We start from the raw sequence: 53730 nt of genomic DNA, 5'->3' as shown, positions 1-53730 counted from the left end.
GAACCAGGCGTCCCTGACCTCCGACGAGAAGCGGCGCTTCGTCGCCGCCGTCCTCCAGCTCAAGCGCAGCGGCCGCTACGACGCCTTCGTCACCACCCACAACGGGTTCATCCTCGGTGACACCGACAACGGCGAGCGCACCGGCCACCGTTCCCCCTCCTTCCTGCCGTGGCACCGCAGATTCCTGCTGGAGTTCGAGCGGGCGCTCCAGTCGGTGGACGCCTCGGTGGCGCTGCCGTACTGGGACTGGTCCACCGACCGTTCCCCGCGTTCCTCGCTCTGGGCGCCGGACTTCCTCGGCGGCAGCGGGCGCAGCCGCGACGGCCAGGTGATGGACGGTCCGTTCGCCGCCTCGGCCGGCAACTGGGCCGTCAACGTCCGGGTGGACGGCCGCGGCTACCTCCGGCGCGCGCTGGGGACGGGCGTGCGTGAGCTGCCGACCCGGTCCGAGGTCGAGTCGGTGCTGTCGATGGCGACCTACGACATGGCCCCCTGGAACAGCGGCTCCGACGGCTTCCGCAACCACCTGGAGGGCTGGCGCGGGGTCAATCTGCACAACCGGGTCCATGTGTGGGTCGGCGGGCAGATGGCGACCGGGGTCTCCCCCAACGACCCGGTGTTCTGGCTGCACCACGCCTACATCGACAAGCTGTGGGCCCAGTGGCAGCGCCGGCACCCCGGGTCCACCTACCTCCCGGGCGGCGGTACGCCGGACGTCGTCGACCTCCACGAGACGATGAAGCCCTGGAACGACACCACCCCGGCGGACCTTCTCGATCACACCGCCCACTACACCTTCGACACCGACTGATCGTCACCCGTCGGTTTGCCCGGCCGGCCACGGGTACCCGCGACGGACACGCAGCGACGAGACGAACCAGCAGGACGAAGGAGGAGACGATCGTGTCGCAGGTCGAGGAATCCATCGAGGTCGGCGTGCCCGTGCACACGGCCTACGACCAGTGGACGCAGTTCGAGACGTTCCCGGCGTTCATGAGCGGGGTGGACCGCATCGAGCAGCGCACGGACACGCTCACCCACTGGGTGACCAGTGTGAACGGCGTGCGCCGGGAGTTCGACGCGGAGATCACCGAACAGATCCCGGACGAACGGGTCGCCTGGACCACGGTCTCCGGCGAGGCCCGGCAGGCCGGTGTGGTGACCTTCCACCGGCTCGACGACAGCCACACCAAGGTGATGCTCCAGCTGGAGTTCCAGCCGGAGGGCGTCACCGAGACCGTCGGCGACAAGCTGGGCTTCGTGAAGCGGCAGACCAAGGGTGACCTGGAGCGCTTCAAGGAGTTCATCGAGAAGCGCGGTCTGGAGACCGGAGGCTGGCGCGGCGTCGTGCTGTGACCCGCGCGCCGCTCAGCCCGCGTCGGCGTCCGCCGTACGGCACTCCGGGTGCCCCCAGCCCTGCGCGTTCTTGGCGATCTGCTCGCCGGCCGCGTACGGGCGGCCGCACACACAGCGGCCGGGGAACTTGGCCTTGAGCGTGCGGGACGCCGAACCACCGCTCCGCCGGGGGGACTTGCCCCCGGCGGAGCGGCCGGTTTTCGCGGACTTCCCCTTCGGGGTGTCCGGCGAGGCCGGCGGCTCCGGGGAGCCCTGCTCGCTGCCGGCCGGCTGCTGGACGACGGCCGCCTGGCTGGCGGCGCGGTCGGCGAAGTCGTTGAGCGGGTCGCCGTCGACCTGGTGGGCGGGCACATAGCGGAAATCGACCGAGCGGCCGTCGAGCAGTTCGTCGATGCGGACGACGAGCTCCTGGTTGGCCACCGGCTTCCCGGCGGACGTCTTCCAGCCGTTGCGCTTCCAGCCCGGCAGCCAGGTGGTGACGGCCTTCATGGCGTACTGCGAGTCCATCCGGACCTCGAGCGGCACCGCCGGGTCGGTGGAGGCCAGCAGGCGTTCCAACGCGGTGAGTTCGGCGATGTTGTTGGTCGCTTTGCCGAGCGGCCCCGCCTCCCAGCGGGCCGGTGCCTCCGCGTCGTCCGCGACCACCCAGGCCCAGGCCGCCGGTCCCGGATTTCCCTTCGAAGCCCCGTCGCACGCGGCCACCACTCGTTCACGCATGTGCCCGATCATGCCACGGCCGCGCCGACGCCCCGCCGGGTGGCTAGGACACCTCCGTGGTCTGCGGCATGTCGCCCGCGGTGGTGGTGACGTCGATCACGGAGAAACTCGCGCCCTGCGGGTCGCTGATCGCCGCGAACTGTCCGAACGGGGTGTCCATCGGGCCGAAGCGCAGGACGCCGCCGAGCTTGGTGGCCCTGGCCACGGCGTCGTCGCAGTTGTCGACCGTGAAGTACACGTTGACGTAGGACGGCACCTCGGGCGGGAACTCGTCCGTCATCTTCATGCGGCCGAGGACCGTGTCGCCGTCGACCTCGAACAGCCGGAAGTCGACCGCGTCGTCCTGCATCTGCTTCGCCGTGTACGGGAACACGGCCGGGAGGAACGCGTCCGTCTTCTCGGGTTCGCGGGTGAAGACCTCAGCCCAGCAGAAGGCGCCGGGCTGCTCGGGCGGCGCCTCGAAGCCCTCGTGGACGCCCGCCTGCCAGACGCCGAACACGGCGCCGCCGGGCTCGCGGCCCAGGCACATCGTGCCGAAGTCACCGACCCGCATCGGCTCCATCAGCACCTCGCCGCCGTTCTCACGGATCTTGCCGGCGGTCACCGCGGCGTCCGGGGAGGCCAAGTACAGGCACCACTGCGACTGGCCCTCCTGGCCGGGCATCGGCGGGACGACGGCGGCGACCGCCTTGCCGTTCGCGTAGGCCTGTGTGTAGTTGCCGTACTCCGACGACGCGTCGCCGAAGGTCCAGCCGAGGACCTCGCCGTAGAAGGTCTTGGCGCCCTCCACGTCACTGAACATCGCGTCGGCCCAACAAGGGGTTCCCTCTGGACGTACGACCATGACCGCAGCCTTCCGGTGAGACGGGTTGTCCGGTTCCTCACGCTAGCCATCCGGCCGTCCGCTCGCGCGCCGAACACACGGGTAACCCAGAGTGACCCCTGAGCGCTCCGGCGCGCGGGAGCACACGGAGGAAGCGGTGGCACACACCGGGCACCTTCCGCCCCATCAGGGAGGTTTGCACCCTTCAGACCATGAAACCGCCCCCTTCACGCCGTACCCGTCCGTCACACAGGGTGTTTGGCTGGTGCGAGCGGATCTTCCGAACCGAGCTTCTCGAACGGTCCGCCCGTCTCCGCGCACCTTCCTGGAGGGAATGTGTCCACACCGGACAGCGCCACCGGTCCAGCCCTGGACGAACCCGCCCCCGAACCCACCACCGACGCACAGCTCACCAGTCTCGGCACCCAGGCTGCCCGCCAGCTCGCCACCACGCACAAGTCCGAACCGCAGATGCAGGCCATCAGCTCGCGCTGGCTGCTGCGGATGCTGCCCTGGGTGGACGTCAAGGGCGGCACCTACCGAGTCAACCGGCGTCTCCAGCTGCGTGTCGGCCGGGGCCGGGTGCAGTTCGAGCAGAACGGCGGCAACGCCGTACGGGTCATCCCGCAGACCCTCACCGAGCTGCCCGTGCTGCGGGGCTACTCCGACAACGGAACCCTGGCGGAACTCTCCTCCCGCTTCCAGACGCGGGAGGTCCGGGCCGGTCAGGTCGTCTTCGAGGCCGGCCAGCCGGTCACCGAGACCTACCTGGTGGTGCACGGCAGGTTCACCCGCTTCACCGCCGGCAAGTACGGCGAGGAGGAGATCGTCGGGGTCGTCTCCGGCGGCGACCAGCTCGGCGACGAGGCCCTCGGGCAGGACGACCCGCTGTGGCTGAGCTCGGTGCGCGCCGAGACCTCGGGTGTGCTGCTGGCACTGCCCTGGGACGTGCTGCGGGACTTCGTCGGGCGGGTGCCGTCCCTCGCCGCCCATCTGGAGGCCTACGCCGCCCGGCAGCAGCTGCCGATGAACCGCAAGGGCGAGGCCGAAGTGCCGGTGCAGGCCGGCCACACCGGAGAGCCGACACTGTCGGCGGGCTTCGTCGACTACGAACTCTCGCCCCGGGAGTACGAGTTGTCGCTGACCCAGACCGTGCTGAAGGTCCACACCCGGGTCGCCGACCTCTACAACAACCCGATGAACCAGACCGAGCAGCAACTGCGCCTGACCGTGGAGGAGATCCGCGAGCGGCAGGAGTGGGAGATGGTCAACAACCGGGAGTTCGGGCTCCTGCACAACATCGACCACGGCCAGCGCGTCAGCACGTTCACCGGGCCGCCGACCCCGGACGACATGGACGACCTGTTGTCGATGCGGCGCAAGACCAAGCTCTTCCTCGCCCATCCCAAGGCGATCGCGGCCTTCTTCCGACAGTGCAACCGGCGCGGTCTGGTGCCGGGCACGGCCACCGTCGAGGGGCACGAGATCCCGGCCTGGCGCGGGGTGCCGATCTTCCCCTGCAACAAGATCCCGATCAGCCCGCAGCACACCAGCAGCATCATCGCGCTGCGCACCGGCGAGGCGGACCAGGGGGTCGTCGGCCTGTACCAGACGGGCATCCCGGAGGAGTTCCAACCCGGCCTGAACGTACGGTTCATGGGGATCGACGCCAACTCGATCATCCGCTACCTGGTGACCGCCTACTACTCGATGGCCGTACTGGTGCCGGACGCCGCCGGGGTCCTGGAGAACGTCCAGGTCGGCCGGACGGCCGAGTGACGGCGGGGAGCCGGCGATGAGCACGCCCACGAGCACCGGGAGTGCGCTGCCCGGCCCACCGAACCTCGCCCGCGGCATGCGGGCCCGGCGCGGCGGGGCGGTCCCCGGTCTGCGCTACCGGAAGGTGGAGCCCGCCGACCCGGAGAAGGCCGCGGAGATCGACCGCAGGCTGGAGGAGTGGGCCCGGGGCCTGGACCTGTTCCCGGTGGCCTGGAACGGGGACTTCGCGGGCTTCCAGTTCGGCCGCGCCGTGGTGCTCCAGCATCCGCGCGCGCTCGACCCGGAGCGCCTGACCGTGGCCGGCAAGCTGCTGCTGGCCGAGAACATCGTCGACAACTGCTACTGCGAGGAGGACGAGGACAAGGGCGGCTCGCGCAGCGGACTGGGCGGCCGGCTGATCATCGCCCAGTCGGCGCTCGACCCCTACCACGGCCCGCCCGACCTCCAGGAGGAGTGGGCACGCGGGGTGCAGGCCGACGGTCCGCTGCGCTCGTACCACTGGGCGCTGAAGGACTACGCGGCCCTGGCCACCCCCAGCCAGACCGACCGGTTCGTGCACGACATCGCCCGGCTGCACCTGGGCTACCTCGGCGAGGCGGCCTGGGGGGAGACGCGGTACGTGCCGCGGATCTGGGAGTACCTGACGATGCGGCAGTTCAACAACTTCCGGCCGTGTCTGTCGATCGTCGACGCGGTCGACGGCTACGAACTGCCCGAGCAGCTGTACGCCCGTCCGGAGATCCAACGGGTCACCGCGCTGGCCTGCAACGCCACCACGATCGTCAACGACCTGTACTCCTTCACCAGGGAGCTGGCGTCCGACCCCACCCATCTCAACCTGCCGCAGGTCGTGGCCGCCAACGACCGGCGCGGGCTGAAGGCCGCCTATCTGCGGTCGGTCGAGATCCACAACCAGCTCATGGAGGCGTTCGAGGAGGACTCGGCGGTGCTCGCCGCCACCTCGCCGCTCGTCGAGCGCTATCTCCAGGGACTGTCCGACTGGGTGGCCGGCAACCACGAGTGGCACGCCACCAACACCCACCGCTACCACCTGCCCGACTACTGGTGACCGCACCCTCTCTGACACATCGTCACGCACAGCACCATGAGGAGCCACTGTTGACCACAGCCCACGACGCCGGCACCAAGACCGTCCCGGTGCCCACCCAGTCCACGTACCAGAACCGCGTCGCGGACTACTGGAACGCCGAGGAGAACCCGGTCAACCTCGAACTCGGCAGAATCGACGATCTCTACCACCATCACTACGGCGTCGGCGAGGCGGACTGGGCCGTGCTCGACGAACGCGACGCGGAACTGCGCCGGGAACGCATCACCGCCGAACTGCACCGGCTGGAGCACGCCCAGGCCGAACTACTGGCCGCACGCCTCGGCCGGCTCACCCCCGCCGACCGCGTCTTCGACGCCGGCTGCGGACGCGGCGGCGGCAGTGTCACGGCCCATCTGCGCTACGGCTGCCGCGCGGACGGCGTCACCATCTCCGCCAAGCAGGCCGAGTTCGCCAACGAGCAGGCGCGCAAGCGGGGCATCGACGACCAGGTGCGCTACCACCACCGCAACATGCTCGACACCCGTCTGGAGACCGGCGCCTACGCGGCCTCGTGGAACAACGAGTCGACGATGTACGTCGAGCTGGACCTGCTGTTCGCCGAGCACGCCCGGCTGCTGCGCCGCGGCGGACGCTACGTCGTCATCACGGGCTGCTACAACGACGCCTACGGCCAGGCCTCGCGCGAGGTGTCGCTCATCAACGCCCACTACATCTGTGACATCCATCCGCGCTCGGCGTACTTCCGGGCGCTGGCCCGCAACCGGCTGGTGCCGGTCCATGTGGAGGACCTCACCGAGGCGGCCATCCCCTACTGGGAGCTGCGCAGTCGGGCCGACCACCTGGTCACCGGCATCGAGGAGACGTTCCTGAACGCCTACCGCAACGGCAGCTTCCAGTACCTGCTGATCGCGGCCGACCGGGTCTGAATTCCGTTGGACAGCGGCGAGGCCGGTCCTCTGCAATGGGTCGCATGTGCGCGGTGAAGATGCATGCAGACGAGGTCGACCTCGACGCCCCGCTGGTGAGCCGGCTCGTCGCCGGCCAGTTCCCGCGGTGGGCCGGGCTGCCCGTGCGGCGGCTGGACTCCTCCGGGACCGAGAACGCGATGTTCCGGCTGGGTGCCGACAAGGTGGTACGGCTGCCCCGGCATCCCCGCGCCGTCGAGAGCGTGGCGCACGAACAGCGCTGGCTGGCCCGGCTGGGGCCGAGGCTGCCCGTGGCCGCGCCCGTGCCGCTGGAACTGGGCGGGCCCGGTGAGGGGTTCGCCTGGCCCTGGTCGGTCTACCACTGGCTGGACGGCGCCAATCCGGTCGCCGGCGCCGTCGAGAGGCCCCGGGCGCTGGCGGCGGACCTGGCGGCGTTCGTCACCGCCCTGCGCGGGATCGAGACGCGGGGCGGGCCGCCGAACCACCGGGGTGTCCCGCTCGCCGAACGGGACACCCCCACCCGCGACGCCCTCGCCCGGCTGACGGGGCGGATCGACACCACCGCGGTCACCGCTCTGTGGGAGGAGGCGCTGCGGGCGCCGGGGCACACGCAACCGCCCGCCTGGGCCCACGGAGACCTGATGCCCGGGAACGTGCTGGTCCGGGACGGACGGCTGACGGCGGTGATCGACTTCGGCTGCGTCGGGGTGGGTGACCCGGCCGTGGACCTGATCGTCGCCTGGAACCTGCTGCCCGCCTCGGCCCGCGGAACCTTCCGGGAGGCGGTGGGCGCGGACGACGCCGAGTGGGCCCGCGGCCGGGGCTGGGCACTGTCGATCTCGCTGATCCAGCTGCCGTACTACTGGGAGACCAATCCGCCGCTCGCGGAGAACTCCCGGCATGTGATCAGGGAGATCCTGGCCGAGGCCCGGACCGCCGACGCGCCCTCGCCGACCGGTCCCTACTCGCCGTCGTAGGCCTTCCTCAGAGCGGCGATGTCGAGCTTGCCCATGGCGTACATGGCCTTGGTGGTGCGGGTGGCCTTCTCCGGGTCGGGGTCGCTGATCATCTCGATCAGTCCGTCGGGGATGACCTGCCAGGACAGGCCGTACTTGTCCTTGAGCCAGCCGCACGGGCCGGGCTCGCCGCCGTTCTCGGTGAGCCTGGTCCAGTAGTGGTCGACCTCCGCCTGGTCCGCGCAGTGGATCTGGAAGGAGATCGCCTCGCTGAAGGTGAACTGCGGGCCGCCGTTGATGCCGACGAACTTCTGCCCGTTGGCCGTGAACTCCACGGCCAGCACGGATCCGGCCGGGCCGGGACCGGCCTCGTTGTAGCGGCCGATGTCGCCGATGGTGGAGTTCTTGAAGACGGAGACGTAGTAGTGGGCGGCTTCCTCGGCCTGGCCGTCGAACCAGAGACACGTGGTGAATCCGTCGGTGGTCATGAGTACCTCCTGGGCGTGGAACGCGGTCATCAGTGTCGACTGCCGCCCGCCCCGGAAGTCATCGCTCGGGCCGTGGGGTAATCCGGATGGCCGGTGCGGCCGGCGCCGCTAGCATCCGGCCCATGACCTCATCCAGCGCCGACAGCGGCCTGCGGCCGTTCCGTCTCGACATCCCGCGGAGCGACCTCGACGACCTGCACGACCGGCTGGACCGGACCCGCTGGCCGCAGGGGCTGCCCGCGACGGGCTGGTCGTACGGCGTACCGAGCGGCTATCTGCGGGAGCTGGCCCGGTACTGGCGGCAGGAGTACGACTGGCGGGCGGCCGAGGCGCTGCTCAACGAGTGGCCGCAGTTCACGACCGTCATCGACGGGACGAACGTCCACTTCGCGCATGTCCGCTCGCCCGAGCCGGACGCCACCCCGCTGATCCTGACCCATGGCTGGCCGGGCTCGATCGTCGAGTTCCTGGACGTGGTCGGCCCGTTGACGGACCCGGCGGCCCATGGCGGGGACCCGGCCGACGCCTTCCACGTCGTCGTGCCGAGCGTCCCCGGTTTCGGCCTGTCCGGACCCGTCGCGGAGAGCGGCTGGGAGGCGGGGCGGGTCGCCGACGCATGGGCCGAACTGATGGGCCGGCTCGGCTACGAGCGGTTCGGGGCACAGGGCGGCGACTGGGGCTCGGTGATCTCCCGCGAGCTGGGCCGCGCCCACCCCGACCGGCTGATCGGCGTCCATCTGAACCTGCTGCCGGGCGCGCAGGCCACCCGGGAGCCCACGCCCGAGGAGCTTCGGGCCATGAGCCCCGAGGAGCGGGAGCACACCCTCCGGTCATGGCGGCGATGGGTCGCGTTCGCGGCGGAGGAGACCGGCTACTACCTCCAGCAGGCCACCCGCCCGCAGACCCTGGCGTACGGGCTCACCGACTCGCCGGTCGGTCAACTCGCCTGGATCATCGAGAAGTTCCGGGAGTGGACGGACTGTGAGGAGCTGCCGGAGGAGGCCGTCGACCGCGACCGGCTCCTCACCAACGTCATGCTCTACTGGCTGACCGGGACGGCCGGTTCGTCCGCCCGGATCTACTACGAGCGTCAGCACGCCACCGGCCGGGCGGCCGCGCCCCGGGAGCCGTCGACGGTTCCGACGGCGCTCGCCCTGTTCCCCGCCGAGCCGCAGATCCCCCTGCGGCGGAAGGCCGAGCGCACCGAGAACCTGGTGCGCTGGACGGAGTTCGACCGGGGCGGCCACTTCGCGGCGCTGGAGGAACCCGACCTGCTGGTGGGCGACGTACGGGCGTTCTTCCGGCAGTTGCGCGAGAAGGGCTGAGCGCCCGAGCGGGGTGCGGGGTGCTCTGCCCGTGGCGAATCTGCCGCGGGCAGAGAAACCGCGTGCGGGCACCTCCGGCGGTCAACAGTGGAGTCGACGGCAGTCACGCCACGACGAGGAGAACCGATGACTCCACTCACCACGCTCGCTCCCCGTGCCGAGGAGGGCGACACCGCGCACTCCCGCTTCGACGACCAGCTCGCCGCCCAACTGCTGAACCAGCGCATCGTGTTGCTCGGCACCCAGGTCGACGAGGTCTCCGCGAACCGGGTCTGCGCGCAGCTGCTGATCCTGTCGGCGGAGGACCCGCGCACCGACATCGCCCTCTACATCAACAGCCCCGGCGGGTCGGTGCACGCGGGGCTCGCCATCTACGACACCATGCGGCTGATCCCCAACGACGTCTCGACGCTCGCCATGGGCTTCGCGGCCAGCATGGGCCAGTTCCTGCTCGGTGTCGGCGCGTCCGGCAAGCGGTACGCGCTGCCGAACGCACGGGTCATGATGCACCAGCCGTCGGCCGGGATCGGCGGGACCACGGCGGACATCGAGATCCAGGCGGAGAACCTGGAGCACACCAAGCGCACCATCGAGCGGATCACCGCCGAGCACACCGGCCAGTCGCCGGAGACCATCTCGCGCGACGGTGACCGCGACCGCTGGTTCACGGCCGAGGAGGCCAGGGAGTACGGCATCGTGGACCGGGTCGTGGAGTCCCTCGCGGACGTCCGCCCGGCCGCGCAGAAGCGACGGGTGGGGATGTGAACATGGGGACCTACACGATTCCGAACGTGGTCGAGCGGACCCCGCAGGGCGAGCGGTCGTACGACGTGTTCAGTCGGCTGCTGTCCGAGCGGATCATCTTCATCGGCACCGAGATCGACGACGGCGTGGCCAACGTCGTCATCGCGCAGCTCCTCCACCTGGAGGCGGCGTCCCCGGAGAGCGAGATCTCGATCTACCTCAACTCCCCCGGCGGCTCGTTCACCTCGCTGATGGCGATCTACGACACGATGACGTTCGTCCAGGCGCCGATCTCGACCCTCTGCGTCGGGCAGGCGGCGTCCACGGCGGCCGTGCTGCTGGCGGGCGGGGACCCCGGCCGGCGGCTCGTCCTGGAGCACGCGCGCGTGCTGCTCGGGCAGCCGGCCAGCGGCGGCCGCCAGGGCACGGTCTCGGACCTGACACTCCAGGCCAAGGAGATGGTCCGGATCCGCGCCCAGGTGGAGGAGGTGCTGGCCCGCCACACCCGCCACGACATCGCGACCCTGCGCGCGGACATGGACCGCGACAAGGTGTTCACGGCGCAGGAGGCGGTGGCGTACGGACTGGCCGACGAGGTGCTGAGCCGGCGTCCCGTGCGGGTGTGAGACGCCGGCCCGCGCTGTTCGTCAGGCGGCCAGGCAGAGGCCGTCGTACGACGACGTGGCCGTACGGCCGCGGGCGGAATGCCGGGCGGAGGGCCGGCTGCTGAGCCGGATCAGCTCGCCCTGGGCCCGCGCCAGCAGGTCGCCCAGGCTCAGGCCGAGGGCGTGGGCGGCGGCCGCGAGGACCTCCGAGGAGGCTTCCTTGCGGCCTCGCTCCACCTCCGAGAGATAGGGCATGGAGATACGGGCCGAGTCGGCGACGTCCTTGAGCGTGCGTTCCTGGGCCTGGCGTTCCCGGCGCAGGACGTCCCCGACCAGGTCGCGCCACAAGGGCTCGCGCGGCGCGGGCCGGGGAACGGGTGCGGGAGCGGTGGGAGTGACGGTGGCGGCGCTGCCCGGGCGCTCGGCAGGCGGGCGCAGCGGGATCACGCGGGCTCGGTTCGGCGCTTGGTTGCTCACCTCCCCAGCCTAGGAAAGCGGGCCGCCTGCGGAAGGGCCGGGCGTTGCGCCCTCGGTGGAATCGGACGAAACGCCCCCGCGTCGCAAGGGGCGCGAATCCCGCGTGCATGGGTCTGCCCGGACGGGGTAGTCGCCACGAGAGTGGGCCTGCCCGTCGATGCTCGCTCACGGACCGAGTACAGCAGACGTCGAACCGTGACCTTCCTGGGAGAGGCAATGGAGACCGCCGTGATCCGGTCAGAGGCCAAGGCCGTCGAGGACACCGCCGTAGCCATCAGCACGGCCGGCGCGCCGCTCCCGGGCATCGAGGCACCCCGGAGCGTGGCTCCGCGGGACGCACGGGAGCTGTCCCGTCAGTTCTTCCAGCGGCTGGCCGTCCTCGAGGAGGGGACCCACGAGTACCAGTACGCGCGCAACACCCTCATCGAGATGAACATGTCCCTGGTGCGGTTCGCGGCCGGCCGGTTCCGCGGCCGCGGGGACGACATGGAGGACATCGTCCAGACCGGGATGATCGGCCTGATCAAGGCCATCGACCGGTTCGAGATCTCGCGTGAGGTGGAGTTCACCTCGTTCGCGCTGCCGTACATCGTCGGTGAGATCAAGCGCTTCTTCCGGGACACGACGTGGGCGGTGCACGTGCCGCGGCGGCTCCAGGAGCTGCGCGTCGAGCTGGCCAAGGCCCGCGACGAGCTCTCCAGCCGTCTGGACCGGGACCCGACCGTGCCCGAGCTGGCCACCCTGATGAACCTGGCGGAGAGCCAGGTCGTCGAGGCACAGATCGCCGCCAACGGCTACAACTCCTCCTCCCTCGACGCGGCGCTCACCGGGGACGGCCCGGAGCACGGCGAGGCGGTCCTCGCGGACTTCATCGGCGTGGAGGAGGAGGGGCTCCGGCTCGTCGAGGACTTCCACTCGCTCGCGCCGCTGATGGCCGAGCTCAGCGAGCGCGACCGGCAGATCATCCACCTGCGGTTCGTGGAGGAGGCCACCCAGGCGGAGATCGGCGAGCGGCTCGGCTGCTCGCAGATGCATGTGTCCCGCCTGATCAAGCGGATCATCATGCGACTGCGCCACGGGATGCTGGGCGAGCTGGACTACGCCTGATCGGCGCGGCCCGCGGGGCGCGTGCCCCGCGGGCCTAGGATCCGAAGGTGAGCACGGCCCGGACCCGCTTGCCGACCGGGACGCGCTCGGCGGTGACCTCCGCCGCCACCGCGTGGACGATCTCCAGACCGTGCCGGCCGATGCGCTCGGGGTCCTTGGGGAACCGCAGGGGCAGTGCGTCGCTGCTGTCGTAGACGCAGACCGTGACCGAGGACTCCGTACCCTCCAGCTCCAGGATGTACGGCCCGTTGCTGTGCCGGTCGGCGTTGGTGATCAGTTCGCTGACCACCAGCAACACCTCACCGCTCGCCCGGTCCCCGATCGTGGCGCACCACTCCGTCCTGAGCTGGTCGACGAAGTGTGCGGCGAAGGCGCGGGCCTCGGCTATGCAGCCGGGCTCACCGGTGTAGTGCGCCGCCCGCCGCAGCGGTTCCACGGGTACGTCGAAACCAGTAGGTATCACTGCCTCGTCCAGGTACTCGATCATGCGTTTCTCTCTCGAAGGCCGGAATGGCCGGACGCCGCTGGGTGTGCCTCTGTGCTCGTACCCCGAGTTGCGCCGCGCAGTCCAGGTCAGTTTTCCACCTGTACGCGGGACGGCCACGGATGCCTCACACGACTGATGACTCGGCCGGCGCGCCGGGGGCCGGGGTGCCCGCGCCGGAGGAATCCGCCGAGGTCGGCGGCGACTGGCTCGTGCTGTCGCCCGTCAGCGGAAGCCGAGGAGCCGAGGAGAGGCTGCCGGACTCGCTCGTGGGTTCGGACGGCGAGCTCGGTTGCGACTCGGAACCCGGCGAGTCGGGCACCAGGTGCTGGGCGGACCGGGACCCGGAGGGCGGGGACTCCGAGGAGGGGGGTGCGAACCTCCTCGACTCGGAGCTCGACGACGGCGAGGACGGCGGTTCCTTCGACGGCGGTTCCTTCGACGGCGGTTCCGACGACGGCGGTTCCGACGACGGGGGCGACGTGGACGAACCGGAGGACGGCGGCAGCGGACAACCCGGCGGCCGGTCGGCGGGCGGCGAGACGCACGGCGGGGACGTCCGCGGGCCGTCGCCCGTCGGCGCGCTCGGCGTGCTGACCGTGATGGACGGCGTGAGCCTCGCCGGCGGCCGGGTCGGCCGGTCCTGGTGCGGCTTGTCGCCCGGTCGGCGGGCGAACCAGTGGTGGTCGTGTCGGGGGTCGTAGAGCACGAACACATCGACCACGGTCACGGAGGGCTTGACCACGACGGTGGTCGCGGGACTGTACGAGGGCCACGGGTCGCCGGTCCGCTTGAACCCGGCCCGCTGGGCGAGCGGCGGGGTCAGCGGGTTGCCGCAGGCGCAGCGCACCCGCGGCACGCCGTGCCGGTCGACCAGGACGGCCGTACCCGCCTGCAGGACGGCCTGGTAGGTGGTGGCGGCGCCGTCGCGGTATCCGTGGTTGGTGACGCGGGTGTCCAGGCGGAGCTGCACGGGGGTGAGGGAGCGCAGGTGGGCCGGGACCCCGGAGGGGGCGACGCCGGCCACGGAGGCGAAGGCCCGGTTCTTGGCGGGATCCGTCTGCAGGGCCTTGATCTGCCGCTCCACGTCACAGCTGGAGACGTTGCGGGTGCCGCCGTACAGTCCTTCGTCCCCGCCGTCGACACCGGAGACGGTGTCCGTGTCCGGCGGCGAGGACCCCGACGGGGCGACGGAGGCCGGCGGGAAGGAACTGTCGGTGACGGGGGGTTCGGTGTAGGGCTCCGGGCCCGTCTTGCCGGCCGGCTGCAGGAAGACCTCGCCGACCTGGCCGGAGCCGCCGCCGGATCCGGAGCCGCCGCCGTTCACCAGGGCGAGGACCAGGGCGAGCGCCGTCACGGCCACCACCGCCGTGGTGATCAGCGCGATCCGGGGCGCGGACCTCCACCGGTTCCGGCGCGGCTCCCCGCCGCCGTCCCCCGGGGAGCCCGCGTCGGACGGCTGGGAGGGCGGGCCCGAGGGGGGTTGGGAGGGCGGCCCCGAAGGCGGGCCCGACGGGGGCTGGGAGGGCGGACCCGACAGCGGGCCGGAGGGCGGTCCCGCGGGGCGGCCGGAAGAGGGCGGTTCTGCGCTCACGAGCACTCCCCACGTGGGTCTTCCGCGGCGCATCGACCGCTGACCCCGAGAAGACCCGAGAAGATTCGAGAAGACCCGACAGGACTCGGCGGGTCTCAGCAGGTCTCGGCGGGCCTCACCGAGGACGAGTTGTCAGACATGCACCGCTTTCTTCCACAACGCACCATTGTGTGCGCCGGTCGACCGCGGCTCGCAAGCGGGGCGCGGACGGCCCTCCCGGCAGGCGCGCTCTCCCGGCACTGCTTAGCGTGGCAGGGTGAGCGCCCACACCCCGCACGACCAGGCAGTCTCCCGCCACGGCTGGGTGCGGGCGATCGTCGTGGCACTGGCCGGACTGCTCGCCATGGGGGTGGTCGCCGCGCTGGGACTGTGGGCGGCCGGGGCCGCGGATCTGCCGCAGGGTGCCTTCCCGCGGGTGATCGCGGCGACCGTGGTGACGAGCGTCGGCGGCACGGTCGAGCTCTCCGGGAACGCCGGTGGGCTCGCCGACACCCAGGCCGGTCTGACGGTGATCCCGCTGTCCGTCACCCTCGTCGGGGCGCTCGTGGTGGGCGCCGGGTTCCTGCGGCCGCTGCGGCACCGGGCGGTGGCGGGCGCCGCGGAACTGGGCGGGTGGGCGGCCCGGATCGCGGTGCTGTGGCTGCTCAGCCTCCTCGGTCTGGCCCTGGCCGCACGGCAGACGTTCACGATCTCCCTCGGTGACGACACGCTGAGCGACCTGGGTGAACTGTTCGACATCAGCCCCGAGGCCGGCTTCACGACAGACGTCCCCCTCACCCTTGTCGTCGGGCTGGTGTGGCTGGCCGGTGTGCTGGTGCTGGCGCTGCTGGTCTCGCCCGGGGCCCCGTTGCCGCCAAGACTGCTGCGCCTGCACCGATCGGTGCGGCCGGCCGCGTACGCCATGGTCCTGCTGCTGCTCTGCTGCGTCGTCCTGGGCCTCGTCGTCGCGCTCGTCGTCGCGGCGACCCGCGGGCACGCCGCCCAGACCTTCGCCGTGGTCCTGCTCGGCCTGCCCAATCTGGCGTGGCTCGCTTTCACGATCGGGCTGGGCGCCACCTGGAACGGCCGGGTCGAGGGTCCGTTCGGGCTGCCGATGCCGCAGGTGCTGGACGAGGTGCTGCGCAGCCCGGACGACGCCCGGCTGAACCTCGGGACCCTCGCCGCGCAGGACAGCCGCGTGTGGTGGCTCCTCGCCGTGGACGCGGCCTTGCTGCTGCTGGCCGCGTTCGTGATGGCGGCCCACTCCCCCGCCGGGACACGTGCCTGGCGGCATGCGGTGCGCATGGCGGTGGCGCTGGTGCTCACGGTGCTGATGATCTGTCTGGTCGGCCGGATCTCGGCGCACTACGGCCTGTCCGTGCTCGGCATCGGCGACCTGGGCGGCGATCTGTCCGGGGAGCTGTTCCTGCGCCCCGAGGTGTGGTCGGCACTGGGTCTCGCCGCACTGTGGGGGTCGGTGGCCGGTTTCCTGGGCGGCCTGCTGGCGGGGGCGGCCCGCCGCCGGGGCAGGGCGAGACCCCCGTGACAGCGGTGAGCGCGGCGAGAGCCGTGACAGGCCCCTCGTCTCGCCCGGCCCCGTTGGGTCACGCGCCATCGGACCCCGCCGGTCACCCGGGAACGGGCGGACGGAAGACCGGCCGCGCCCAGGGCGGGGGTTGCGGCGCCGAAGCCGGGGCGGCGGCCGGCTCCGTCGGCGGGTGAGCGGGCCTGAGCCCGCCGCCCGGCGCCGGCCTCAGCTCGGCGACGAAGGCGCCGCAGGTGGGATGACGTGCCTCGGGGCTCTTGGCGAGGGCCCGGGCGAACACCGCGTCCAGGTACGGGGGGAGGTCGGGACGGGCCTGCGTCAGCGGGGGCGGATCGGCGTTCTGGTGTGCCCAGAGCAGGGCCACGTCGTCGTCGCGGAGGAAGGGCGGGCGGCCCGCGAGGCACTCGTAGACCACGCAGGCGAGGCCGTAGACGTCGCAGCGGCCGTCGACCGGTTGCCCGGAGATCTGCTCGGGGGCGACGTAGTCGAGCGTGCCGACGAACTGGCCCACCGAGGTGAAGCCGGTCAGGGAGAGCGACTTCTTCGTGAGGCCGAAGTCGGTGAGGTAGACGTGCTCGGGGTGGTCGCTGTCGGTGCCGCGGGCGACGAGGACGTTGCCGGGTTTGACGTCCCGGTGGACCAGCCCGTGCTCATGGGCGGCGTCGAGCGCGGAGGCGACCTGCGCGGCGATGCGGACGGCGGTCGCCAGGGGCAACGGGCCCTCGCGGTCGAGGAGGTGGCGCAGATCGCTCCCCTCGACGTACCGCATGGCGATGTACAGGACCCCGTCGGTCTCGTCCGCCTCGAAGACGGGCACGATGTGCGGATGGTCGATGGCCGCGGCCACCCGCGACTCATGGGTGAAGCGTTTGCGGAACACGTCGTTGCGGGCCAGCTCCGGGGCGAGCAGTTTGAGGGCGACGGTCCGGTCCAGCCGCAGGTCGTGAGCGCGGTACACGACGGCCATGCCGCCGCGTCCGATCTCGCTCTCGATGCGGTAGCCGGCGATTCTCCGGCCGACCAGCTCGGAGGGCCGGCCGGAGAAGGGGGTCGTCCCGGGGGTCATCGGGATCCCTGGTCGGGGTTCACGATCCGGGTGGCGGTGTGGTCCTGTTCCTGGGCCTCGGCCGCTTCAGGCGCCCGGTCGGTCGCGTAGGTACCGAGGCGGGCGCCGTCGCCGTACAGCCAGCGCTCGCGCGCCGGGTCGTACAGCCACGCGTCCTCGCCGTCGACGACCACTCCGATCCGCAGACCGTGGGTGCGGCGCCGGAAGGACTCGCCGTCCAGGCGGGCGTCGGCCAGTTCCTCCACCGCCGCCCGGTACCGGGCGAGGGCCTGTTCGGCGCGGCCGAGCAGCGGGCGCGGGTCGGCCGCGGTCGCGAGGGGGGCGTCGGAGGGGGGCGGGTCCTGGGGGACGGCGACCAGATAGCGGCCGTCGACCCAGGCCGACCAGCCGTTGGAGCACAGCACGCGCCCCCAGTCGCCGCGCCGCTCCATGAGCCGGACCGGCAGCAGCGGATCGAGGGGCACGGTGGGGCGGGCCGGGTCGGGGGCTTCCCAGGCGGGCATGCCGTGCGGGGGGACCACGTGGGTGGGCCGGAATCCGGGGGTCGTCATGGGCCGCCGCTACTTCCGCATCACGGCGGGCTCGTGCCGGCGCAGCAGCCGGGAGACGAGGTATCCGCAGACCGCCGAGAGCACCACGAGCATGCCCACGTCGAGCAGCCACACCCCCACCGAGTGCTCGAAGAGCGGATCCGCGGTGATCTCCCCGGGCACGATCCTGGTCAGCCCGATGGTGCCGGCCATCGCGCCGAGCGCCCACCGCGCGGGCACCAGCCACGACAATTGCTCCAGACCGGGCAGGCCGTCGAGGGGCAGCAGCGCCCCGCAGAACACCACTTGGACGATGGCGAGCAGCACCAGCAGCGGCATCGTCACCTCCTCCTTGCGGACCAGGGCGGAGATCAGCAGGCCGAGCATCATGGCCGTGAAGGCCAGCAGGGCGACCGCGACGGTGATCTCGATCAGGGGCGGCATCAACACGCCTTCGCCGCCGGGAGCGTTGAGGTCGACGCCGAGCAGGGCGACGAGGGTCAGCACCACCGCCTGGACGACGGTCACCGCGCCGAGGACGACGACCTTGGACATCAGGTACGCCGATCTGGACAGGCCGACGGCGCGTTCCCGCTGGTAGATCACGCGCTCCTTGACGAGTTCGCGCACCGCGTTGGCCGCGCCGGTGAGGACGCCGCCGACGCACAGGATGAGCAGCACGTTCATCGCGTGCTCCCGGTCGAGTTCGCCGCCGGACAGGGCGCGCGCCATCGCGCCCATGACGAACGGCAGGGCGATCATGATCACGAGGAAGGTGCGGTCGGCGGCGAGCGCGGTCGCGTAGCGGCGGACCAGGGTGCCGAGCTGGGCGCCCCTGCTGCGCGGCCGGGCCGGCGGCAGCATGATCACCGGGCCGGAGCGGGGCAGCCGGGGCTGCTCGCTGTCGTTGACGACGTACTGTCGCCGGAACGGCGAGTCGCGGTACTCCCCCGCCCAGTCCCGCTCCTGGTCGCGTTCGAAGGCTTCGAAGGCCTCCGGCCACTGTTCGAAGCCGAAGAAGGCGAGGGCGTCCTCGGGCGGCCCGTAGTAGGCGACCCTGCCGCCCGGCGCGAGCACCAGCAGCCGGTCGCAGACGTCGAGGCTGAGCACGCTGTGCGTGACGACGATGACGGTACGGCCGTCGTCGGCGAGGCCGCGCAGCATGTGCATCACCGAGCGGTCCATGCCGGGGTCGAGGCCCGAGGTCGGCTCGTCCAGGAAGAGCAGCGAGGGCTTGGTCAGCAGTTCCAGGGCGACACTGACGCGCTTGCGCTGGCCGCCGGAGAGGGTGTGCACGGGCTGGCCCGCGCGCTGCTCCAGCCCCAGCTCGCGGATGACCTCCTCGACCCGCTCGCGGCGCTCGGCCTTGGCGGTGTCCTGCGGGAAGCGCAGTTCGGCGGCGTAGACGAGGGCGCTGCGCACGGTCAGCTGGGCGTGCAGGATGTCGTCCTGCGGGACCAGTCCGATGCGCTGGCGCAGCTCGGCGTAGTCGCGGTAGAGGTCGCGGCCGTCGTACACGACCGTGCCGTGATCCGCGGGGCGCTGGCCGGTGAGCGCGCCGAGCAACGTGGACTTGCCGGCGCCGCTGGGGCCGACGACCGCCAGGAGGCACTTCTCCCCCACCGGGAAGGACACGTGGTCCAGCAGGACCTTGCGGCCGCGGTCGACGGCGACCGTCAGGTCCTGTACGTCGAGGGAGACCTGGCCGGTGTCGACGTACTCCTGGAGCTGGTCGCCGACGAGACAGAAGTCCGAGTGTCCGATGCCCACGATGTCGCCGGGATCGAGCGGGGCCCGGGTGACGGGCAGCCCGTTGAGGTAGGTCCCGTTGTGGCTGCCGAGGTCGACGATCTCGTGACCGCCGTCGGGCAGCGCGCGCAGTTCCGCGTGCCTGCGCGAGACGACCAGGTCGTCGACGACGAGGTCGTTGTCGGCGGCGCGGCCGATGCGGACGGTGCGCGCCGGCATCGGCCGGACGCTGGTGGGCTCGCGGAAGGTACCCGTCACGCCGGGCATGGAGACCGCCGACGGGCGTTCCGCCGCGGGCGGGGGACGGCCCGACAGGACCAGGTAGGGACCGTCGTCCGGGCTTCCGACGCGGATCACGCTGCCGGGGCCGACGCCCCACTCCTGGACGCGTCGGCCGTCGGTGTAGGTCCCGTTGGTGCTGTGTTCGTCGGCGAGGGTCCAGTGGTCGCCGTCGGGCCGCAGTACCGCGTGGTGCCAGGAGACGCGGGTGTCGTCGATGACGATGTCGCTGAGCGGGTCCCGTCCGATGCGGTAGTCGTGGCCCGGGATCAGCACGCTGGAACCCGTCTCGGTCTCCAGCACGAGTTCGGGCGCGGTCGAGGAGACCGGTCGCTCCACCATGCCTGGATTCTATCGATTCGTACTCTTGTGTGCCCGACGGGCTGCGGGAGCTCAGCCGACGGGGAGGACGAGCGCCGGGACGGTCCGCTGCATCCGCAGGGCGTCGACGGACTCCGCGAGCAGCTCGTACTCGGTGGTCTCGTCGCTGATCGCGATCCGCACCAGCCGTCCGCCCGCCAACTCGTCGGCCACCAGCTCCTGCCGGCCCATGTCGGCACACCAGGCCCGCAGCAGCTCGGGCACGTCCGGCACGGTGTCGGCGACCGGGACCAGGGCGCCCGGCGGGATGTGCTCGCTCTCGGGCCGCGGATCCAGCCGTTCGGCCATCCAGGAGGCCCGGTCCCGCAGCCACCACAGGGCGAGCGCCAGCGTCGGGGCGCGATAGGTGCCGAGCGGTACGCCGATCCGCCGGCCGTCGCAGACGCCGTATGCGGTGACATGGCACAGGAATTCGTCGTGCACGTCTCTCTCCCCCGGTGCTCGCCGGCCGGTCGTGCCTCGCTTTCCGTGCGGCTCCTGTGGGGTGAACTGCCCCTGACCTTCGAGTATGTTCACTCTTGAAACACTGTCACCATGACTTTCCGGCCAGTCTCTTGGCATATTCAGTGCCGTTCATGGCCGAAATGCGGCGAGCCCCCGATCCCGTCGTCATTACCCGACAGGTAATCGACCCGGGCGGCGGGCGCGGGCAAGGTGGTCACACCGGATCGGCGAATACCGGGATCCGGGCCCTGACCAGTATCGATGACCTCATTGGGGGCCGATTTACGATGTCCGCGAACACCGACCGTTACGAGAACGCCGTCGCTCGCTACTTCGAGGCCTGGAATGCGCGTGACCCCGAGGCTTTGGCCAAGGCTGTTACGGCCGCGTGGGCCGTGGACGGAGGTTATACCGACCCGCTGGCCGACGTCCGCGGCCACGAGCAGATCGCCGCGGTGATCGCGGCGGCGCACGCGCAGTTCCCGGGCTTCGCCTTCCGGCTCACCGGCGGGGTGGACGGGCACCACGACACGGCCCGCTTCTCCTGGGAACTGGTGAGCGACACCGACGGTTCGGCGCCGGTGGCCGGATCCGACGTCATCACCCTGGACGCCCAGGACCGGATCACCGCGGTCCTCGGATTCCTCGACCGGGTGCCCGACGGGGCCTGAGACCGGCGGCGATGAATTCCTCCGCTCGCGGCGGTCCACCCGATGGGAGACCACCGCGAGCGGAGGACGTCATGAGCGGAAACGGAATCATGAACGCCGAATTCACGGCCGTGCTGCGCAAGAGCTCGGCAAAAGGCGGCTGGACCTATGTCGTCTGGCCGGAGTCCGTCGAATTCTTCGGAACTCGCGGACTGGTCAAGATCCGCGGAACGGTCGATGGACATCCGTTCCGGAGTTCGTTCATGGCCCTCGGTGACGGCACCCACAAACTTCCCGTCAATGCCGATGTGCGCAAGGCGATCGGAAAACAGGAGGGCGACCGGGTGACCGTACGCCTGACGGAACGGCTCAGCCGTTGACCACCGCGTCGATCCGGGTCAGCTCCTCGGCGTCGAAGTCCAGGTTGGCGAGGGCGCCGACGCTGTCCTCGATCTGCCGGGCACTGCTCGCGCCCACCAGCGCGGAGGTCACCCGGCCGCCGCGCAGCACCCAGGCCAGCGCGAGCTGGGCGAGGGACTGGCCGCGGGACTTGGCGAGGTCGTCGAGGGCGCGCAGCTTGCCGGTGAGCTCCTCGGTGAGCGCCTCGGAGTTCAGGAAGGGGCTGTCGCTCGCCGCCCGGGAGTCCTCCGGGATGCCGTCGAGGTAGCGGCCGGTCAGCAGACCCTGCTCCAGCGGCGAGAACACGATCGACCCGACCTGGAGCTCGTCCAGGGCGTCGAGCAGGCCCTCGCTCTCGGGGCGGCGGTCGAGCATCGAGTAGCGCGGCTGGTGGATCAGCAGCGGGGTGCCCAGCTCACCGAGGATGCGGGCGGCCTCGCGGGTCTGCTCCGCCGAGTAGTTGGAGACGCCGACGTAGAGCGCCTTGCCCTGCTGGACCGCGGTGTGCAGGGCGCCCATCGTCTCCTCCAGGGGAGTCTCCGGGTCGGGGCGGTGCGAGTAGAAGATGTCGACGTGGTCCAGGCCCATCCGGGTCAGGCTCTGGTCGAGCGAGGACAGCAGGTACTTGCGCGAACCCCACTCGCCGTACGGACCCGGCCACATCAGGTAGCCGGCCTTGGTGGAGACGACCAGCTCGTCGCGGTAGGGCGCGAAGTCCGCCTTCAGCGCCTCGCCCAGCGCGGACTCGGCGGCGCCGGGCGGCGGACCGTAGTTGTTCGCCAGGTCGAAGTGGGTGATGCCGAGGTCGAAGGCGCGGCGCAGGATGGCCCGCTGCGTCTCGACCGGGCGGTCCGGGCCGAAGTTGTGCCACAGTCCGAGGGACAGCGCGGGGAGCTTCAGGCCGCTGCGTCCGGTGCGCCGGTAGGGCATGTCGGCGTAGCGGTCGGGGTGTGCGGTGTACAACGCGACTCCAAGAAGATCGGTCGGTTTCAGGAACCGCTACCCACTCTGGCCCGACCTGCGGGTAGTGGTCCAACAGAAGAATCCGATGGAATTGTGCGGCTAGGCTTCTCAATCATGGAACTGCGCCACCTCCAGCACTTCGTCGCGGTCGCCGAGGACCAGCACTTCACCCGGGCCGCCGAACGCCTCATGGTCTCCCAGTCGGGCCTGTCGGCGTCGATCCGGGCACTGGAGCGGGAACTGCGCGCCCCGCTGTTCGTCCGGACCACCCGGCGGGTGACCCTGACGGAGGCGGGCCGGGCGCTGCTGGCCGAGGCCGAGCGGATCCTGGCACAGGTGCGGGCGGCCCACGAGGCGGTGGCGGCCGTGCAGGGCGTCGTGCGCGGCACCCTCTCCGTGGGCACCGAGCAGTGCATCGCCGGGGTTGACGTGGCGGGGCTGCTCGCGGCATTCCGGCGGCGCCACCCGGATGTCGAGATCCGGCTGCGCCAGACCGGTTCGGGTGCGCTCGGCGAGGAGGTGGCGGCCGGCCGGCTCGACCTGGCCTTCGCCTACCGGACGCAGACGGACACCGATCAGCTCCGCTGCGCGCCGCTGGCCAGCGAGCCGATGTACGTGCTGTGCCATCCCGACCACCGTCTCGCCGGGGTGTCGGCGGCGCTGACGCCTCAGGACGTCGCGGGCGAGGTGTTCGTCGACTTCCATCCGGACTGGGGGCCGCGCCGCGCCACCGACCTCGCGTTCGCCGAGGTGGGGGTGCGGCGCACCGTCGCCCTGGAGGTCAACGACGTGCACAGTCTTCTGGACCTGGTGGACGAGAACCTCGGGGTCGCCGTCGTACCGCGCCACTTCCGGCACAAGCGGGAGGCGCTCACCGCGCTGCCCCTCAAGGGCACGGGCGAGGCGGTGTACGAGACGGTCGCGCTGCTGCCGCCCGCACGGTCGACCAGCCCGGCGGCCCGGGCGCTGATGGCGCTGCTGGAAACGGGGAGCGGGTGAGCGCGGGGTGCGCGATGGTGGACGTATGCATGCCAAGGACATCCTCATCGACGGTTACCAACGCATCCGGGAAGAGGTCCACGCCGCCGTCGAGGGCCTGGACCCCGACGACCTGAACGCCCGGCCCGCCGCCGGGACCAACTCGATCGCCTGGCTCGTCTGGCATCTCACCCGCGTCCAGGACGACCATCTCGCCGACGCCTTCGGACTCGACCAGGTGTGGCTGGCCCAGGACTGGGAGAAACGGTTCGGCCTCGACCTGCCGCGCCAGGACACCGGGTACGGGCACAGCGACGCGCAGGTCGCGAAGGTGCGGGTCTCCGACGGCGGTCTGCTGACCGGGTACTACGACGCGGTGCACGCGCAGAGCCTGGAGGCGCTGCGCGCGCTGACGGCGGCGGACCTGGAGCGCGTCGTGGACGAGCGCTGGGACCCGGCCGTCACCCTGGGCGTACGGCTGGTCAGCGTCCTGTCCGACGATCTCCAGCACGTCGGACAGGCCGCTTATGCGCGCGGACTGCTTCAGAGCGCGGCGGCGTAACCCGGGAGGACGACGTCCTCGATGAGGGCCTTGCGCTCGTCGAACGGCAGGAACGCGCTCTTGAGGGCGTTCACCGTGACGGTGCGCAGGTCCTCGAGGGTCCAGCCCGCCTCCTCGACGAGCAGCGACATCTCGCGGGTCATCGTCGTGCCGGAGACCAGCCGGTTGTCGGTGTTGAGGGTGACGCGGAAGCCGAGGTCCTTCAGCGCGGTGATCGGGTGCTCGGCGATCGAGGTCGCCGCACCGGTCTGGAGGTTGGAGGTGGGGCACATCTCCAGGGCCACCCGGCGGTCGCGCACCCAGCCCGCGAGCCGGCCGAGCTTGCCGTCCACGATGTCGTCGGTGATGCGCACGCCGTGGCCGATCCGCTGGGCGCCGCAGACCTGCAGGGCCTGGTGGATGCTGGGCAGGCCGTGCGCCTCGCCGGCGTGGATGGTGAAGGGGACGTTCTCGCGGCGCAGGTGCTCGAAGGCGGCGAGGTGGTCGGCGGGCGGGAAGCCGTCCTCGGCGCCGGCGATGTCGAAGCCGACGACACCGGCGTCGCGGAACGCGACCGCGAGGTCGGCGGTCTCCCGGGTGCGGTCGAACATACGCATGCCGCAGAGCAGGGTGCCGACGCGGACCGGGGTGCCCGCGGCCGCCGCCTTCGCCATGCCGGCCGCGAGACCCTCCTGGACCGTCTCGACGACCTCGGGGAGGGTCAGCCCGCCGTTGACGTTCAGCTCGGGGGCGTAGCGGACCTCGCCGTAGACGACTCCGTCGGCCGCCAGGTCGAGCACGTACTCCTCGGCGGTGCGCAGCAGTCCCTCGCGGGTCTGCATCACGGCGAGGGTGTGCTCGAAGGTGGCTATGTACCGCACCAGGTCACCCGAGTTGGCCGCCTCGAAGTACCAGGCGGCGAGCTCGTCGGGGTCGGTGGTGGGCAGCGTGTGACCGACCGCGTCCGCCAGCTCGACGACGGTGGCGGGGCGCAGGCCGCCGTCGAGGTGGTCGTGCAGGACGGCCTTGGGGAGGCGGCGGAGGGTGTCGGTGTCGATGTGGGACGCGGTCATGAGTGTGTTCCTCGGCAGGTGGTTCTCAGGTGGTGGCGGGCTGGAGCAGGTCCCAGCGGTTTCCGTACAGGTCCTGGAAGACGGCGACGGAGCCGTAGGCCTCGTGGCGGGGCTCCTCCAGGAAGGTCACGCCGGCGGCGAGCATGCGGGCGTGGTCGCCGGCGAAGTCCTCGGTGTGCAGGAAGAACCCGACGCGGCCGCCGGTCTGGTCGCCGATCCGGGCGCGCTGGGCCTCGCCCTTGGCCCGGGCGAGCAGCAGCCCGACGCCGTCCTGGCGGTCCCCCGGCCGCACGACGACCCAGCGGGCGCCGTCGGGGCGGGGTTCGTCCTCGACGAGCCGGAATCCGAGCGCCTCGGTGTAGAAGCGGATCGCCTCGTCGTAGTCGTCGACGACAAGCGTGACCAGGGCGATGCGACTCATCGTGGCCTTTCGGGGAGCGTGCGGGAGGCTGTCGGAGGTGCGATTGACGGGAGAGGTTATACGTAAAACCCTCCCGTGCGCCAGTCACCTCCGCGACGACGGCGACCGGGCCCGTCGGGCGGATCGGGTCGCGGGCCGGAAGACGCGCTCGCGCGCAGGGGACCCCTCGCGTCGACACCCCTCCCCCCGGCCTCCCGACCGCCCTGCCGCACGCCCGTCGCCTCCGCAGCGGTGGTGGCCTAGGCCGCAGGCCCGAGGCCCGGTCGGGACCATCGTCCGAGGCGGAGAACCCCTCGCCGTCGCCAGCGTCCCGGCCATGACGATCGCGGAACCACCCCGGCCCCCCGGACAGCGCAAGCAGGAACTGCTGGACCGGCTGGAACGCGAGCTCGACATCTGGGTCGCCACGGCGGACCGGGAGGGGCTGCCCTGTCTCGTCGCGCTGTGGTTCGTCTGGGACGGCGAGCACCTGTGGCTGTCCACCCGCCTCACCAACCCCACCGGCGGCAACCTCCGGGAGGGCGGCCGGGCCCGCCTGGCCTTGGGGGACACGCGGGACGTGGTTCTCGTCGACGGCGAGGTCACGACGTACACGCGGGAAGAGGTACCGGAGCCGGCCGCCCGGGCGTTCCTGGCGAAGACGGGCTGGGATCCGGGCCGGGACAGCGCGTCGTACGCCTATTTCCGGGTGCGGCCGGTGGCGGTGCAGACGTGGCGCGGGGTGCACGAGCTGCCCCGGCGGCATCTGATGCGGGACGGGGTGTGGGTCGTCTAGCTCGCGCTGCCGGCGCCGGTAGCGCGCCGCCACCCGGACGCGGCCGGCGTTCCGGGCGCCGTTCTCCGGAAGCGGCCGGGCGCCGTGGTGGGTCCCGCCGGGCGGCGGGGTCGGGGGATGGTCTCTGCGTCCGACGTCCGACGTCCGGCTTCCTGTGGGCAGCGGGCGGCGGGCCGGGCGTGCCGCTCGCCGGCGGATCAGGTCGCCGGTGTCCCGTCGGCACCGTGGTGGGCGGTGTTCAGGCGGTGCAGTTCCTCGGCCGTGAGGCGCAGCGCGCCCGCCGCGACGTTCTCCGTGAGGTGGCCGGGGTCTCCGGTGCCCGGGATGGCCAGCACTTGCGGTCCTTGGGCGAGGGTCCAGGCGAGGCGGACGGCGGCGGGGGACGTGCCGTGGGCGCGGGCGACGGCGAGCACCGCCTCGTCGTGGACGGTGGTGGCGCCCTGCGCTCCGCCGTCGCCCGCGATGGCGAAGAACGGCACGAAGGCGACGCCCTGTTCGCCGCAGAGGCGGAGGAGTTCCTCGGTCCCGGGGGCGCGGTGGCCGAGGCCGTAGCGGTTCTGCACGCTGACGACGGGGGCGATGGCCTGCGCCTCGGCGAGATGGCGGGGTTCGACGTCGGAGATGCCGAGGTGGCGGATGAGTCCGGCGGCGCGCAGTTCGGCGAGGGCGCCGAACTGCTCGGCGACCGACTCCTGGCGCATCCGGCGCAGGTACACCAGGTCGAGGTGGTCGCGGCCGAGCTGGCGCAGGTTCTCCTCCACGTGGCCGCGCAGGTCCTCGGGGCGGGCCGAGGTGCCCCACTGTCCCGACCAGTCGCGGAAGGGGCCGACCTTGGTGGCGATCAGCAGGTCGTCGGGGTACGGGGCGAGCGCGCTGTTGATCAGTTCGTTGGCGGAGCGCAGGGCGGAGAAGTAGAAGGCGGCGGTGTCGATGTGGTTGACGCCGAGTTCGATCGCCTTGCGCAGGACGGCGATCGAGCGGCCGCGGTCGCTCGGCGTGCCGAGGTGGAAGGCCGCGCTGCCGGTCAGCCGCATCGCGCCGAAGCCGATGCGGCCGACCGTCAGGCCGCCGATGTCCCAGGTGCCCGCGGCGTCCGCGGTGATCGTTGCGGAGGTCATCCGGGCAGTCTCGCACGCACCCCGCCCCGGCACGAGCCGGTGGCACGGGCCCTCAACAGGCCACGGTCTCCTCACACTTGCGCAGCGCTTCCTGGACGTCGCGGCTCCAGGGCCGGGCCGTGCGGGGGGTGGCCGAGGACACGGTGTGCACGGCCGGCTCCCGGCGTTCGGGCAGCGCTCCGGACCGGGTGCGCCGGCGCTCTTTGGCGGGGGGCGTGCCATGGGCGACGACCTCCTCCACGATCTCGGCCAGATCGCCGTCGGGAAGGGGGAGTTCGAGGTCGTCGTCGACGAAGCCGACCACGGCCGGCACGTACTCGACCAGCGCCCGCAACGCCCTGGGCAGTCCTCTCCCGCCGCGGCGCAGACCGCTGAGCACGTGCAGCGCCGTGGCGATCTCCAGTTCGGTGGCCTCCCGGCTCAGCGTGGCGGGGGTGATCTCCGTGTGGCGCAGCCACCAGTCGGCCTCGTCGTCCTCCCCCATCGAGCGGTGGTGGAGGTAGAGGCAGTACCCGGAGACGGTGTCCGAGGCGCCGGCGCCGTACTGCCACCAGAAGCGGGCACTGTCCTCGCAGTCGGCGAGGTACAGCAGGCTCCCGAGGATCCGCGCGCCGGAGGGCTCGGGCAGGGAACTGCCGAGGAAGTTGCCGATGCCCTTCAGGGCGCCGGGGCGGGTCAGCAGCGCCTCGCAGAGCGCTCGGAGGTCCCTCGCCGCGGGGTGCACCCGCGGGGGCCTGCGGGCCGCCGCGGCGCGCTGCGGGCACACCCGCGGCGAGGGCCCGTCGGGGCCGCCCGCCGCGACCCGGGCGGCGATACGGGCCTCCGCGGCCTCGATGTCCGCGCGGCCGTAGGGGGCCGTGGGGGTCAGCCGCGCCCCCGCCAGCAGGGTGTCGATGTCGCTCGCGGTGTCGAAGGTCATGACCGCTCCGCCTCCTCCTCGGCGCACGATGTGTAGATCTCCCGCAGCCGCCGTTTGGCATAGCGCTCGGTGGAACGCACCCCGGCCTCGGTGATCCCCAGCTGGAACGCCACGTCGGCGGTGCTGTAGCCCTCGCAGTAGCGCAGCCGGATGACGTCCCGCTGGCGCTCGGGGAGGGCGGAGATGGCCCGGAACAGCCGCAGGTTCTGCTCGATCACCTCGAAGGCGTCCTCGGCGCCCTGGAGGGTGACCGTCTCGAAGACGGCCGTGTCCATCAGCGTGGCACGTCGGCCGCGGGCCCGGGCGTGGTCGATGACGCGGTTCTTCATCACCCGCCAGGCGTAGGCGGCGGGGTTCTCGGCGCTCAGTATCTGCGGCCACTGCCGGGCGAGTTGGACGAACGCCTCGTCCACGGCCTCCTCGGCGTCCGCGCGGCAGCGCAGACAGCGCTCGGCCTCGCGGACGTAGCGCGGGCGGTGCATCTGGTGGAAGGCGCTGAAGTCCAGGGGCAGCTTCTCCGGCGCGCGCGGGTTTCCCGCGGGTCGCAACTCCTCCTGGGTCACCGATCGCCTCCCGGGAGGCGATGGTCCATTTCCCGGACGCCCACCCGCACGAGTGCGGCGACGAACCGACGCGCGAGGGTGAGGACCCCGGGTCCGAAGACCCGGAGGGCGAGTACGGACAACGCCACGTCGCGGGCGAGCTGTTCGAACTGGTCGTTCACGGACCCTTCGGTCCTTCCGCTGGCTGTGCGGGGCTCAGGGACCCCGGAAGGCATCGGTCACACCTTCTGCCTCCACGGCGTCCGGCGGTGCCGTTTCGTGCACTCCGGATTCGAAAGTCCGACAGAATTGACCGTTTCGAACTACGGACCGTGCCGTTCCGGGCTAAGACCGCTTCCCTGACGGCCGCTTGGCGGGCTACTTCCGCTCACTCCCGTCCGTTTTCGCCCGCCCGTGCCCGCCGCCCGCACCCGCTCCCCGCGCCTCGCGCGGCTCAGTGCAGCGGCTTCTCCAACACCGCCTTGCGGTGGCTGAACGTCTCGATGGAGTAGCGGCCGTGGTAGTTGCCCATTCCGCTCTCGCCCACTCCGCCGAACGGCAGGTCGGAGACGGTGAGATGGGCGAGAGGCAGGCCGTAGCCGAGGCCGCCGGAAGAGGTCTCGGCGGCGATGCGTCCCCGGGTCTCGCCGGACTCGGTGAAGACGTACAGGGCGAGGGGCTTGTCACGGTCGTTGATGAAGGCGATCGCCTCGTCCAGGCCTTCGACGGTGACGATCGGCAGGATCGGACCGAAGATCTCCTCCCGCATCACGGGCGACCCGGGGTCGACGTCGGCGAGGACGGTGGGCGCGAGGTACTTGTCCGTACGGTCGCTGCCGCCGCCGACCACGATCCGGCCTGAGTCGAGCAGGGCGGCGAGCCGGTCGAAGTGGCGTTCGTTGATGATGCGGCCGTAGGCGTCCGAGGCCTGCGGGTCGGTCCCGTAGAGCGTCTCGACCGCGCGGGCCAGCAGGGGTTCGAGGGCGGCGGCCGTCTCCGGGTCGGTGAGGACGTAGTCGGGGGCGACGCAGGTCTGGCCGGCGTTGAGGAACTTGCCGCGGGCCAACCGGTCGGCGACGACGGAGAGATCGGCGTCGCGGTCGACGAACGCCGGTGACTTGCCGCCGAGTTCGAGGGTGACGGGTGTGAGGTGCTCGGCGGCGGCGCGCAGGACGATGCGGCCGACGGTGCCGTTGCCGGTGTAGAAGATGTGGTCGAAGCGCTCGGCCAGCAGGGCGGTGGTCTCGGGGATCCCGCCCTCGACGACGGCGACCGAGTCGGTGTCGAGGAACGCCGGCAGCAGGCGGGCCAGCGCGGCGGAGGTGGCGGGCGCGAGCTCGCTGGGCTTGACGACCACCGCGTTCCCGGCGGCGAGAGCGCCGACCAGCGGGGCGAGCAGGAGCTGCGCGGGGTAGTTCCAGGGCGCGATGACGAGGACCACGCCGAGCGGGTCGACCTGTGTCCACGCGGTGGCGTCGGCGCCGAGGTGGGCCGGGACCGGGGCGGACTCGGGGCGCAGCCACCCGTCCAGGTGGTCGAGGGTGTGGTCGATCTCCCGGACCGTGAAGTCGATCTCGGTGCGGTACGCCTCGGCGGAGCTCTTGCCCAGGTCGGCGTGGAGGGCGTCGGCCAGGTCGGCGCCCCGCTCGGTGAGCAGCTCACGCAGGCGGCGCAGCTGCTCCGTGCGCCAGGCGACGGGCTTGGTGCGGCCGGTGCGGAACGTGGCGCGCAGCCGGGCCACGACGTCGGCGGGCTGCTCGGGAGTGGCGGGGGTGGTCACGGTGCCTCGCTGGGGTGCGCGGGCCTTGCGGCCCTGGGGTCTCGGTGCGAGCGGTCGGCTCGCTCTCGGCACGAGCAACAGCTCGATGTATATGCCAACCTTTCATGCACCAAAATACATTCCCGGGGGCGCCGACTACTCCCCGGCCTCTTCGCCGAGCGCGTGTCTGCGCCGGTCGAGGAAGGCCCGTTCCGCCGGACTCTCGCTCAGCGCGAGGGCCGCCTCGTAGGCGCGCGCGGCCTCGGCGGCCCGGTCCAGGCGGCGCAGCAGGTCGGCGCGGACCGCGTGCCACACGTGGTAGCCGTCGAGGTCCAGCGCGTCGACGAGCTCCAGGGCCCGGCCCGGGCCTTCCGTCTCCGCCACGGCGACCGCCCGGTTCAGCGCCACGACCGGGCTCGGGGCGCGTTCCATGAGCTGGTCGTACAGGCGCAGGATCTGCCGCCAGTCGGTGTCGGCGGCGGTCGGCGCGTCGCTGTGGACGGCCTGGATCGCGGCCTGGATCTGGTACGGCCCCGGCCGGTTGCGGCGCAGACAGCGACGGACGAGCGACTGCCCCTCGGTGACCAGGTCCCGGTCCCATCGGCCGCGGTCCTGCTCGGGCAGCGGTACGAGTGTGCCGTCGGCGTCCTCCCGCGCCGTCCGGCGCGAGTGGACGAGCAGCATGAGCGCCAGCAACCCGGTGACCTCGGGCTCGTCCGGCATCAGCTCGGTGAGCAGCCGGCCGAGGCGCAGGGCCTCGGCGCACAGGTCCGGGTCGCCCCCGTACCCCTCGTTGAAGATCAGGTAGACGACGGCGAGCACACCGTTCAGCCGGTCGGGCAGGTCGGCGTCGCGCGGCACGCGGTACGGGATGCGCGCGTCCCGGATCTTCGCCTTGGCGCGGACCAGCCGCTGGGCCATGGTCGCCTCGGGGACGAGGAAGGCACGGGCGAGCCGGGCGGTGGTGAGTCCGCCGAGGAGGCGCAGGGTCAGGGCGACCTGCGCCTGCGGGGCCAGGGCGGGATGGCAGCAGGTGAAGATCAGACGGAGCCGGTCGTCACGCACGGGGCCCTCCTCCGCGGGCGGCTCGGTCGCGTACAGCAGGGATGCCTCGGCGTGCCGGGCCTCCCGGGTGGACTCCCGGCGCAGCCGGTCGACGGCCCGGTTGCGGGCGGTGGTGATGATCCAGCCCGCCGGGCTCGGCGGCACACCGGTCCGCGGCCAGCGCCCGACGGCCGTGGTGAAGGCGTCCTGCACCGCCTCCTCGGCGAGGTCGATGTCGCCGAGGAGACGGACCAGGACGGCGACGGACCGGCCGTACTCCGCGCGGAAGACGGCCTCTACGTCGAGGGGCATCAGGCCTCGCCCATGAAGGGGCGCACCTCGATGGGGAGGGTGGTGGCCCAGGTCGCCCGGCGGCCCCAGTGCAGGGCGGCGTCCAGGTCCGGCGCCTTGATCAGGCAGATCCCGCCGAGGTATTCCTTGCCCTCGGCGTACGGTCCGTCGGTGACGAGGACGTCACCGCCGCCCGGCCGCAGCACGGTGGCCGTCTCCGGCCCGTGCAGCCCTCCGGCGAACACCCAGGCGTCGGCCTCGCGCAGCTCCTGGTGGAACGTCTCGAGGTTGCGGCCGATCTCCGCCATCCCCTCGGCCGACGGCGGCTCGCCCTCGCTGGGCGTGATCACGCTGAGCAGGTAGTACTTCATGACGTCCTCCGCGTCTCGTGCAGGTCGCGTGCCGTTCTGTCACCTCCTACACGAACGGCGGCCCCCCGGATCGACACCCCGCGCCACGAAACCGGAAGAATCCCGCCCATGACCGCACCGCACCCCCTCGTCACGCGCGCCCGCAGCCTCGCGGACGGCCTCCTCGCCCCGCACGCCGAACAGGTCGACCAGGAGGAGGTCCCCACGAGCCACCTCGCGGAGATCAGACGCTCGGGCCTGCTCGGGCTGAACGCGCCGAAGGAGTACGGCGGGGCCGGGGCACCCGGTGCGGTGCTGCGCGAGACGACGGAGATCCTGGCCGGGGCGTGCTGCTCGACCTGGTTCGTGCAGGCGCAGCACCACACGCCGGTACTGACCCTGGCCGGGAACGACGGTCCGGCGCGTGAACGCCTGCTGGGCCCGCTGGCGAGCGGTGAGCTGCTGTCGGGAGTGGCGTACGCACACCTGCGGGCGTATCCGCGCGTCCCCGTCCGGGTCACCCCGGAGCGGGCCGGCTGGCGCTTCGACGGGACGGTCCCCTGGTACACGGGATGGGGCCTGAACGATGTGCTGCTGCTCGCCGGGGTCACCGACACCGGCGAGGTCCTCTTCGCCTTCACCGAGGCGCGCGAGCAGCCGGGCCTGCGCGCCTCGGCCCCCATGCGCCTCGCCGCCCTCGGCGCGGCCCGCACGGTCTCCCTGGAACTGGACGGCCTGTGGCTCCCCGATGAGGCGGTCGCGCTGCGCACCCCGCACGAACGCTGGTCGGCGGCGGACCGCCTGAGGACGGTGAACGCCAACCCGGCGGTCTTCGGTGTCACCGAAGCGGCCCTGACCCTGCTGGACGAGGACACGGCCGCGCCGCTGCGCGCCCGTCTCACGGAGGTCCGCACCCGGGCCTACGCCCTCGCCGACGGTCCGGCGCCCGATGAGCGCCTGGCGGAGCGCCTGGCCCTGCGGACCCGGGCGTCCGAGGTGATGCGGACGGCGACCACGGCGGCGGTGGTGACCGGCGGCGGCCGCTCCATGCTGCTGACGAACAGGGCCCAACGCCTGGCGAGGGAGGCCCTGTTCCTCATGGTCCAGGCCCAGACGCGGGAGTCACGCGCGGACCACTTGAGGTCACTGACCGACTAGCTGCCCCCAGGGGCGCGGGGAACTGTGCGGGCAATCACCCACGATCCGCATGCGCCGGCACCCCGGACACCCCGCTCAGCCGGCGAACGGCACCTGCACCGACGCCACCTGCTCGCCTGCGGGGTGTTCCCACAGCCCCTCGCCGACCAACCGGGGCAGCACGCCCTCCCCGAACCATGTACGCCTCCTCCAGATGCGGGTAGCCGGACAGCACGAACTCCTCGATCCCCAGCGCCGCGTACTCCTCGATGAGCCCGGCGACCTCCTCATGGCTGCCCACCGGAGCGGTCCCCGCGCCGCCGCGGAACAGGCCGATCCCGGCCCAGAGGTGGGGATGGATCTCCAGCCCGTCCCGGCTGCCGCCGCCGTGCAGCGCGAGCATCCGCTGCTGCCCCTCGGACTCACTGCGCGCCGGCCCTGCCTGGACGGACCGTACGGTCTCCGCGTCGAACCCGGCGAGCAGCCGGTCCGTCTCCGCCCAGGCCTCCTGCGATCGCGGAGGCTCCGGCGCGGAGCTCCTCGGACAGCGAGGTGGCGACGGCGAGTGCCTCGGCGTCGTCGGCGATGACATGGGCGGACATCGTGCGCTCAGCTCGCCGCGGCCAGGTACGGCGTCCGCCCGAGCGCGGCCGAGAACTGGTCGACGACGTGGGTGAGGGCCTCGGTGGCGGTCGGGGCGACCGTGACGGAGCCGTCCTCGTGGGCGGTGATGTCCTTGTCCAGGGTGAACCAGCCCTGCACGATGTGGGCCGCTCCCATGGAGTTGAGCACGGGGCGCAGGGCGTAGTCGATGGCGAGGACGTGGGCGGTGGATCCGCCGGTGGCCAGCGGCAGGACCGTCTTGCCGGTGAGCGCGTACTGCGGGAGCAGGTCGAGGAGCGCCTTGAGGACGCCGGAGTAGGACGCCTTGTAGACCGGGGTGCCCACGATGACACCGTCGGCGCGCGCGAAGAGCTCGGTGGCCTCGACGATCGCCGGATGGCGGAAGTCCGCGCCGAGCAGGGCCTCGGCCGGGATGGTACGGACGTCGAGCGGAATCACCTCGTGCCCCTGGAGGGCGAGCCGCTGGTCGAGGTGGCGCAGCAGACGGCCGGTGCGGGAGGAGGCGGAAGGGCTGCCGGAGACGGACAGGACGGTGGCCATGGGTCCTCTTTCGAAGGAGCCCGGGGCACCCCGGCAGGGCGGGGCGCTCCGGTGGGAGCGGTCAGGAGTACCGGGCGGGCGCGGGCAGTTCGCTCTCGAGGACCCGGCGGCCGACCTCGCGGCGAATTTCACGGGCGCGGCGGGCATGCGGAACTCCTGGTGCGGAATGCTTTCGGGCACGCCGAATTCACGGGGCGCGGCGGCGCCGACGGGGTGCGGACGCCAAGGGGCGGGCGGGCGCGTGAATTCAGGTGGGGAAAAGGAAAAGCGCGGCGGATCGCGAGGGAGGATCAGGCCACGGCGCAACAGGAGGCGCTGGAGACGCGCGCGAGGTCGACATGGCGTCGCCGCGTGAGGTCCAGTCGCATCTTCATGTCCTCGATCGTGGCAGCCGCTTCCGACGGCAGTCAAGGCAAACCCGACCGGTCTCGTATCGCGGACCATTGAATTTCACGAAGGTGTGCCAGGGAAACCCTTGAACGGGCGCCGAACGGGCCCGCATTCTTCCGTGGTGCGTACGGAACAGCTGGAATACATCGCGGCGGTCATCCGGCTCGGTTCGCTGCGTCGGGCCGCCGAGGAACTACGGCTTTCCCAGCCCGCGTTGAGCGAGACGGTGCGGAACCTGGCCCGCCGAGTTCGAGTCCACCGAGCTGCTGCGCGGCCGGCCGGTGGTGTGCATGCGCACCGACAGCCCGCCGGCCTCAGCGCCGTCGGTGTCGGTGGACGACCTGCTCGACGTACCGCTGATCGGGATGCGGTCGGGCTACGTCATGCATCGCTACGTCCATCGGCTTCGGGGACCCGCTGGAGCGGCGCGGGGCGCTCACCCACCGGCCGATCAGCGGCGACACGACACAGGTGCTGCTGATGCTGCAGCGACGGCGGGCGGAATCCGTATCCCGGGCCGCCCGGGACCTGCACGAGGTGTTCGTGCGCACGGCGCGGACGCTGAGCGCGGCGCCCGGGGCGCCGTAGGGACGGCCACGAGGGTGGCCGTCCCGTCGCGCGCGGGCCGCGCGTGCCCGCCCGGGTCTCAGTCCTCGTCGCCGAGCGGGACCACGACGAGGAAGGCGTCCGACTTCAGGTCCATGACCACCGTCGCGGGCTCCCCCTCGGCGCGCCGCCGCGCCGCGTACTCCTCCGCGGGCCACGACCCTCGCGGGGATCCTGCGGGGAAACGCTCCAACACCTTCGCGCCCATAGCGGCGGACACCTCCCGTGCGAGACGGACAATCTCTCCGGGAGTTCTGGTGCCCTGGATCCGCGCGGTCATGTTCCGGTTCTCACCGACGGCTCGTCAGCTGCCTCGTCAGCTGCCTTGTCGCCGTCGCGACCGAGCCATCCCGGCCACCAGGCCGGGGCGCCGATGTCCCGCACGAGCGCGGGCACCAGCAGCGAGCGCACCACGAGCGTGTCGAGCAGGACGCCGAAGGCGACGATGAAGGCGATCTGGGCGAGGAAGGCCAGCGGGATCACCCCGAGCGCGGCGAACGTGGCGGCGAGCACCACCCCGGCCGAGGTGATGACGCCGCCGGTGGTGACCAGACCCCGCAGGACGCCTTCGCGCACGCCGTGCAGCAGGGACTCCTCGCGCACCCGGGACATGAGGAAGATGTTGTAGTCGACGCCCAGCGCCACCAGGAAGACGAAGCCGTACAGCGGCACGGACGGGTCGGTGCCGCTGAAGCCGAACACGTGCCGGAACACCAGGGAGGAGACGCCCAGGGTGGCGAGGAAGTTCAGCGCCACCGTGGCCACCAGCAGCGCGGGCATCAGCAGCGAGCGCAGCAGGACCGTCAGGATGAGGAAGATGATGGCGAGGACGACGGGGACGATGAGGGTGCGGTCGCGTTCGGCGGTGCGCAGGGTGTCGTACCGCTGGGCCGTGTAGCCGCCGACGAGGGCGTCCGCGCCGGGGACGGCGTGCAGGGAGGTGCGCAGGCGCGCCACGGTCCGCAGGGCCGCGTCGCCGTCCGCCGCGGAGTCGAGGGTGACATCGACCCGGACCCGCCCGTCGACCACCAGGGGTGCGCCGCCGGGCCGGCCCGAGGCGGTGGCGCCGGCCGCCGAGGCGACGCCCTCGGTGTCCCGGGCCGCGCCGAGGACCTGCGCCAGCCGGTCGGCGTTCGCGACGACCACGGTGGGGTTGCCGGAGCCACCGGGGAAGTGCCGGCCCAGGGTCTCCTGCGCGGCGACGGAGGGTGCGTCGTTCACGAAGGTCTCGTCGAGGGGTACGCCCTTCGAGGCGAGCGTCGGGGCGAAGGCGGCCCCGGCCAGCAGGACGGCGAGCGTCACCGCCCAGACCCGGCGCGGCGCCCGGTCGACGAGGGCGGCGACGCGCCGCCAGACGCCGTGGCCCGCGCCGCCCGCCGTCATCCGGGCGGGCCAGTACGCGGCCTTGCCGAGCAGGACCAGGACGGCGGGCAGGAAGGTCAGTGTGCTGAGTACGGCGCAGCCGATGCCGATGGCGCCGACCGGGCCGAGGGCGCGGTTGTTGGTGAGGTCGCTGAGCAGCAGGGCGAGCAGTCCCAGGGCGACGGTCGCGGCGCTGGCCACCACGGCGCCCCAGGACTTGCGCAGTGCGGCCGTGATGGCGGCGAACCGGTCGGTGCGCGCGGCGAGTTCCTCCCGGTAGCGGGCGGTGAGCAGCAGGGCGTAGTCGGTGGCGGCGCCGATCACGAGGATCGAGAGGATGCCCTGGACCTGCCCGTCGACGCGCACCACGTCGTGGTCGGCGAGCGCGTAGACGACCGCACAGGCGAGGCCGAGCGCGAAGACCGCGCCGAGGATGATCACCAGCGGGAGCAGCACGCTGCGGTACACGAGCAGCAGGATGACGAGGACGGTGGCCAGCGCCACGGCGAGCAGCAGCCCGTCGATGCCGGCGAAGGCGTCGGACAGGTCGGCCTGGGTCGCGGCCGGTCCGGCCAGTCGGACCGTCGTGCCGGGGACGCGTTCCGCGGCGGCGCGGATCCGGTCGAGGGTGGGGGCGAGGTCGTCCCCGAGGTCGGGGCGCAGGGGCACCACGCCCTCGACGGCCTCCCCGTCCTCGGAGAGCAGCGCGGGCGACACGTCACCGGACACGCCCCGGTCGTCGGCGAGGGAGGCGAGCGCCTGGCCGGCGGCGTCCAGCCGGTCCTCGATCCCGGTCCCGCCGGCTCCGGTGCCCGCGGTCCAGACGACGATCGCCGGGAGGGTCTCGTTCTGCCGGAAGGCGCGTTGCGCGGCGACGACCTCCGTGGATTCGGCGCTGCGGGGCAGGAAGGCGGCCTGGTCGTTGGTGGCGACCTCGCCCAGCCGTCCGGCGTAGGGGCCGAGGACGCCGCCGACGCCGAGCCACACGGCGACGAGGAGGACCGGGACGAGCCAGCGGGCGCGTCGTGGGGTGGTGGACATCGTTCTCCAGCTCCGGAAGGGAAGGGCTCGGGCAGTGGCAGGGGTAGCTCGACGCGAAAGGTATCTCAACAACAAACAATCTCAATGATTGAGTAGGTTTTCGCCGAGTGATCTTAGACGTTGCCTGTCCTTCTGCCCTCTGCCGGTCCCCGGATGCGACGGACCGCGGCTTTTTCAGCGCCCTGGAGGAGTGATCCCGGACAGTTCCTCGCCCATCGCCGTGAGGAAGCGCAGCACCACCGACAGCTCGTCCTCGGTGAACCGCGAGCGCGCGGCCCGGGTCGCCTCGGCCAGCGGCCGGAAGTAGGTGCGGGCCACCGACTTGGCGTCGGCCGCGTAGTACAGGTGGACCACCCGGCGGTCGGCGCTCTCCCGGACCCGACGGATGTGCCCCGCGCGCTCCAGCCGGTCCACGCACGCGGTGACTGCGCCGGAGGTGAGCCCGAGATGCTCGCGCAGTCGCTTCGGGGTCATCGGCCCGTCGGCGTCCAGGATCGCGGCGAGCGCCTGCACGTCCGTCGCGTGCAGTCCCTGGTCGCCCGCGAACCCGTGCACCAGTCGGTTGATCTCGCCGTTCATCCGCCGCAGCCGAACCGCGAAGGCATGCAGGTCGGTCGGCGCCGCGGACGCCTCGGACGACTGTCCCGGCACCCGCCCCTCACGGTCGTTCGCTGTGGCCACGGGGCCAGCGTAGTCGGCGTACGCGATCACTCGTTCGTGCGCACAAGTCCCTGCCGCATCCACGGCCCTCCCGCGCGTGGAAGCGATCTGCGAGAGGGCCACCGACGCGAAGGAGCGAGGACTCATGACCGCAGACGGCCGGGGCACACTGTGCCTGGTGACCGGCGCCACGGGATACATCGGCGGCCGGCTCGTCCCGGAGCTGCTGGCGGCGGGCCACCGGGTGCGCTGTCTGGCCCGCTCCCCCGACCGGCTGCGCGACCACGAGTGGGCCGGTGACGTCGACCGGGTGCGCGGCGACGTCACGGACGCCGCGTCGGTCGCGGCGGCCCTGCGGGGCGTCGACGTCGCGTACTACCTGGTGCACGCGCTGGGCACCGGTGAGGACTTCGAGGAGACCGACAGGCGGGCGGCACGGATCTTCGGGGAGCAGGCGCGGGCGGCGGGCGTGCGCCGCATCGTCTACCTCGGCGGCCTCACACCGGCCGGGGTGCCCGAGCAGGAGCTCTCGCCGCATCTGCGCTCACGGGCCGAGGTGGGGAGGATCCTGCTGCACTCGGGGGTGCCCACCACCGTGCTGCGGGCCGCGGTCGTGATCGGCTCGGGCTCGGTCTCCTTCGAGATGCTGCGCTATCTGACCGAGCGACTGCCGGTGATGGTCACCCCGAGCTGGGTGCACACCCGGATCCAGCCCATTGCCGTCCGCGACGTGCTGCGCGCCCTCGTCGGTTCCGCCGGGATGCCGGACGACGTCAGCCGGACCTTCGACATCGGCGGGCCGGACGTCCTGACGTACCGCGAGATGATGATCCGCTACGCCGTCATCGCCGAACTGCCCCGCCGGCTCATCCTGTCCGTGCCGGTGCTCACCCCCCGGCTCTCCAGCCACTGGGTCGGGCTGGTGACCCCGGTGCCGGCCTCGATCGCGCGACCGCTCACCGAGTCGCTGCGGCACGAGGTGGTCTGCCACGAGCACGACATCGCCCGGTACGTGCCGGACCCGCCCGGCCATCCGCTCGGCTTCGACGAGGCGGTCCGGCTCGCCCTGCGCAGCGTGCGGGAAGCGCGGGTCGCCACCCGCTGGTCCTCCGCCTCCTTCCCGGGCGCCCCCAGCGACCCGCTGCCCACCGACCCCGGCTGGGCGGGCGGCAGCCTCTACACCGACGTCCGCGAACTGGCCGTCGACGCTCCCCGGGAGTCCCTGTGGCGGGTGATCGAGGGCATCGGCGGCGACAACGGCTGGTACTCCTTCCCGCTCGCCTGGGCCGTCCGCGGCCGGCTCGACCGGCTGGTCGGCGGGGTGGGGCTGCGCCGCGGCCGCCGGGACGCCGCCCGGCTGCGGGTGGGCGACTCGCTGGACTTCTGGCGGGTCGAGGAGATCGAACGCGGACATCTGCTCCGGCTGCGGGCCGAGATGCGGCTGCCGGGCCTGGCCTGGCTGGAGATGTACGCGGAGACGGACGCCGACGGCCGGACCCGGTTCCGCCAGCGCGCACTGTTCCATCCGCACGGGCTGCTCGGCCACGCCTACTGGTGGAGCATCTCCCCCTTCCACGCCCTCGTCTTCGGCGGCATGGCCCGCAACATCGCCCAGGCGGCGGTGGCCGACGCGACGGCACGCGCGGGGGAGCCGGTCCGCTGACCGGCCGTACGCGGAGGCCCGCCCGCCGCCCGCCTCCTGCATCCGCCGGGCGCCGCTTGCCGGAATCAGGTGACCGTCCGAAACCCTGCCCCGGAGCACTGCCATGAACGTCTCGGTCGTCCTGTTCACCGCGGACCTGCGTCTGCACGACCATCCGCCGCTGCGCGCGGCCCTCGACGGGGCGCGGCAGGTGGTCCCGCTGTTCGTGCGCGACCGGGCCGTGGACGATGCCGGGTTCGCCGCGCCGAACCGGCTGGCGTTCCTCGCCGACTGTCTGCGCGATCTCGACGCGGGCCTGCGCGAGCGGGGCGGCCGGCTCGTCGTGCGCTCGGGCGGCCTGGTCGAGCAGGTGTGCCGGGTGGCCGCCGAGGCGGACGCGGACGAGGTCCACCTGGCCGCCGACGGGAGCGCGCACGCGCGCCGCCGCGAGGAACGGCTGCGGCGCGCCCTGGAATCGGAGGGCGTGCGGCTGCATGTGCACGACGCGGTGACGACCGCCGTCGGGCCCGGTGCGGTGACCCCGGCCTCCTCGGACCACTTCGCCGTCTTCACGCCGTACTTCGGGCACTGGTCGCAGTGGCGGCTGCGCGAACCGCTCGGCGCGCCGCGGACCGTGCGGGTGCCGGACGGGGTCGGTTCGCAGGAGCTGCCCACCCGGAAGGGGCTGGCCGGACTGTCGCCGGGGCTGGCCCCCGGGGGCGAGAAGGAGGGCCGCGAGCGGGTCACCGCCTGGCTGCGATCGGGCATCGGCGCCTACGAGGACGGGCACGACGACCTGGCGGGCGACGCGACCTCCCGGCTCTCGCCGCATCTGCACTTCGGCACCCTGTCCCCGGTGGAGCTCGTGCACCGGGCGCGCCGCGCGGGCGGGCCGGGAGCCGAGGCGTTCGTGCGGCAACTGGCCTGGCGCGACTTCCACCGCCAGGTGCTGGCGGCCCGGCCCGCCGCGGCGAGCGCCGACTACCGCACCAAACACGACCGCTGGCGTTCGGAGCGGACGGCGGGCGAGGACATCGAGGCCTGGCGGGCGGGCCGTACCGGCTATCCGGTGGTGGACGCGGCGATGCGGCAGCTGAGCCACGAGGGGTGGATGCACAACCGGGGCCGGCTGCTCACCGCGAGCTTCCTCACCAAGACGCTGTACGTCGACTGGCGGGTCGGCGCCCGGCACTTCCTGGATCTGCTGGTCGACGGGGACGTGGCCAACAACCAGCTCAACTGGCAGTGGATGGCGGGGACCGGCACCGACTCGCGGCCCAACCGGGTCCTCAACCCCGTCACCCAGGCGAAGCGGTACGACCCCGACGGGACGTACGTACGGCGCTGGCTGCCGGAACTCGAAGGCGTGGCGGCACCCGCCGTACACGAGCCGTGGAAGCTGCCGGGCCCGGACCGGGCGGCGCTCGACTACCCGGATCCGATCGTCGAGCTCTCCGAGGGACTCGCCCGCTTCCGACGGGCCAGGGAGCGCTCCTGAGCGCTCGCCGCCCTTCCTCACCAACCGGGTGCCGCGGCCAGCAGGAGATCGCGGACCCGGGTCACGTCCCCGTTCTCCACCGCGCCGGGGCGCCGGACGAGGAACGCCGTGTTGATCGGCGGGTCCGGCGGCTCGTGGAGCGGGACGAGGGTGCCGCAGGCCAGCTCGCCGAGGCAGAGGTAGCGGGGCAGCACGGTGATCCCCGCGCCCGCGACGGATGCGGCCAGCACACCGCGCAGGTCGGGCACGGTCACCGCGGCGGAGCCCGACAGGCGGCGGCCGAAGACGTGCCGCCAGTAGCGGCGCGCGATGGGCAGGTCCTCGGCGTAGGTGACCAGCGGGACGCCGTGCAGTGCCGTCGGCCCGTCGGCGGCCAGCGGTCCGCGCAGCCGGTCGGCCCACACCGGGGCGGCGACCAGCACGAACTCCTCATCCATCAACGGGACCGCGGTCAGGGTCCGACCTCGCGGCCGGGTGGTGGCGATGACCAGGTCGTGCCGTCCCGCCCGCAGCTCCTCGAGCAGCGGGTCGGTCAGGCCGGTGGCGACGCGCAGCCGGACGCCGCCGGCCACCAGTGGCGCCAGCGCCGGGATCACGCGGGTGCACAGCAGTTCGGCGGGCCCGGCGAGGTGCACCGGGTCGGCCCGGCCGGCCGCCGGGTCCGGACCGGCCACGGTGGCCAGCTCGTCGAGCGGCGCGGAGACCCGGGCCGCAAGCTCGTCGGCCACCGCGGTCGGCGAGACGCCCCGCGGGAGCCGCTCGAAGAGCTCACGCCCGGCCTGCCGCTCCAGAGCCCGCATCTGCGTCGTCACCGTCGGCTGGGACAGGCCCAGCAACTGCGCCGCTCCGGTGAACGAGCCCGAGCGGTACACCGCGAGGAAGGTGCGCAGCAGGTTCAGGTCCAGATGCTCGGCGGGGCGGCCTTCGGTATGTTCCACCTGGCCAGTATTCCTCCCGCACCCATAGGAAGCTCTATGTCGGGCATTGGAATCCTCATTGGATCCCTATGCCTCGACCGCCTACGTTCGACAAGGCACTTCCCGCGCCGGGGTCCGCGATCGCGAAGCTCGGCACCGACACTTCCGGAGTTCACCCATGGCCAAGATCCTCTTCGTGCTGACCGGCGCCGACCACTGGACGCTCGCCGACGGCACCCTGCACCCCACCGGCTTCTGGGCGGAGGAGGCCGTCGCCCCGTACGAGGCGTTCCGGGCGGCCGGCCACGAGGTCGTCGTCGCCACGCCGGGCGGTGTCGTCCCGACCGTGGACCAGGGCAGCCTGGCGGCCGAGGTCAACGGCGGCCAGGAGGCCGCCGACCGCATCGCCGCCGCACTCGACGCCATCCCGGAGCTGCGACGGCCGCTCCGGCTGGAGGACGTGGACCTCGGCGACCACGCGGCCGTCTTCTACCCGGGCGGGCACGGCCCCATGGAGGACCTGGCGGTCGACGCCGTCTCCGGTCGGCTCCTGGTCGACGCCCTCCGGTCGGGCAAGCCCCTGGGTGTCGTCTGCCACGGCCCCGCCGCGCTGCTCGCCGCGGTGACCGAGGACGGCTCCAACGCCTTCGCCGGCTACCGGGTCGCCGCGTTCACCAACGCGGAGGAGCTCCAGGCCGGCCTGGGCGACAAGGCCAAGTGGCTGCTCCAGGACCGGCTGACCGAGGCGGGCGTCGAAGTGCGGGTCGGCGAGCCGTGGGCGCCGCACGTGGTGGTGGACCGCAACCTGATCACCGGCCAGAACCCGGCCTCCTCGGCCCCCCTCGCCACGGAACTCCTGAAGCACCTGGGCTGACCCGGCCGACCGCCCCCACCGGGCGCACCCGGCGGGGGCGGACACGGCCCCGTACGGCGGGTGCGGCGGTGCCGGTCGGTGGGCCCGGTGCGGGTGCGTCGGCGCCGCACGGTGTCCCGGTCGGCAAGTGCGGGTCGGCGCGGGTCGGCGTCGGCGGATCCGCGGATTCTTGGCGGCGGACGCGCAGGACCCGACGTCCGCCGCCGGTCGGCCCGCCCTGGTCGGTGCGCGCCCGCCGCGCGGCGGGCGGGTGTCGCTCGTCAGGGGGCCTGGGTGCCGGCCAGGATGGTCAGGGCGTCGCTCAGGCCGGTGGGGCGGGGCAGGCCCGGGGCGGGGCGGCCGGCCCAGCCGGGTCCGGCGAGCATCACGGTCGGGGCACGGCGGGCCCCGGTGACGCCCCAGCGGGTCTCGGCGATGTGCCGGGCGAGGGGCAGGCTCGCGGTGGAGCGGGCCTGTGCCCACAGGACCACGGCGACCGGGCCCAGCCGCTGCACGGCCGCGGTCAGCGCCTCGACGGGCACGGCCGCCCCGAACATCCGGGTGGGGACGTCGAGTTGACCGAGCCCCGCGTTCAGCGCCTCCAGCGGCAGGCTGTGCTGTTCGCCCGGCACACAGGCCAGCACCACCGGCCCCGGCCCGCCCGCCGCGTCCCCCGGCACGACGGGCCGGGTGGCGCGGCGCAGGGCGGTGGAGACGTGCCAGGACAGCAGGTGCTCCACCTCGACGTACCGGTCGCCGGACGAGGCCCACTTGCGTCCCACGGCGTGCAGCGTGGGGACCATCACCTCCTGCCAGGCCACGGTGAGTCCGTGCCGTTCGACGGCCGTGGCCAGTTGCTCCGCGACGGCCGGCGCGTCGAGCCGCACGGCGGCGCGGGCCAGCCCCCGGCACTCCTGACGGACGTCGCCGCCGAGCGGCAGGGCACCCGCCGCGGCCGGCCGTTCGGTGACCGCGCGCGCCGGTTCGGCAGAAGGCGGGAGCACCCCCTCCTTCGCCGCTCGGGCCGCGTCCGCCGGGGGCACACCGGAGGCGGTGAGCCGGCACATCGTCTCCAGTACGGCCACGTCCGCCGCCCGCCAGCGCCGGTGCCGCCCGTCGGCGCGCACGGCGGGCCCGATGCCGTACCGGCGGTCCCAGGAACGCAGGGTGGTGGGCGCCACGCCCAGTCGGCGGGCCAGTGCCCCGGTCGTCAGGCCGGCCTCGTCGGGGCTCGGGAATGCGCTCATGGGCCGACGATACGACGCAGAAACGATGCATGTTGAGGCGCCCGGTGTGCGGCTCGCAGGATGAGGTGACCGGGGCCCGCCCCGGAGCACGTCCCGGACCGGCCTGAGCGCAGGCCGCCCGACGCGAGGAGCCGTCGTCATGAGCCCGCAGCCGACCGCCGTACCCTGTCCCGTCCCGACGCAGGAGTCGCTCGCCGACGAGGAACTCGCCCGGGGCCTGGTATCGGGGGACGAGGCGTCCCTGGCCGCCGTGTACCACCGCTGGCGCGCCCTGGTGCACTCGCTCGCCTGGCGTTCCCTGGGCGACGCCAGGGAGGCCGAGGACGTCACGCAGCAGGTGTTCCTCGGGGTGTGGAACGGCCGTGCGGGCTACCGGCCCGAACGGGGCGCGCTCGGCGGCTGGATCGTGGGCATCACCCGGCGCAAGATCGCCGACGCGCTGGCCGCCCGGACCCGCCGCCAGGAACTCGTCGCCTCGGCCGGCTCCTGGCTGACCCTGCGCGACCCGGGACGCGGTCGTCCCGAGGAGGTCCTGGACCGCGTCCTGGTGCGCGGCGAGCTGGCCCGGCTCCCGGCACCCCAGCGGCAGGTGCTGCGGCTGACCTTCTACGAGGACCTGACGCAGACGCAGATCGCCGAGCGCACGGGCTGGCCGCTGGGCACGGTCAAGAGCCACGCCCGGCGCGGCATGCTGCGGCTGCGCGGCCGTCTGCAGTCCGGCCCGCACGGCTGAGTCCCCGTACGGCCGCACCCCCTTCCGCACGCGCGTTCCCCGGGCGAACCGAAATTCGACGCACAAACGCTGCGTTCGACTTCGCCGAAGAACAGCGGGCGCGGACCAATCCCCCGCCCCTCGTGCACCGGATTACGTCCGGACCTACCGCACTCCCGAAGGATCCCCCGTGAAAGAAGCCGTCCACATCGGCCGGAACCCGGCCTCCCAGCCGGATCCCCAGGAACTGCTGGGCGCGGTGGCCCTGGGCGACCAGGAGGCCTTCGCCGGTCTCTACGACATCGTCGCGGGACCGGTGCTGGGGGTGGTGCGCGCGGTGCTGCGCGACCGGGCGCAGTCCGAGGAGGTGGCCCAGGAGGTGCTCGTGGAGGTGTGGCGATCGGCTCCCCGGTACCGCCCCGAGCGCGGCTCGGCCGTCAACTGGGTGCTGACCATGGCGCACCAGCGGGCCGTCGACCGGGTCCGGTCGGTGCAGGCCGCGGCGGCACGCGAGCACCGGGCCGCCCTGCTCGACCACGCGCCCGAGTACGACGAGGTCATCGAGCAGGTGGAGGCCCGGCTCGAACGGGAGCAGGTCCGGCGCTGTCTGCGCACGCTGACCGAGCTCCAGCGGCAGGCGGTGGAGCTCGCCTACTACCGGGGGCTGACCTACCGCCAGGTCGCCGAGGCCCTGACGGTGCCGCTCGGCACCGTGAAGACCCGCCTGCGCGACGGGCTGATCCGGTTGCGCGACTGCCTGGGGGTGAGCGCGTGATCACGTCGGATCTGCACACGCTGTCGGGCGCGTACGCCCTGCACGCCCTGGAGGACGACGAGCGCGCCGCGTTCGAGCGGCACCTCGCGGACTGCGAGGCCTGTGCCCGTGAGGTCGGGGAGTTCACCGCGACGGCCGCCCGGCTGGGGCTGGCGGTGTCGGTGCGGCCGGCGCCCGGCGGGCGGGACCAGGTGCTGCGGCGGATCGCCGAGGTCCGGCAGGCCACCCCGGCCCGGACGCCCTGGGACCGCTCGGAACGCAGGGCACGACGGGCGTGGTGGGCGTCCCGCTGGATGCTGGCCGCCTGCCTGGCGGCGACGGCCGCGCTGGGCGGCACGACGGTGTGGCAGTACCAGCGCGCCGAGGACGCCCGGGCCGAGGTCGGCCGCTCCCAGCGCGCGTCCGCGGAACTGTCTGCGGTGCTCGCCGCTCCCGACGCCCGCTCGCGCACCGTCCGGCTGGCGGACGGGGCCGAGGGGACGGTGGTGGTGTCCGCGAGCCTCGACCGTGCCGTGTTCCTCGCCGCCGGGATGGCCGAACCGCCCGGCGGCAAGGTCTATCAGCTGTGGTTCGACGAGCACGGGGTCATGCGCGACGCGGGGCTGATGGACCCGCGTCGCACGAGCCAGGCGGTGGTGCTGCGGGGACCGGTCGACGGCGCGTCCGCGATGGGCATCACGGTCGAGCCGGCGGGCGGCTCGACGGAGCCCACCTCGCAGCCCGTCGCGCTGCTGCCGTTCCCCACCTGACCGGGACGGCCCCCGGGTCGACGCCTTGGCGACGCCTGGGGGTCGCCTGGGCGACGCCTGGTCAGCGCCTGGGCGGTCGCGGGAAGAAGCCGCTCGTCCGCGAGACGTACTCGGTGTAACCGGGCCGCTCGGCCATGTGCCGTTCCAGGAGCGGCTTGCCGCTGCCCCGGATCAGCAGGAAGCTCATCACCAGCGGCGAGACGAAACCGACCAGGGCCGAGGCCGCGGAGTCGCACGCGATGAGGAACAGACCCCACCAGACACAGAAGTCCCCGAAGTAGTTGGGGTGCCGGGTGTAGCGCCACAGGCCCCGGTCCATGACCCGGCCCCGGGTGGCCGGATCCGCCTTGAACCGGGCCAGCTGGGCGTCGCCCACCGCCTCGAAGAACATCCCCACCGCCCACAGCGCGGTGCCGGCCCAGGCGAACGCGGTCATCCGCGCCGGCACGTACTGCGCGGCCTGGACCGGCAGCGAGACCAGCCACACCAGGGCACCCTGAAGCAGGTACACCATGCGCAGCGCGTACAGATTCCGGCTGCCGGGCGCCTTCGCGAGCATCGCCTCGTAGCGGGGGTCCTCTCCGTGGCCGCGGCCGCGGCGCGCGATGTGCGCGGCCAGCCGCAGTCCCCAGACGGCCGTCAGGACGGTGACCAGGACACGGCGCCCGGTGTCGCCGTGCCCGGCGGAGGCCACGCAGGTCACGAGGGCGACGGCGGTGAAGGCGACTCCCCAGGCGACGTCCACGAGACGGTGTACGCCCTTGCGGACGGCCAGGGCGAAGGTGGCGAGCAGGACGACGAGGACGGCCGCGGCGGCCCACGCGAGGTTGAGCGCGAACGCGCCCCAGGGGAATGCGCTCATGACCGCTCCAGCCCCGTGTACCAGCCCTCGGGACTGCCGGGCATCCCGCTCTCCCCCAGCGAGGTCGGCCGTACGCAGAGGATCTGGTCGACGCCCATCCGGCCTTGCTCGAAGGCGAGCGCGCCGCCGACCAGATAGAGCCGCCACACCCGGGCCGTCTCCGCACCGACGAGCCGCACCACGTCGGCCCAGCGGTCCTCCAGCGTGCGGTGCCAGGCCGCGACGGTGCGCACGTAGTGCTCGCGCAGCGACTCGGCGGACCGCACCTCGAGACCGGCGCCCTCCAGGAGCGTGACGGTCTCGCCGAGCGGCCGCATGTGCATGTCGGGGGCGATGTAGGCCTCGATGAACGGACCGCCGCCGGGCGCGTTCCGCCCTCGCGACATCTGCTGCACGAGCACCCGGCCGCGCGGGCGGACCAGCCGGCGCAGCGCGGCGGCGAAGGCGGGGTATTCGGCGTCCCCTACGTGTTCGCCCATCTCGATGGTGGCGACGGCGTCGTAGGCCCCGCCGTCGATGTCCCGGTAGTCCTGGCACACCACCTCGACGCGGTGCTCCAGGCCCCGTTCGCGCACCTTGCGCCGTACGTACGCGGCCTGTTCGTGTGCCAGGGTGACGGCGGTGACCTGGGCCTTGTGCCGCTCGGCGGCGTACAGGGTGAGCGAGCCCCAGCCGCACCCGATGTCGAGCAGCCGCGCGCCGGGGACGACGGCGAGCTTGCGGCAGACCAGTTCCAGCTTGGCGTACTGGGCCTCGGCGGGTGTGCGGTCCGGGTCCTCGTCCGCCCAGTAGCCGCACGAGTAGGCCATCGGCTCGCCGAGGAGCAGCCGGTAGAAGTCGTTGGACAGGTCGTAGTGGTGGCTGATCGCGGCCCGGTCCCGGGCCCGGCTGTGCAGGCCGCCGCGCAGCCGGGCCTGGGCGGCGGGCGGGGCCGGGCGCGGTCCGACGGCACCGAGCCGCAGCGCCTCGGCCGCGGCGCGGGTGCGGTCGGCGAGGCCGGGCCGCGGGGCGAACGGGCCCCGTTCCCGGGCGGCCGCCCAGAGGGTCCGCAGCGCGTGGCCGAGGTCGCCCTCGATGTCGAGCTCGCCGGTCACATAGGCCTGGGCGAGGCCGAGTTCGCCGGGTTCCCAGAGCAGGCGGCGCAGGGCGCGGCGGGAGCGTACGACCACGACGGGGCCGTCGGCCGGGCCCGCCTCGCTGCCGTCCCAGGCGCGCAGCCGGACGGGCAGGGCCGTACCGAGCGTCTCCTCGACGAGAGCGGCGAGCCGGTGGGCGGCGCCGGGCCGCGCGGTGCGGGCGCTGCGGGCGGTGCGCACGTCGGTCATCGGGTCGGGTCCTCCTTGGCGAACAGGTACTGCTGGACGTCGAGGTAGCCGGAGCGGAAGCCGGCCTCGGAGTAGGCGAGGTAGAGGGTCCACATCCGACGGAAGGTGGCGTCGAAGCCGAGGGCGGCGACCTCGTCGGCGCGCTCGGTGAACCGTTCGCGCCACAGCCGCAGTGTCTCGGCATAGTGCGCGCCGAAGCCGTCGCGGCGGGCGACGGTCAGCCGGGTGTGGTCGCGGACGGTGCGCTCGACGGCCTCGACGGAGGGCAGCAGGCCGCCGGGGAAGATGTACTTCTGGATCCAGGTGTGGGTGTCCCGGCTGGCCAGCATCCGTTCGTGCGGCATGGTGATGGCCTGCAGGGCGGCCCGGCCGCCGGGGGCGAGCCGGTCGTCGAGGGTGCGGAAGTAGACCGGCCAGAACTCCTCGCCGACGGCTTCGATCATCTCGACGCTGACGACGGCGTCGTAGCTGCCGCGTGCCTCGCGGTAGTCGCACAGCTCGACCGTGACCCGGTCGGCGAGGCCGGCGTCCCGGACCCGGGCGAGGGCGAGGTCGCGCTGTTCGCCGGAGAGGGTGAGCGAGGTGACGTGGGCGCCGCGCGCCGCGGCCCGCAGCGCCAGTTCGCCCCAGCCGGTGCCGATCTCCAGCAGCCGGGTGCCGCGCTGGACGCGCGCGAGGTCGAGCAGCCGGTCGATCTTGCGGTGCTGGGCGGCGGCGAGCAGGTCCCAGCGGGCCGGGAAGCCGCGGAAGAGCGCCGAGGAGTAGGTGAGTGTCTCGTCCAGGAACAGGGTGAAGAGGTCGTTGGACAGGTCGTAGTGGCGGCTGATGTTGGCGCGGGCGTTGTCCGGGGTGTTGCGCCGGTGGTGCGGCTGCCGTTGGGCCCACCGGCCCCGCAGGCGCTGCAGCGGGGCCGGGATCAGGTCGGCCGCGTGGGCGGCGAGCACGGTGAGCGGGGCGACCAGGTCGGGCGCGTCCCACTCGCCGGCCATGTAGGACTCGCCGAAGCCGATCAGGCCGTGGGTGCCGATCCGGGCGTGGAAGGCGCGCGGGTCCCTGATCTCCAGCAGCGGCCCGCCCCGGCCCACGGAGGTGCCGTCCGCGTAGCGGGCCCGCAGCGGCAGCCGGTCCAGTGCCCTTCGGACGACGGCGCCGGTCACGGCGGTCCGGACGCGGGCGGCGGACGGCGGGGCGGCCACGCCGGGCCGGTGTGCGGCGTCCGCGTGGGGGACGGCGTGGCAGTCACCCCGCCGTACGGTGACGGGGCGGGGCTCGACGTACGTCATGGGTTGTTCTCTCCGGTGCGGTGGTCGGGACGGGGTCGGACGGGCAGACCGCGCAGGTACAGGCGGATGCCGTGCAGTCGGATGGCGGCGGAGACGGCGACGGTGGACCAGGGGCGGCGCAGCGCCTGGCGCAGCAGCCGCCCGTTCGTTGCTTCCCGCCGCGTGCCCCGCACGGTTGCGGTGAAAGGGCGCCCGCCCGCGCGGTCGAGGTGCACGGTGAGGTCGAGGCGCTCGTCCGGCCTGGGCAGCCGCATGCGGTAGTGGCCGTCGACGGGGAAGAACGGCGAGACGTAGAACTCCTTGTCGGTCCCCGCCCTGCCGTCGGCGTCCGTGTCGAGCAGATAGCAGTGGCGTTCGCCGTAGGTGTTGTGGACCTCGGCGACCACGCAGCGCGGCTCGCCGTCGGGGCCGTGGCACCAGTACACGGTGAGCGGGTTGAAGACGTGTCCGAACACGCGAGCCTGGGTGAGCATGAGCACCGGGCCGCCCGCCAGGTCGACGCCGTGCGTCGCCAGGAAGGCGTCCAGGCCCGCCCGGATGCCGGGCTCGTCGCCGGTGAAGTGGTCGCGCGCGTCGAAGCGGGTCAACGCCCTCAGCGGACCCGGGAGTTCGGGCGGGTGGTCGACGTCGACCAGCCACAGGTGGGTGCGGTGGCGCAGCACGTACCGCAGGGGCGCGGTGCGCACATGGGTGATCGTGCAGGGGTACAGGGCGGGCGTCGGGGTGACCACCCGCTCGGCCCGCGCGCTCCGCGGGGTCACCATCGCACCCCCAGTGCGGCCGCCGCCGTCACTCCGGAACGGCAGCCGTCCTCGTGGAACCCCCAGCCGTGGTAGGCGCCCGCGAACGCGGTGACGGTGGTGTTCAGACCCGGCAGGTCCCGCTGGGCGGCGACCGACTCCGGGGTGTAGACGGGGTGTTCGTAGGCCATGCGGGCGAGGATCCGGCCGGGGTCGACGCGGTCCTCGCCGCCGAGGGTGACCACGTACGGCTCGGCCGCGTCGAGCCGCTGGAGCCGGTTCATGTCGTAGCTGACCCGGACGTGGTCGGCGCCCGCGGCGCAGGACGGCATCAGGTAGTTCCAGGAGGCCCGGGCGCGCCGGGCGCGCGGGAGGACCGAGGTGTCGGTGTGCAGGAGGGTGACGTTGCGCGCGTAGCGGAACGCGCCGAGCACCTCCTTCTCCCGCGGGGTGGCGTCGGCGAGCATCCGCAGCGCCTGGTCGGGGTGGACGGCGATCACCACGGCGTCGTAGGACTCGCTCACGCCGTCGGCGGTGGTGATCTCGGCGCCGTCCGGGGTGCGCCGCACGGCCCGTACGGGGGTCCCGGTGCGGACGGTGTCCAGGCGCTCGGCGACCCGGTCGACGTACTCGCGCGAGCCGCCGGTCACCGTGCGCCACACCGGGGAGCCGCCGATCGCGAGCATCCCGTGGTGCTCCAGGAACCGGAACAGATAGGCGGCCGGGTAGCGCTGGGCGGTGACGGCGTCGCAGGACCAGACGGCCGCGACGACCGGCGTCATGAAATGCGCGCGGAAATAGGGGGAGAAGCCCTCGCGGTCGAGGAAGTCCCCCAGCGTGAAGGTGTCCTCGGCCCCGTGGGCCAGCAGTCGGCGGGCCGCCCGGTGGAAGGCGGGGACCTCGGCGAGCAAGCGCAGGTAGGGCAGGCGCACGGCGTTGCGCGGCCGGGCCAGGAGGCCGGCGGCGCCGCGGGCGCCGGTGTACTCGAGCCCGCAGCCGTCGCACCGTACGGACATGCTCATCTCCGACTCCTGGGTGGAGACGCCGAGATCGTCGAAGAGCCGCAGCAGGTGGGGGTAGGTACGGCGGTTGTGCACGATGAAGCCGGAGTCGACGCGGTGGACCCGGCCGTCGGGTCCGGTGAGGTCGTGGGTGTGGGCGTGTCCGCCGAGCCGGTCGTCGGCCTCGTAGAGGGTGACGCGGCGGTTTGCGCGGCGCAGCACATGCGCGGCGGTCAGCCCGGCCACCCCGCTGCCCACGACCGCCGTCCGCCGTCGCCCGTCGGACCCGGCCCCGGGTCCCCCGCGCGGCTCGCCGCCGTCCGCCCCTGTCATCCGCACCATCGTCCGCTCCTCCCGCCCGGCCCCGGGGCGGGGCCGTCGGTGTAATCCGAGGCCGCGGGCGCAGCGGATTGGCGCGAGGCCGGGATTCTTTGCTTCAGGAACGAATGATCGGATAAACGAACAGCGCGTGCAAACTCTACACATAAAGAATAAATAAGAGCAGAATGGACATGCGCGGCACCTACCGCACACCGCTCCGCAGCGGTCGGGCCTGAGAGTCAAAGGAGACGGATCATGGCCAACGTCTCGCCCACCAGAGGTGACATGTCGACGCACCCCGATGTTCCCGAGATGCAGGCTCGGTACGCCCGCATGCTCGGCGGTCGTGATGTGGCGCTCGTGGACGGACCGGTGTTCCTGCTCGGTCTGTACTGCGCCGTGTCCCCGTGGATCCTGCACTACACCGTCAGCCAGCCGGCGCTCATGACCCACAACCTGATCATCGGGATCGCGATCGGCCTGCTGGCCCTCGGCTTCACCGCGGCTCCCGCGCGGATGTACGGCCTGAGCTGGGCCATGTGCGCGCTGGGCATCTGGATGATCATCGCGCCCTGGGTCGTCGGCGACAGCCCGGACGCCGGTGTCGCGGTCAACAACATCATCATCGGCGCCCTCGCCCTGATCCTGGGGCTGATGTGCACCGTCACGGCGACGAAGAGCACTCCGCAGCCGTAGAGACCCTGTCGCACCCCGGCACGACGGCCGGGGCGTTCCCGCCGTACGCGGGACCGCCCCGGCCGTCGTGCCGGACGCCGCCCGCACGCCACGCCGATGGGCGCCCCCCGGAGCCTTCTCCCGGTCGCACACCTCACGTCAGGCAGTCGATCACCCGTAGGCCACTCGGGTCGTCGCTGGCAGGATCGCCCCATGCAGACCAAGGGGAGTTTCGTCGTGCCGCCCGCTCCGCTGCGGCTCGAAGGGGTGGGGATCACCCTGCGCGAATGGACCGATGACGACCTCGACGCCCTGGTGGAGATGTACGACGACCCGGAGATCGCCCGGTGGACCCCGGTCGCCTCCCCCTTCGACGCCCGGGCGGCCCGCGCCTACCTCGACAAGGCGCGGACGGGCCGGGCCGAAGGACGCACGGCGCAGCTCGCGATCACCACGGACGGCGGGCACCCCAGGGGCGAGGTGCTGCTGTTCCGCAGCGCGTCGGACGAGCGGGACGCCG

At 72.8% G+C, this 53730-nt stretch carries 56 protein-coding genes and 3 pseudogenes (2 of these 59 cut by a window edge); 26 read left to right on the top strand and 33 right to left on the bottom strand.

All coding sequences use genetic code 11. The features are described 5' to 3' along the window. Together OHU34_RS39065 and OHU34_RS39060 are read left to right on the top strand one after the other, a co-directional pair. Positions 1-811: the 3' portion of a tyrosinase MelC2 gene (locus OHU34_RS39065; RefSeq protein ID WP_142268724.1), read on the top strand. The gene continues 14 nt to the left of window position 1, outside the view; only the last 811 of its 825 coding nucleotides appear in the window; its start codon lies off the left edge, out of view; the stop codon is at positions 809-811. A gap of 92 nt (positions 812-903) precedes the next feature. Beyond that, positions 904-1356 carry an SRPBCC family protein gene (locus tag OHU34_RS39060; protein WP_142268725.1) on the top strand — a complete coding sequence of 151 codons (453 nt, stop codon included), beginning with the start codon at positions 904-906 and terminating at the stop codon, positions 1354-1356. A 12-nt stretch (positions 1357-1368) separates the two neighbouring features. Here OHU34_RS39060 and OHU34_RS39055 read toward each other — a convergent pair whose 3' ends face one another. Then, the gene (locus OHU34_RS39055; protein ID WP_142268726.1) at positions 1369-2085 is read right to left on the bottom strand and encodes a ribonuclease H; all 717 of its coding nucleotides are present in this window, start codon (positions 2083-2085) and stop codon (positions 1369-1371) included. A 31-nt stretch (positions 2086-2116) separates the two neighbouring features. Further along, positions 2117-2875, bottom strand: a complete 759-nt coding sequence (locus tag OHU34_RS39050) for a VOC family protein (RefSeq protein WP_405770947.1) — start codon at positions 2873-2875, stop codon at positions 2117-2119. Between the two features lie 357 nt (positions 2876-3232). Between OHU34_RS39050 and OHU34_RS39045 the strand changes: the two genes are divergently transcribed. From OHU34_RS39045 to OHU34_RS39030, 4 genes are read left to right on the top strand one after another with little or no spacing between them, the layout of a single operon-like run. After that, on the top strand, positions 3233-4675 hold the full coding sequence (locus OHU34_RS39045; protein WP_142268728.1) for a family 2B encapsulin nanocompartment shell protein: 1443 nt from the start codon (positions 3233-3235) through the stop codon (positions 4673-4675). A 16-nt stretch (positions 4676-4691) separates the two neighbouring features. Then, complete coding sequence (locus tag OHU34_RS39040) at positions 4692-5744, top strand: family 2 encapsulin nanocompartment cargo protein terpene cyclase (protein ID WP_405770944.1); 1053 nt, start codon at positions 4692-4694, stop codon at positions 5742-5744. A gap of 50 nt (positions 5745-5794) precedes the next feature. Further along, positions 5795-6673: a geranyl diphosphate 2-C-methyltransferase gene (locus OHU34_RS39035; RefSeq protein ID WP_142268730.1), complete on the top strand. Its 879-nt coding sequence runs from the start codon at positions 5795-5797 to the stop codon at positions 6671-6673. A 44-nt stretch (positions 6674-6717) separates the two neighbouring features. Continuing rightward, complete coding sequence (locus OHU34_RS39030; RefSeq protein WP_142268731.1) at positions 6718-7650, top strand: aminoglycoside phosphotransferase family protein; 933 nt, start codon at positions 6718-6720, stop codon at positions 7648-7650. Here OHU34_RS39030 and OHU34_RS39025 read toward each other — a convergent pair. Further along, positions 7635-8117: a VOC family protein gene (locus OHU34_RS39025; RefSeq protein ID WP_142268732.1), complete on the bottom strand. Its 483-nt coding sequence runs from the start codon at positions 8115-8117 to the stop codon at positions 7635-7637. The two genes, OHU34_RS39030 and OHU34_RS39025, sit on opposite strands and share 16 nt — an antisense overlap. A gap of 122 nt (positions 8118-8239) precedes the next feature. Here OHU34_RS39025 and OHU34_RS39020 point away from each other — a divergent pair, with 122 nt between their 5' ends. The 3 genes from OHU34_RS39020 to OHU34_RS39010 all read left to right on the top strand — a co-directional run bounded on the left by OHU34_RS39020 (position 8240) and on the right by OHU34_RS39010 (position 10812). Then, positions 8240-9442 (top strand): epoxide hydrolase family protein, encoded by a 1203-nt coding sequence (locus tag OHU34_RS39020; RefSeq protein ID WP_142268733.1) that lies wholly within the window; start codon positions 8240-8242, stop codon positions 9440-9442. A 126-nt stretch (positions 9443-9568) separates the two neighbouring features. After that, the gene (locus tag OHU34_RS39015) at positions 9569-10207 is read left to right on the top strand and encodes an ATP-dependent Clp protease proteolytic subunit (protein WP_054240879.1); all 639 of its coding nucleotides are present in this window, start codon (positions 9569-9571) and stop codon (positions 10205-10207) included. 2 nt (positions 10208-10209) lie between these two features. After that, positions 10210-10812: a ClpP family protease gene (locus OHU34_RS39010; protein WP_142268734.1), complete on the top strand. Its 603-nt coding sequence runs from the start codon at positions 10210-10212 to the stop codon at positions 10810-10812. Positions 10813-10833: 21 nt separating this feature from the next. Here OHU34_RS39010 and OHU34_RS39005 read toward each other — a convergent pair whose 3' ends face one another. Then, on the bottom strand, positions 10834-11268 hold the full coding sequence (locus OHU34_RS39005; RefSeq protein WP_142268735.1) for a RodZ family helix-turn-helix domain-containing protein: 435 nt from the start codon (positions 11266-11268) through the stop codon (positions 10834-10836). Between the two features lie 216 nt (positions 11269-11484). Between OHU34_RS39005 and OHU34_RS39000 the strand changes: the two genes are divergently transcribed. Next, the gene (locus tag OHU34_RS39000) at positions 11485-12375 is read left to right on the top strand and encodes a SigB/SigF/SigG family RNA polymerase sigma factor (RefSeq protein ID WP_142268736.1); all 891 of its coding nucleotides are present in this window, start codon (positions 11485-11487) and stop codon (positions 12373-12375) included. 34 nt (positions 12376-12409) lie between these two features. Here the strand turns inward: OHU34_RS39000 and OHU34_RS38995 are convergent, their stop codons facing one another. Both OHU34_RS38995 and OHU34_RS38990 read right to left on the bottom strand, forming a co-directional pair. Continuing rightward, a complete protein-coding gene (locus OHU34_RS38995) occupies positions 12410-12862 on the bottom strand; it encodes an ATP-binding protein (RefSeq protein WP_142268737.1) in 453 nt (150 codons plus the stop codon). A gap of 340 nt (positions 12863-13202) precedes the next feature. Next, positions 13203-14453, bottom strand: a pseudogene (locus tag OHU34_RS38990) (DUF6777 domain-containing protein); the annotation flags it as partial. Positions 14454-14709: 256 nt separating this feature from the next. Here OHU34_RS38990 and OHU34_RS38985 point away from each other — a divergent pair. Further along, entirely contained in the window at positions 14710-15978 is a 1269-nt protein-coding gene (locus OHU34_RS38985; protein ID WP_405770936.1) for a streptophobe family protein, read from the top strand. An 82-nt stretch (positions 15979-16060) separates the two neighbouring features. On the opposite strand, the gene OHU34_RS38980 is transcribed toward OHU34_RS38985, so the two are convergent. From OHU34_RS38980 to OHU34_RS38965, 4 genes are read right to left on the bottom strand one after another with little or no spacing between them, the layout of a single operon-like run. Then, on the bottom strand, positions 16061-17044 hold the full coding sequence (locus tag OHU34_RS38980) for a serine/threonine-protein kinase (RefSeq protein WP_405770933.1): 984 nt from the start codon (positions 17042-17044) through the stop codon (positions 16061-16063). After that, the gene (locus tag OHU34_RS38975) at positions 17041-17595 is read right to left on the bottom strand and encodes a hypothetical protein (protein WP_230193735.1); all 555 of its coding nucleotides are present in this window, start codon (positions 17593-17595) and stop codon (positions 17041-17043) included. The genes OHU34_RS38980 and OHU34_RS38975 overlap by 4 nt, the downstream gene beginning before the upstream one ends. Before the next feature lie 9 nt (positions 17596-17604). Continuing rightward, positions 17605-19944, bottom strand: a complete 2340-nt coding sequence (locus OHU34_RS38970; protein WP_405770930.1) for an FHA domain-containing protein — start codon at positions 19942-19944, stop codon at positions 17605-17607. 51 nt (positions 19945-19995) lie between these two features. Continuing rightward, positions 19996-20406, bottom strand: a complete 411-nt coding sequence (locus tag OHU34_RS38965) for a hypothetical protein (protein ID WP_142268744.1) — start codon at positions 20404-20406, stop codon at positions 19996-19998. Between the two features lie 308 nt (positions 20407-20714). Between OHU34_RS38965 and OHU34_RS38960 the strand changes: the two genes are divergently transcribed. Then, positions 20715-21098, top strand: coding sequence for a nuclear transport factor 2 family protein (locus tag OHU34_RS38960; RefSeq protein ID WP_142269896.1), 384 nt, complete (start codon positions 20715-20717; stop codon positions 21096-21098). A gap of 89 nt (positions 21099-21187) precedes the next feature. Beyond that, positions 21188-21457 carry a DUF1905 domain-containing protein gene (locus OHU34_RS38955; protein WP_405772507.1) on the top strand — a complete coding sequence of 90 codons (270 nt, stop codon included), beginning with the start codon at positions 21188-21190 and terminating at the stop codon, positions 21455-21457. On the opposite strand, the gene mgrA is transcribed toward OHU34_RS38955, so the two are convergent. Further along, on the bottom strand, positions 21447-22439 hold the full coding sequence (gene mgrA / locus OHU34_RS38950; protein ID WP_405770925.1) for an L-glyceraldehyde 3-phosphate reductase: 993 nt from the start codon (positions 22437-22439) through the stop codon (positions 21447-21449). The two genes, OHU34_RS38955 and mgrA, sit on opposite strands and share 11 nt — an antisense overlap. A 114-nt stretch (positions 22440-22553) precedes the next feature. On the opposite strand from mgrA, the gene OHU34_RS38945 reads away from it, so the two are divergent. Next, a complete protein-coding gene (locus OHU34_RS38945) occupies positions 22554-23438 on the top strand; it encodes a LysR substrate-binding domain-containing protein (protein ID WP_405770923.1) in 885 nt (294 codons plus the stop codon). 25 nt (positions 23439-23463) lie between these two features. Beyond that, positions 23464-23979 (top strand): mycothiol transferase, encoded by a 516-nt coding sequence (locus OHU34_RS38940; protein WP_230193736.1) that lies wholly within the window; start codon positions 23464-23466, stop codon positions 23977-23979. Here the strand turns inward: OHU34_RS38940 and OHU34_RS38935 are convergent. After that, positions 23961-25031, bottom strand: coding sequence for an adenosine deaminase (locus tag OHU34_RS38935; RefSeq protein WP_020126182.1), 1071 nt, complete (start codon positions 25029-25031; stop codon positions 23961-23963). The two genes, OHU34_RS38940 and OHU34_RS38935, sit on opposite strands and share 19 nt — an antisense overlap. A 25-nt stretch (positions 25032-25056) precedes the next feature. Continuing rightward, positions 25057-25452, bottom strand: a complete 396-nt coding sequence (locus tag OHU34_RS38930; RefSeq protein WP_020126181.1) for a VOC family protein — start codon at positions 25450-25452, stop codon at positions 25057-25059. Between the two features lie 316 nt (positions 25453-25768). Between OHU34_RS38930 and OHU34_RS38925 the strand changes: the two genes are divergently transcribed. Then, on the top strand, positions 25769-26227 hold the full coding sequence (locus tag OHU34_RS38925; RefSeq protein WP_405770920.1) for a pyridoxamine 5'-phosphate oxidase family protein: 459 nt from the start codon (positions 25769-25771) through the stop codon (positions 26225-26227). Between the two features lie 197 nt (positions 26228-26424). Here the strand turns inward: OHU34_RS38925 and OHU34_RS38920 are convergent, their stop codons facing one another. The 7 genes from OHU34_RS38920 to OHU34_RS38890 all read right to left on the bottom strand — a co-directional run bounded on the left by OHU34_RS38920 (position 26425) and on the right by OHU34_RS38890 (position 32271). Next, positions 26425-27345, bottom strand: a complete 921-nt coding sequence (locus OHU34_RS38920) for an aldo/keto reductase (protein ID WP_405770917.1) — start codon at positions 27343-27345, stop codon at positions 26425-26427. A 52-nt stretch (positions 27346-27397) separates the two neighbouring features. Beyond that, a complete protein-coding gene (locus tag OHU34_RS38915; RefSeq protein ID WP_142268752.1) occupies positions 27398-28264 on the bottom strand; it encodes a hypothetical protein in 867 nt (288 codons plus the stop codon). Next, positions 28261-28827, bottom strand: a complete 567-nt coding sequence (locus OHU34_RS38910; protein WP_230193742.1) for an RNA polymerase sigma factor — start codon at positions 28825-28827, stop codon at positions 28261-28263. Before OHU34_RS38910 ends, OHU34_RS38915 begins: the two co-directional genes overlap by 4 nt. Next, complete coding sequence (locus OHU34_RS38905) at positions 28824-28988, bottom strand: hypothetical protein (protein ID WP_160160046.1); 165 nt, start codon at positions 28986-28988, stop codon at positions 28824-28826. The genes OHU34_RS38910 and OHU34_RS38905 overlap by 4 nt, the downstream gene beginning before the upstream one ends. Positions 28989-29260: 272 nt before the next feature. Further along, the gene (locus OHU34_RS38900) at positions 29261-30586 is read right to left on the bottom strand and encodes an aldehyde dehydrogenase family protein (RefSeq protein WP_405770914.1); all 1326 of its coding nucleotides are present in this window, start codon (positions 30584-30586) and stop codon (positions 29261-29263) included. 135 nt (positions 30587-30721) lie between these two features. Further along, positions 30722-31921: an RNA polymerase sigma factor gene (locus OHU34_RS38895; protein WP_405770912.1), complete on the bottom strand. Its 1200-nt coding sequence runs from the start codon at positions 31919-31921 to the stop codon at positions 30722-30724. Then, complete coding sequence (locus tag OHU34_RS38890; protein WP_142268755.1) at positions 31921-32271, bottom strand: YciI family protein; 351 nt, start codon at positions 32269-32271, stop codon at positions 31921-31923. The genes OHU34_RS38895 and OHU34_RS38890 overlap by 1 nt, the downstream gene beginning before the upstream one ends. Before the next feature lie 108 nt (positions 32272-32379). On the opposite strand from OHU34_RS38890, the gene OHU34_RS38885 reads away from it, so the two are divergent. Next, complete coding sequence (locus tag OHU34_RS38885; RefSeq protein WP_142268756.1) at positions 32380-33408, top strand: acyl-CoA dehydrogenase family protein; 1029 nt, start codon at positions 32380-32382, stop codon at positions 33406-33408. A 75-nt stretch (positions 33409-33483) separates the two neighbouring features. Here OHU34_RS38885 and OHU34_RS38880 read toward each other — a convergent pair. The 3 genes and pseudogenes from OHU34_RS38880 to OHU34_RS38870 all read right to left on the bottom strand — a co-directional run. Beyond that, a pseudogene (locus tag OHU34_RS38880) lies at positions 33484-33901 on the bottom strand (alkanesulfonate monooxygenase); the annotation flags it as partial. 95 nt (positions 33902-33996) lie between these two features. Next, positions 33997-34551 carry an NADPH-dependent FMN reductase gene (ssuE, locus tag OHU34_RS38875; protein WP_020126164.1) on the bottom strand — a complete coding sequence of 185 codons (555 nt, stop codon included), beginning with the start codon at positions 34549-34551 and terminating at the stop codon, positions 33997-33999. Between the two features lie 290 nt (positions 34552-34841). After that, positions 34842-34919, bottom strand: coding sequence for a putative leader peptide (locus tag OHU34_RS38870; RefSeq protein ID WP_362645082.1), 78 nt, complete (start codon positions 34917-34919; stop codon positions 34842-34844). Positions 34920-35062: 143 nt separating this feature from the next. Here OHU34_RS38870 and OHU34_RS38865 point away from each other — a divergent pair. Then, positions 35063-35529 (top strand): annotated as a pseudogene (locus OHU34_RS38865) (LysR family transcriptional regulator). A gap of 58 nt (positions 35530-35587) precedes the next feature. Here OHU34_RS38865 and OHU34_RS38860 read toward each other — a convergent pair. The 3 genes from OHU34_RS38860 to OHU34_RS38850 all read right to left on the bottom strand — a co-directional run bounded on the left by OHU34_RS38860 (position 35588) and on the right by OHU34_RS38850 (position 38631). Further along, positions 35588-35755, bottom strand: coding sequence for a hypothetical protein (locus tag OHU34_RS38860; RefSeq protein WP_199920247.1), 168 nt, complete (start codon positions 35753-35755; stop codon positions 35588-35590). Positions 35756-35823: 68 nt separating this feature from the next. After that, positions 35824-37950: an MMPL family transporter gene (locus OHU34_RS38855; RefSeq protein ID WP_405770908.1), complete on the bottom strand. Its 2127-nt coding sequence runs from the start codon at positions 37948-37950 to the stop codon at positions 35824-35826. A gap of 174 nt (positions 37951-38124) precedes the next feature. Continuing rightward, positions 38125-38631 (bottom strand): MarR family winged helix-turn-helix transcriptional regulator, encoded by a 507-nt coding sequence (locus OHU34_RS38850; RefSeq protein ID WP_200840013.1) that lies wholly within the window; start codon positions 38629-38631, stop codon positions 38125-38127. 124 nt (positions 38632-38755) lie between these two features. Here OHU34_RS38850 and OHU34_RS38845 point away from each other — a divergent pair, with 124 nt between their 5' ends. Continuing rightward, the gene (locus OHU34_RS38845) at positions 38756-40273 is read left to right on the top strand and encodes an SDR family oxidoreductase (RefSeq protein WP_142268761.1); all 1518 of its coding nucleotides are present in this window, start codon (positions 38756-38758) and stop codon (positions 40271-40273) included. 103 nt (positions 40274-40376) lie between these two features. Then, on the top strand, positions 40377-41750 hold the full coding sequence (locus OHU34_RS38840) for a deoxyribodipyrimidine photo-lyase (RefSeq protein WP_142268762.1): 1374 nt from the start codon (positions 40377-40379) through the stop codon (positions 41748-41750). A gap of 17 nt (positions 41751-41767) precedes the next feature. Here the strand turns inward: OHU34_RS38840 and OHU34_RS38835 are convergent, their stop codons facing one another. Then, positions 41768-42688, bottom strand: coding sequence for a LysR family transcriptional regulator (locus tag OHU34_RS38835; protein WP_405770902.1), 921 nt, complete (start codon positions 42686-42688; stop codon positions 41768-41770). Between the two features lie 157 nt (positions 42689-42845). Here OHU34_RS38835 and OHU34_RS38830 point away from each other — a divergent pair, with 157 nt between their 5' ends. Beyond that, positions 42846-43541: a type 1 glutamine amidotransferase domain-containing protein gene (locus OHU34_RS38830; RefSeq protein WP_142268764.1), complete on the top strand. Its 696-nt coding sequence runs from the start codon at positions 42846-42848 to the stop codon at positions 43539-43541. 260 nt (positions 43542-43801) lie between these two features. Here the strand turns inward: OHU34_RS38830 and OHU34_RS38825 are convergent, their stop codons facing one another. Next, positions 43802-44767 (bottom strand): MerR family transcriptional regulator, encoded by a 966-nt coding sequence (locus tag OHU34_RS38825; protein ID WP_142268765.1) that lies wholly within the window; start codon positions 44765-44767, stop codon positions 43802-43804. A 139-nt stretch (positions 44768-44906) separates the two neighbouring features. Between OHU34_RS38825 and OHU34_RS38820 the strand changes: the two genes are divergently transcribed. The 3 genes from OHU34_RS38820 (at position 44907) to OHU34_RS38810 (ending at position 47003) form a co-directional block, all read left to right on the top strand. Beyond that, on the top strand, positions 44907-45500 hold the full coding sequence (locus tag OHU34_RS38820; protein WP_142268766.1) for a sigma-70 family RNA polymerase sigma factor: 594 nt from the start codon (positions 44907-44909) through the stop codon (positions 45498-45500). Positions 45501-45669: 169 nt separating this feature from the next. After that, positions 45670-46254 carry a sigma-70 family RNA polymerase sigma factor gene (locus OHU34_RS38815; protein ID WP_142268767.1) on the top strand — a complete coding sequence of 195 codons (585 nt, stop codon included), beginning with the start codon at positions 45670-45672 and terminating at the stop codon, positions 46252-46254. Then, on the top strand, positions 46251-47003 hold the full coding sequence (locus OHU34_RS38810) for an anti-sigma factor domain-containing protein (RefSeq protein WP_142268768.1): 753 nt from the start codon (positions 46251-46253) through the stop codon (positions 47001-47003). Before OHU34_RS38815 ends, OHU34_RS38810 begins: the two co-directional genes overlap by 4 nt. Before the next feature lie 61 nt (positions 47004-47064). Here OHU34_RS38810 and OHU34_RS38805 read toward each other — a convergent pair whose 3' ends face one another. The 5 genes from OHU34_RS38805 to OHU34_RS38785 are packed head-to-tail and all read right to left on the bottom strand — an operon-like array spanning position 47065 to position 52547. Then, entirely contained in the window at positions 47065-47865 is an 801-nt protein-coding gene (locus tag OHU34_RS38805) for a DUF1295 domain-containing protein (RefSeq protein WP_142268769.1), read from the bottom strand. After that, a complete protein-coding gene (locus tag OHU34_RS38800; RefSeq protein WP_405770895.1) occupies positions 47862-49190 on the bottom strand; it encodes a class I SAM-dependent methyltransferase in 1329 nt (442 codons plus the stop codon). Before OHU34_RS38800 ends, OHU34_RS38805 begins: the two co-directional genes overlap by 4 nt. Further along, the gene (locus tag OHU34_RS38795) at positions 49187-50473 is read right to left on the bottom strand and encodes a class I SAM-dependent methyltransferase (RefSeq protein ID WP_142268771.1); all 1287 of its coding nucleotides are present in this window, start codon (positions 50471-50473) and stop codon (positions 49187-49189) included. Before OHU34_RS38795 ends, OHU34_RS38800 begins: the two co-directional genes overlap by 4 nt. Further along, positions 50470-51237 (bottom strand): DUF1365 domain-containing protein, encoded by a 768-nt coding sequence (locus OHU34_RS38790; RefSeq protein WP_142268772.1) that lies wholly within the window; start codon positions 51235-51237, stop codon positions 50470-50472. The genes OHU34_RS38795 and OHU34_RS38790 overlap by 4 nt, the downstream gene beginning before the upstream one ends. Beyond that, positions 51231-52547 carry an NAD(P)/FAD-dependent oxidoreductase gene (locus OHU34_RS38785; RefSeq protein WP_230193766.1) on the bottom strand — a complete coding sequence of 439 codons (1317 nt, stop codon included), beginning with the start codon at positions 52545-52547 and terminating at the stop codon, positions 51231-51233. Before OHU34_RS38785 ends, OHU34_RS38790 begins: the two co-directional genes overlap by 7 nt. A 243-nt stretch (positions 52548-52790) precedes the next feature. Between OHU34_RS38785 and OHU34_RS38780 the strand changes: the two genes are divergently transcribed. Together OHU34_RS38780 and OHU34_RS38775 are read left to right on the top strand one after the other, a co-directional pair. Further along, positions 52791-53231: an SPW repeat protein gene (locus OHU34_RS38780; protein WP_142268773.1), complete on the top strand. Its 441-nt coding sequence runs from the start codon at positions 52791-52793 to the stop codon at positions 53229-53231. A 192-nt stretch (positions 53232-53423) separates the two neighbouring features. Further along, on the top strand, positions 53424-53730 hold the 5' portion of the coding sequence (locus OHU34_RS38775) for a GNAT family N-acetyltransferase (RefSeq protein ID WP_405770892.1). It continues 296 nt past the right edge of the window; the window shows 307 of its 603 coding nt (coding positions 1-307); it begins with the start codon at positions 53424-53426; the stop codon falls past the right edge of the window.

The sequence above is a fragment of the Streptomyces sp. NBC_00080 genome, assembly GCF_045041255.1.
Taxonomy (GTDB): Bacteria; Actinomycetota; Actinomycetes; order Streptomycetales; family Streptomycetaceae; genus Streptomyces; species Streptomyces coriariae.
Note: the sequence above shows the minus strand (reverse complement) of the source record. Positions and strands in the feature narration are given on the sequence as shown.

What these genes read in the sequence shown, in the direction of transcription:
- OHU34_RS39055 (WP_142268726.1), bottom strand. Translation starts at nt 2,085, where the DNA reads ATGATCGGGCACATGCGTGAACGAGTGGTGGCCGCGTGCGACGGGGCT.
- OHU34_RS39050 (WP_405770947.1), bottom strand. Translation starts at nt 2,875, where the DNA reads ATGTTCAGTGACGTGGAGGGCGCCAAGACCTTCTACGGCGAGGTCCTC.
- OHU34_RS39040 (WP_405770944.1), top strand. Translation starts at nt 4,692, where the DNA reads ATGAGCACGCCCACGAGCACCGGGAGTGCGCTGCCCGGCCCACCGAAC.
- OHU34_RS39030 (WP_142268731.1), top strand. Translation starts at nt 6,718, where the DNA reads ATGTGCGCGGTGAAGATGCATGCAGACGAGGTCGACCTCGACGCCCCG.
- OHU34_RS39025 (WP_142268732.1), bottom strand. Translation starts at nt 8,117, where the DNA reads ATGACCACCGACGGATTCACCACGTGTCTCTGGTTCGACGGCCAGGCC.
- OHU34_RS39020 (WP_142268733.1), top strand. Translation starts at nt 8,240, where the DNA reads ATGACCTCATCCAGCGCCGACAGCGGCCTGCGGCCGTTCCGTCTCGAC.
- OHU34_RS39015 (WP_054240879.1), top strand. Translation starts at nt 9,569, where the DNA reads ATGACTCCACTCACCACGCTCGCTCCCCGTGCCGAGGAGGGCGACACC.
- OHU34_RS39010 (WP_142268734.1), top strand. Translation starts at nt 10,210, where the DNA reads ATGGGGACCTACACGATTCCGAACGTGGTCGAGCGGACCCCGCAGGGC.
- OHU34_RS39000 (WP_142268736.1), top strand. Translation starts at nt 11,485, where the DNA reads ATGGAGACCGCCGTGATCCGGTCAGAGGCCAAGGCCGTCGAGGACACC.
- OHU34_RS38995 (WP_142268737.1), bottom strand. Translation starts at nt 12,862, where the DNA reads ATGATCGAGTACCTGGACGAGGCAGTGATACCTACTGGTTTCGACGTA.
- OHU34_RS38980 (WP_405770933.1), bottom strand. Translation starts at nt 17,044, where the DNA reads ATGACCCCCGGGACGACCCCCTTCTCCGGCCGGCCCTCCGAGCTGGTC.
- OHU34_RS38975 (WP_230193735.1), bottom strand. Translation starts at nt 17,595, where the DNA reads ATGACGACCCCCGGATTCCGGCCCACCCACGTGGTCCCCCCGCACGGC.
- OHU34_RS38970 (WP_405770930.1), bottom strand. Translation starts at nt 19,944, where the DNA reads ATGGTGGAGCGACCGGTCTCCTCGACCGCGCCCGAACTCGTGCTGGAG.
- OHU34_RS38960 (WP_142269896.1), top strand. Translation starts at nt 20,715, where the DNA reads ATGTCCGCGAACACCGACCGTTACGAGAACGCCGTCGCTCGCTACTTC.
- OHU34_RS38955 (WP_405772507.1), top strand. Translation starts at nt 21,188, where the DNA reads ATGAACGCCGAATTCACGGCCGTGCTGCGCAAGAGCTCGGCAAAAGGC.
- OHU34_RS38945 (WP_405770923.1), top strand. Translation starts at nt 22,554, where the DNA reads ATGGAACTGCGCCACCTCCAGCACTTCGTCGCGGTCGCCGAGGACCAG.
- OHU34_RS38940 (WP_230193736.1), top strand. Translation starts at nt 23,464, where the DNA reads ATGCATGCCAAGGACATCCTCATCGACGGTTACCAACGCATCCGGGAA.
- OHU34_RS38935 (WP_020126182.1), bottom strand. Translation starts at nt 25,031, where the DNA reads ATGACCGCGTCCCACATCGACACCGACACCCTCCGCCGCCTCCCCAAG.
- OHU34_RS38930 (WP_020126181.1), bottom strand. Translation starts at nt 25,452, where the DNA reads ATGAGTCGCATCGCCCTGGTCACGCTTGTCGTCGACGACTACGACGAG.
- OHU34_RS38925 (WP_405770920.1), top strand. Translation starts at nt 25,769, where the DNA reads ATGACGATCGCGGAACCACCCCGGCCCCCCGGACAGCGCAAGCAGGAA.
- OHU34_RS38920 (WP_405770917.1), bottom strand. Translation starts at nt 27,345, where the DNA reads ATGACCTCCGCAACGATCACCGCGGACGCCGCGGGCACCTGGGACATC.
- OHU34_RS38915 (WP_142268752.1), bottom strand. Translation starts at nt 28,264, where the DNA reads ATGACCTTCGACACCGCGAGCGACATCGACACCCTGCTGGCGGGGGCG.
- OHU34_RS38895 (WP_405770912.1), bottom strand. Translation starts at nt 31,921, where the DNA reads ATGCCCCTCGACGTAGAGGCCGTCTTCCGCGCGGAGTACGGCCGGTCC.
- OHU34_RS38890 (WP_142268755.1), bottom strand. Translation starts at nt 32,271, where the DNA reads ATGAAGTACTACCTGCTCAGCGTGATCACGCCCAGCGAGGGCGAGCCG.
- OHU34_RS38885 (WP_142268756.1), top strand. Translation starts at nt 32,380, where the DNA reads ATGACCGCACCGCACCCCCTCGTCACGCGCGCCCGCAGCCTCGCGGAC.
- ssuE (WP_020126164.1), bottom strand. Translation starts at nt 34,551, where the DNA reads ATGGCCACCGTCCTGTCCGTCTCCGGCAGCCCTTCCGCCTCCTCCCGC.
- OHU34_RS38870 (WP_362645082.1), bottom strand. Translation starts at nt 34,919, where the DNA reads ATGCGACTGGACCTCACGCGGCGACGCCATGTCGACCTCGCGCGCGTC.
- OHU34_RS38860 (WP_199920247.1), bottom strand. Translation starts at nt 35,755, where the DNA reads ATGGGCGCGAAGGTGTTGGAGCGTTTCCCCGCAGGATCCCCGCGAGGG.
- OHU34_RS38855 (WP_405770908.1), bottom strand. Translation starts at nt 37,950, where the DNA reads ATGTCCACCACCCCACGACGCGCCCGCTGGCTCGTCCCGGTCCTCCTC.
- OHU34_RS38845 (WP_142268761.1), top strand. Translation starts at nt 38,756, where the DNA reads ATGACCGCAGACGGCCGGGGCACACTGTGCCTGGTGACCGGCGCCACG.
- OHU34_RS38840 (WP_142268762.1), top strand. Translation starts at nt 40,377, where the DNA reads ATGAACGTCTCGGTCGTCCTGTTCACCGCGGACCTGCGTCTGCACGAC.
- OHU34_RS38830 (WP_142268764.1), top strand. Translation starts at nt 42,846, where the DNA reads ATGGCCAAGATCCTCTTCGTGCTGACCGGCGCCGACCACTGGACGCTC.
- OHU34_RS38825 (WP_142268765.1), bottom strand. Translation starts at nt 44,767, where the DNA reads ATGAGCGCATTCCCGAGCCCCGACGAGGCCGGCCTGACGACCGGGGCA.
- OHU34_RS38820 (WP_142268766.1), top strand. Translation starts at nt 44,907, where the DNA reads ATGAGCCCGCAGCCGACCGCCGTACCCTGTCCCGTCCCGACGCAGGAG.
- OHU34_RS38805 (WP_142268769.1), bottom strand. Translation starts at nt 47,865, where the DNA reads ATGAGCGCATTCCCCTGGGGCGCGTTCGCGCTCAACCTCGCGTGGGCC.
- OHU34_RS38800 (WP_405770895.1), bottom strand. Translation starts at nt 49,190, where the DNA reads ATGACCGACGTGCGCACCGCCCGCAGCGCCCGCACCGCGCGGCCCGGC.
- OHU34_RS38795 (WP_142268771.1), bottom strand. Translation starts at nt 50,473, where the DNA reads ATGACGTACGTCGAGCCCCGCCCCGTCACCGTACGGCGGGGTGACTGC.
- OHU34_RS38790 (WP_142268772.1), bottom strand. Translation starts at nt 51,237, where the DNA reads ATGGTGACCCCGCGGAGCGCGCGGGCCGAGCGGGTGGTCACCCCGACG.
- OHU34_RS38785 (WP_230193766.1), bottom strand. Translation starts at nt 52,547, where the DNA reads ATGACAGGGGCGGACGGCGGCGAGCCGCGCGGGGGACCCGGGGCCGGG.
- OHU34_RS38780 (WP_142268773.1), top strand. Translation starts at nt 52,791, where the DNA reads ATGGCCAACGTCTCGCCCACCAGAGGTGACATGTCGACGCACCCCGAT.